Here is a 57,017-nt window from a genome sequence, read left to right on the forward strand (position 1 = left end):
CGCCTCGGGGCTTTCTGCTGTCCGCGCCCGAAGCAACGGGTGCGGCAATGGCCTACGAGCTTCATTGCTGACCGCCGGTTCGGTAACTCTCTTAAGCAGAACCGGGTAAGTGCAAAATTGTAAATCTTTGTGAAATCAATAACTTAATCAAAGTTCTAGCGTGACCGTGGACGTCGTTTGGCGCTAACACGGCGGCTCATTCGACCTGTCGGGGGCGATGAGCGCAATGGTGGCGCGGAGCGGCGAAAGCCGATTCGGAAGCGGGGCTCGTCCATGGGCCCGGCGCAATGCTGCATGGTCGTTCTGGATCGCTCTCCGATTTTCCTGTCGAACGGGAGAGCCGAGACGTGTTGCAACTGTTGAACTCCTTCAAGCGCGTGGCGCTGCGCATGGCGCGGATCCTGGCGCCTCTGGCCTTGACGGGGGCGGCCGGCGTTGCGGCGGCGGCGGATCTTCAGGTTTCCGACTACACCTGGTCGCCCGATCCCGTGGCGAACGGCGCGCAGACTAGCTTCACCATCCGTGTGACGAACAATGGGCCGGGTTCGGTTGCAGACGCTGTCGTGACCGTCGCGGTCCCCTCGCACTTCGCGGTGCGGCCGGGCGATCTGCCGTCCTATTGCGGCCTGACGGGCGCTGTCGGGAGCCAGACGCTGACGTGCGCCTTGCCGCCGCTGGCGGCTGGGGACTTCAGCTTCGGCTTTGCCGCTGACGCGGTGGCCACGGGATCGCGCACCTCAACGGCGACGATCGCCAGCGACACCAATGTCGACAGCAACCCGCTCAACGACACGCTCGTGGTCTCGCCAGCGGTTCAGGCGGGGGCGGATCTCTCTGTCCTCAAGGATGACGGTGAGCCGGACGGCTCCATCCCCGGCGGCGGCATCCTGACCTACACACTCAACGTCACGAACAGCGGCCCGGACGCCACCGGCGCTATTCGGCTGATCGACAACCTGCCGGCGGCCAGCGATTTCGAATTCATGTCCGCGAGCGGCAGCCAGTGGGCCTGCGGCCACTCCGCCGGGATCGTGACGTGCGATTACACCGGACCGGCGACCATGGGGGCGTTGCCGCCCGTTAAGGTGACGGGGCGGGTGCTGGCGAGCGGCGGCACCATCACCAACAACGCGTTCGTCGAGTTGACCAGTCCGGCGGTTCTGGACCCGGCGCCGAACGACAACACTGCGCCTCCGGTCATCACGACGATTGAACCAGGCGCGGACCTCGTCGCGCAAAAGTCCATGGCGTCGACCATTATCCGGGGCGACAGCACGACCATCACCTTAGGCGTGAGAAACCTGGGACCGTTGACGGTGACCGGGGCGCTGATCGTCGATGAGATCGCGCCGGAGTTCGCGATCGGCTCGCTTCCCGCCGGCTGTTCGGCCGTGGGGCAGACGGTCACCTGCGTCGCGGGCGGCCTGTCTGTCGGCCAGGGCCAGAATTTCCAGATTCCCGTGACCGCGATCGCCGCGACTTCGGGCTCGGTCGTCAATTCGGTCAAGGTGACGCCGCCAGCCGGGGTGACGGACCCTGTGGGAGGCAACGACACGGCCAGCGCCGGCTACCGCATCGCCGAGCCGAGCTCGGATCTGAGCATCGCCAAGACCAAGGGGCCGAACCCGGTGGCCGCCGGCGAGATCATGACCAGCGCCATCAGGGTTCGCAACAACGGGCCGTCTGTTCTTAACTATAGTCCCGCCAACCCGCTCCGGATCACCGACACAGTAACGGCGGATGAGACCTATGTGTCAGCAGATGCGCCTTGGGTCTGTTCGCAGACCGGGCTTGAGATCGTCTGTGAACTGGCGGGGCCGGGATCTCTGGCGGTGGGCGCGGACGTCGTTCTGTCGCTGAAGACGAGGGCGGGCAGCGGCATCGACCTGGACCTGTCCAACCGGGCCTGCACGGGCGCGACGGGGGGCTCGACGGCTACGCCCTTGGACCCCAACGTCGATAATGATTGCGCCACGGCGGGTTCGCGTTCGACGCCGAACGCCGCTGACCTGGCGATCGTCAAGGAGGTCGGTCTCAGCCCGACAGGCCCGTGGACTCAGACGCCGGACCTGCCGGTCGCCGTCGCGGACAACGCCTTCTATATTCGCTTCACGGTCAGCAACCTGGGCGGCGATGTCGCGCGCACCGTGGTCGTCACCGACGACCTGCCGAACTTCATCAATGGCGGCGGCTTTATCACGGGCTTCGGCGTGGCGTCGGCGTCGCAGGGCGCGCCCGCCTATACGGCCGCGAACGGTCGTATCAGTTGGACCGTGACCGACCTGGCCGCCGGCGAGAGCGAAAGCGCCGTGGTCCGTGTCGGTCGACCGGTCGAAAGCGGCCGCTTCGACAACGTTGCTCGCGTGACGTCGCCGGACACGACTGAGCTCAATCTGGCGAACAATCAGTCGACGGCCGCCTATGACATAGCGCCGATCACGGACATCACCCTGGACGCCAAGACCATTGCGCCCAACCCGGCGCAGGTAGGCGTGGTGGCGACCTACACCATCAGCGTCCGCGGCAAGGGGCCGAACCCGGCCGCGAGCGTGGTGGTCAAGGACGTCATCGATCCGGCGCGATTTGAGCTGATCGGGCCGCCGATCGCGACCAAGAGCGGGGCCACGTGCGTCAAGATCGATGCGAACGGCGAGATCACCTGTGACATGGGGACGATCAACCGCGGCCAGACCTATCAGATTCTGCAGCAGGTCCGGGCCCGCTTCCCCTTCGGCGGCGCCACCTCCGGCTTCCCGATCAGTCACGTCAACACGGCGACGGTGACGACGACCACGACGGAATCGAACACGGACAACAATAGCGTGGAGCTGACCCACGACGTGTCCGCTCCGATCATGGACCTGGCCGTCACCAAGCAGGAGCCGAGCGCCGCCTTTGATCCGATGCCTTTCGGTTCGGAGCTGGTTTATGACCTGCGCGCCTCCAACTTCGGCCCCTCGCGCGCGGGAAATATCGTCATTACGGACATTCCCGCTCCGCCGGCCGGCTATACGATGAGCCTGTCGCGGTTCGAGGTGAACCCTGTGGGCGCCAACAGCGGCCTGACCCTTTACACGCCCCCGGCTCCGGCCTGCGTGACGGTCAGCGCCAACATTGAATGCCGCCTGCACGGGACCGATCCGGCGTTGAACTATCTGGACGAGCGTCGCCAGGTCGTTTTCCGCCTGCATATGGCGGTGACGGGTCCGGCGCCGACCGGGCCCATGACCTTCTCCAACAGCGCCGAGATCGTGTCGCTGGAGCAGGACAATACGACGGTGAGCCAGGCCGACCGTGAGCTGGCCAACAATACGGCGGTCCAGACGACGACGGTCCTGCCTGCGACGGATCTCGAGGTGGTCAGCAAGACCCGCGTCACGGATTCCCCGGTTCAGATCAACCAGCCGGTCGAGTATCGCATCGTGGTGCGTAACAACGGCGTCTCGCCGACGACCCAGGTGCGCGTCACCGACCAATTGCCCAGCGGCTGGACCCGTGTGGGCGGCGAGACCGTCATGACCAGCGGTTCGGCGGCCGTTTCGGCGATGAATTGCTCGGGCACGAGGACCGTCCTGTGCGTGCTGGACGGCCTGTTCCCCGGCAACGGCGACGTCGTGACCCTGACTGTGTTCGCCAAGGCGGCCTATCCCTACGCCGGCGCGCTGGATACGGACCTGACCAATACGGCTCGCATCGCTCCTGGGCGAGACGGCGATGGCGTGGAGATCAGCCGCGACACCGATCCCAACAACAACTCCAAGACCGAGACGACCCGTGTCGCCCAGTCCTCGATCGCGGGCGTGGTTTATCGCGACGACAATCTGAACGATGTGGTCGACAGCGGCGAAGGCATGGGCGGAGTCCGCCTGACGCTGACCGGGACCGATGCCTTCGGCAACGCCGTCACGGCGCGCGCCACGGATACGAACGCGACGGGCGCCTTCGTCTTCGATCGTCTGCCTGAAGGCGTCTACCAGATCGTGGAGACCCAGCCCGCCGGCGTGTTCGACCGCAATGAGACCGTCGGCTCGGCGGGGGGCGTGGTGAACAACGCCGCCTACGGCAGCACGCCGACGACCAACGTCATCGCGGACATTAACCTGCCCGCCGTCACCCAGGCGACGGGATATCTGTTCCAGGAGATCGGCGCTGCGCGCGTGTCGGGCTACGTCTATCGCGACGTGAACAATAACGGTCTGCTCGACGCGGGCGAGGCGGGTTTCGCGCCCGGCGACTTCGCCTCGGCGCCGCATATCCGTCTGACGGGCGCTGACTATGCGGGCGGGGCGGTGAATCTGACCGCGTCGGTCGACGCCGACGGTCATTACGTCTTCAACTCCGTGCCGCCTTCGGGTGCGGCCGAGTACACGATCACGCAGCTGATCCAGCCCAATGGCGCGTCCGACGGTCTGGACGCCAACGGCGGGAACGCCGTGATCCCCGGCTCCAGCGGCCGTACGGTGCCGGAAGCTTTCGACATCGGCCTGGTGGCGCCGGGCTCGAATCTGACCGGGCGCAACTTCGGCGAATTGCCGACCTCGACGCTGGGCGGCATGGTCTTCCTCGACCCGGACGCCGACGCCACTCGCGCGACGACGGAAACGACCGGCCTGGCCGGAGCGATCGTCCGGCTGAACGGGACCAACGACCTGGGGCAGGCGGTGGATTGCTCCATCACCACCACGGCCACGGGCCTGTACCGCTTCCCGAACGCAGCGGACGCCTCGCCGATCTGCCAGGTGCTGCGTCCCGGCGACTATCAGCTGGCGATCACGCCCGCGCCGGGTCTGACCCATACGGGCGCCTATGTCGGCGCCCTGGGCGGGACGTCGAACGGAGTGGCGGGACCGAATGCGGCCTCGCCCGGCCTGACGGCCGTCGGCATCAGCGACATCGTCGTGTTCGCCGGTTCGACCGCCTCCAACTATGACTTCGGCGGCACGGGCCAGGGGCTGAGCGGCTATGTCTATATCGATCGCGACGCCAGCGGCGTCCGCGATGCGGGCGAGGCCGGGATTCCGGGCGTGACCATGACCCTGTCCGGCGTGACGGCGAACGGTCAGGACGTCTGCGATCTGGCTGACTGCACGGCCGTCACCGATGCGACGGGCGGCTTTATCTTCCTAGGCGTTCCGGGGTCGGACGCGACCGGCTACACCCTGACCGAGCAGGCCCAGAACACGCCGCCCCTGTCGAACTTCTTCGATGGTCAGGAAGGCGTGGGCAGTGTCGGCGGTGAGGTCGGAAACGACGTCATCCGCGGCATCGTCCTGCCGACCGGCGGCCTAGGGGCCAACTACGCCTTCGGCGAACTGCCGGGCTCGCTGGCCGGCGGCGTCTTCATCGACGCCAATGACGACGGCGCGCGCCAACCCGGCGAGACCGCCGTGTCGGGCGTGACCGTCACCCTGTCGGGCGTGACGGCGGACGGTCAGGACATCTGCGCCTGGCGCGCGGCGCTCGACCCGGCCCAGACCTGCGTCGTCGTTACAGACGCGGACGGCGCCTATCGGTTCGATGATCTGCCGAAGGGAATCTACGCCCTGACGGAAAGCCAGCCGACCCAGTTCGCCGACGGCCGTGAAGGCGTGGGCAGCGTCGGCGGCGTGGCGCCCAATACGGTGTTCGACGCCTCTGCGGCGGCCAACGCCATCACCGCCATCACTCTGGAGGCGGGCCAGAAGGGCGTGGACTATGTCTTCGGTGAACGCGCTGTGGTGATCACCGGCACGGTCTACAAGGATCCGCAGCGTGACGGCGTGAACGGCGGCGGCGAGCCTCCGATTCCCGGCGTGACGATCGAACTGGTCAAGGACGGCGTGGTCATCGCCACGACGACGACCGGACCGGACGGAACCTACAGCTTCGTCGACCTGCCCGGCGGCGATTACACGGTCCGCGAGATCCAGCCCGACGGCTACGGCTCCTCGACGCCCAATGAGGTGGCGGTGAATCTGACGCCGGGCGCCGCCCAGGTCGTGGACTTCGGCGAGACCGTCAGCAGCATCGCGGGTCATGTCTTCGTCGACGCCAATGACGACGGCGTGCGCCAGGCGGGCGAGGCTTCGATCGCGGGCGTGGTCGTGACCCTGACGGGGACGGACGCAGCCGGTGAATCGGTCACGCGCACGGCGACGACGGACGCGGCGGGCGAGTGGCGCATCGACGACCTGCTGGCTGGAAACTACCAGCTGACGGAGGCCCAGCCTGAAGGCTTCGCCGACGGTCGCGATAGCGCGGGCTCGGTCGGCGGTCTGGTCGAGGTCGACGGCGATCGTATCCACGGCATCGTCCTTCCGACGGGCGTGGACGCGACCGACTACGCCTTCGGCGAGCGGGGGCAGGGGCTGAACGGCACGGTCTATGTGGACGTGAACCTGGACGGCTCCAACGGGCCCGGAGACCGTCCTCTGGAAGGCGTGGTGGTCGAACTGCGCAAACCCTCGGGCGAACTGGTGGCCACGACGACCACCAGCCCGGACGGCTCCTACAGCTTCGGCGACATTCGCGGCGGCGACTACGTCGTGGTCGAGATTCAGCCGGAAGGTTACGGCGAGGGACCGGAGAACCCCTCCAATCGTGTGCCTGTGACCATCCGTCCCGACCAGGCGCCTCCCGCCGTCGACTTCGGCGAGCGGACAGGGGCGCTGTCGGGTCTGACCTACAACGACACCAACAACAACGGCGTCCATGACGCGAACGAGCCTGTGATCGGCGGCGTCACCCTGACGCTGACGGGAACGGACGCGCGCGGCGAAAGCGTCACCCGCACAGTCGTCTCGGGGCCCGATGGAGCCTATCGCTTCACCGATCTGCCGGGCGGCGCCTATACGGTCACGGAGACCCAGCCGGACGGCTATGACGACGGTCTCGACACCCCCGGCACGTCCGGCGGTCTGTCCGACGGCGGCGACGTCATCTCCGGTATCGTCCTGGCCCCCGCAGCCGAGGCGACCGGCTATCTGTTCGGCGAGCGTGGCGCGGATGCGGCCATCTCCGGCTCGGTCTGGATGGACGCCGACCATGACCGCGCACGCGGCGGCGGCGAGGCCCCTCAGTCCGACTGGACCGTGGAGCTGTTCCTGAATGATGTGCTGATGGACACGGTCCGTACCGGCGCCGACGGCGGCTACGCCTTCACCGGCGTGGCGCCCGGCTCGGGCTATGCGGTTCGCTTCCGCCATCCGCAGAACAATGCGGCCTACGGCGGCGCGCGTCCGAACGAGACCGGCGCGACCTTCGTCGACGGCGTCGTCTCGGCCTCGAACGCGGGCGGCGCGACGCTGAAGGATCGCGAACTGACGGGCGTCACCCTGCAGCCCGGCGCGACCGTGCCGCAGCAGTCCTTGCCGCTGGATCCCTGGGGCGTCGTCTATGACGCTGTCCGCCGGACCCCGGTGCAGGGCGCGGTGGTCGAGATCAACGGTCCCGCCGGCTTCGATCCGGCCCAGCATCTGCTGGGCGGCTCGGGCTCCGCGCGCCAGACCGTCGACGCCCTGGGGCTGTATTACTTCCAACTGCTTAATGCGGCTCCGGCGGGCGTCTACACCCTGTCGGTGACGCCGCCCAACGGCAGCTACAACCCGATCCAGCCGTCCAGCATCCTGCCGCCATGCGTCGGGCCGCTGACGGTCCATGCGACGCCGGACCCCATGCTGGTCTCGACCAGCAACGGCCCGCCGCCGGCGGGCACAGCTGAGAACTGCGCCACCGGCACGATGACGACCGGCTATGTCCTGTCGCTGAATCTGACGCCGGGCGTCTCGGCCAATGTCGTCAACAACAACATTCCTCTGGACCCGATCCTGGAGGGGGCGATCGAAGTCACCAAGACGACCCCGATGGTCAACGTCGTGCGCGGCGGTCTGGTCCCTTACGTCATCACGGCCCGCAATACGCTGGCCGGGACGGTGCCGGGCGTGACTTTGACGGATCGCACGCCGGCCGGCTTCCGCTATCGCGAGGGCAGCGCCCGCATCGACGGCGCGGCGGTTGAGCCGATCCAGAACGGCCGCCTGCTGACCTGGAACGACCTGACCTTCGCGGCGGGCGAGACCAAGCGTCTGGAGCTGATCCTGGTGGTCGGCGCGGGCGTGGTCGAGGGCGAGCACGCCAACGTCGCCTTTGCGGTGAACCCGATCGTCGATCAGGTCATCTCCAACCTGGCCGAGGCCACGGTGCGGATGATCCCCGACCCCGACTTCGACTGCACCGACATCCTGGGCAAGGTGTTCGACGACCGGAACGGCAACGGCGTTCAGGACGACGGCGAACCGGGTCTGCCGGGGGTGCGTCTGGCGACGGCGCGCGGTCTGCTGATCACCACGGACGCCGAGGGCCGGTATCACATCACCTGCCCGATGATTCCGAACGAGGACCGCGGCTCCAACTTCATCGTGAAGCTGGACGACCGAACCCTGCCGACGGGCTACCGCGTCACCTCGGGCAATCCGGAAACGGTGCGCCTGACGCGCGGCAAGTTCGCCCGCCTGAACTTCGGCGCCGGCCTGCACCGCGTGGTCCGTCTGGACCTGAACGGCGAGGCCTTCGACGGCGAGGCTCTGCGTCCGGAGTTCGAACAGCAGTTCGAGAGCCTGATCGCGGCCCTGGCCGAGCGTCCTTCGGTTCTACGCCTGGCCTACGCTTCGAGCGGCGAAAGCGCGGACCTGATCAAGGACCGCGTCGCCCAGGTCCGTCGTCGTCTCCAGGACCGCTGGAACGATGAGCGCGGCCGCTACCGACTGGTCGTCGAAGAGGAGACCGTCGTCCTGTCCACCCCTCGTGAGGGAGGCGTGCAATGATCCGCGCGTCGAACAAGCTGCTGACCGCCCTGCTGATGGGCGGGTCAGCCATCGCCCTCGCGACGGGCGTCCAGGCCCAGGACGCCGTCGCTGACGATCGCAAGGTCTATTGCGGACGCGACACCGACCGCCCCTGCGGTCCGGTGGCGGACGATGCGGCGCTGGAGCGTCGCGGCGTCGGCTCCAACCTGGAAGCGGCGGATCGCGGGGCGGCCGGGCCGTTCCGCGTCAGCATCGACGGGGAAGGGGAGGGCGGCGACGATCTGCGCGCCGATCGCCAGCGCCGTCAGGACATGGCCCTGGCTGGATCAGATGTGCGGGTTCAGGCCACGGCCTTCGACGTGCGTCCGGTCCTAAGCATCGTCGCCGACCAGCCTGTGATCCGCGCCGGCGACGCCGTGCGCTTCTTCACCCTCAGCAACTATGCGGCCTATATTGATCGCGCCGAGGTTCGCATCTTCCGCGCCGATCAGAGCGTCGAGGAGACGCCTCTGACCGTCATTCCGGCGCGTCTGGGCGAGCCGGTGCTGTGGACGACCGAGCGTGATCAACCGGGTGAGCATCGCTATCGCTATGTGTTGCGCGTCTATGACGCCGAGGGACGCTACGACCAGACTTCGGCCCTGACGCTGGACGTGACCCATGCGGTGAATGTCGCCAAGCCGGACATCCACGCAGGGCCTCTGTTCGAGAACATGCGCGTCGTCGACGCCATCTCGGTCAAGGGCGCCGCCGTCACCCTCAGCGGCGAGGTCGAGGACGCTGCAACCCGCGTCACCGCCTTCGGGACCGTGGTTCCGGTCGACCGCACGGGCCGCTTCATGGTCCAGCAGATCGTCCCTGCCGACACCGCCGCCGTCGCCGTTCAGGTGGCGCGTCCCGGTCAGGCCCCGGTCGATCTGGTGCGCGAGATCGTCCTGCCGCGCACCGACCGCTTCTTTGTCGGCATCGCCGACATCACGGCGGGCAGCCGCAGCTTCGACGCCGCCAAGCATGAATTGCTGGGCGATGCAGGCGATCACCGCAACGACTTCGTCGACGGTCGTCTGGCCTTCTACTTCAAGGGCGTGGTTCGTAACGACTGGCGCCTGACGGCCTCGGCTGACACCGGCGAGCAGCCGCTGAAGAGCCTGTTCGACGGCTTCCTGGAAAAAGATCCGCGCTCGCTGCTGCGCCGCATCGACCCGGAAATGCACTATCCGGTCTATGGCGACGACTCGGTCACGGTCGAGGACGCCCCGACCTATGGCCGCTTCTATGTGCGGGCCGAGAATGAGAACACCGACGCCATGTGGGGCGTGTTCCAGAGTCGTCTGGGCGGCAATGAGCTGATCCGTCACCAGCGGACCCTGTACGGCGCCAATCTGGACTGGCGCAGCGATGCGGTGACCGCCACCGGCGAGCGTCGCACCGAGGTCACGGCCTTCGCCGCCGATCCCGGCACCGTGGCCAGCCGTGAGGACTTCGCTTCGACCGGGGGGTCGGTCTACTTCTTCCGCAACCGCGACATCGCGCCGGGCTCGGAGCGGGTCTTCCTAGAAGTCCGCGACAAGGATTCCGGCCTGGTGCTGGAGCGTCAGGAACTGATCGCCGCCCGCGACTATGAGGTGAACTACCTTCAGGGCCGGGTCATCATGCGCAACCCGCCGCCGATGACGGCGGACTCGAATAGCTTCGTGTCCCAGTCGTCGCTGGCCGGGAACCCGGTCTGGGTCGTGGCCACTTATGAGTACTCGCCGGGCCTGACCCGTCCCGAGGCCTTCACCACGGGCGGGCGGGCGCAGCACTGGCTGAACGATCGTCTTCGCGTGGCGGGCAGCGCCTATCATCAGGGCGAGGATCAGGCGTCGCAGGATCTGTTCGGCGTCGACATCCTGTATCAGCACGCGCCCAACAGCTTCGTGAAGCTGGAGTTCGCCCAGGCCGACGGGCCCGGCGACGGCGCCTTCCTGTCGTCCACCGGCGGCTATGACTTCACCAAGGTCCAGACCGAGGCGGACAAGGCCAACGCCGTCAGCCTGACCTTCGCCGGTCAGTTGGACGAACTGGGGCTGGAGCGCGACGGCCGCTTCGGCGGCTATTGGAAAACGCGTGAGGCGGGCTTCTCGGCCCCCGGCGAGCTGACCTTCGGCGAGACCTTGGATCAGTACGGCGGCGTCTTCGACATGGCGCTCAGCGACACGGTTCGCCTTCAGGCCAAGGGCGACGTCACCGACGGCCGCCTGACCGAGCGTCATGCGGTCGAGGTCGGCCTGCGTCGCGAGACGGCGGCGGGCTGGTTCGGCTCAATCGGCGTTCGCTCGGACAAGCAGCAGGGCCAGCGCACGCCCTACAGCCCGCTGTACGTGCCGCCGCCTAGCGAAGGCGCGCGCACCGATGCGGCCGTCACGGTCGGCTATCGTCACACCCCTGATCCCGAGACGCCGAACGTCGAACAGCGCGACGCGCCCTGGGCCGTCTGGACCTTCGCCCAGGCGACGCTGGACCACGACGGCGGTCGGGAATCCAACGACCGCTTCGGCCTCGGCGGCGAGGTGCAGGTCTATGACCGGCTCAAGTTCAAGGGCGAGGTCTCGGACGGCGACATGGGCTTCGGCGCCGACGTGCGGGCCGACTTCGCCATGACGGATCGCGGCAGCCTCTATCTGGGCTACGCCCTGGCCGGCGAGAACCCCGACGCCATGACCGGCGGTCGTCTGGGCCGCCTGACCGGCGGCGCGCGTCAGCAGATGGGCGAGAAGACCAGCGTCTTCGCCGAGCAGCGCTATGATCACGGCGACGGCCCGACCGGCTGGACCCAGGCCTATGGCGTCGACTTCAGCCCCATCGAGGCCTGGACCTTCGGCGCGCGCTACGAGACCGGCTCGCTAGCCGACGCCCTGGGGCAGGAGATCGACCGCATGGCCATCGGCGCCACCGCCGACTATGGCAGCGACCGCCTGCGCTGGGCCTCGGCGCTTGAATACCGCAAGGACGAGGGCGATACGGTCGGCGAGCGCACCACGGTCGCCACCCGCAACCAGGTGACCTACAAGGCCACGCCGTCGCTGCGCCTGTTCGCCAAGGCCAACATCTCCCTGTCCAACTCGGATCAGGCGATGGCGATGAACGCCGACTACTATGAGCTGGCGCTGGCCGGGGCCTATCGTCCGGTTGCTGATGACCGACTGAACCTGCTGGCCAAGTACACCTATCTGGCCGACCTGCCGTCGCCGGCCCAGGTGGACGCCCTGGGTCAGTCGCTGGACTACGCCCAGCGCAGCCACATCGCCGCGATCGACGGCACCTATCAGGTCACGCCGCGTCTGGCGGTCGGGGCCAAGGTCGCCTGGCGCCTGGGCGAACTGCGCGCCTCTCGCGACGAGAGCGCGCCCTGGTTCGACAGCGAGGCGGTCTTCTGGGCCGTGCGCGCCGACTATCAGATCGTCCGCCGCTGGGATGTCCTTGTTGAAGTGCGCGAGCTGTCGATCAAGGAGGCTCACGACAGCCGTCTGGGCGCTTTGGTCGGAGTCTATCGCCACTTCGGCGACCACGTGAAGCTGGGCCTAGGCTACAACTTCACCGACTACTCCGACGATCTGGGCGACCTCAGCTACGACGAACGGGGCTGGTTCATGAACCTGATCGGCAAGTTCTGAGGCGGAACGTCGCCCCGGAGCGGAAGCGCGGGCTTTTGCTTCGGGGCGTCATCAGAAACCGACCTCCAACTTAGAAGGTCATCTGTCGAGCGATGTTCCGCCAAACTTCTGTCGCTGAAACTTGGCCGGACCGCCGTGGAAATGTGCGCGGATCATCATAGAGCCACCCTAGCGTTCAGCATCATCGCAGACGGGGGCTGACGGGCATGAAGTTCGCTATTTCACCACGGGCGATCGCGCCCCTGACGATCGCGGGTCTGGCGCTGGCGACGGCGGTTCTGATTGCCGTCGTCCCCGGCCAGGCGCAGGCCGCCGAGACGCTCCAGGCCGCGCACCGCCTGCTGTGACGCTGGCCGGAACGGCTGGGGCCTAAGGTCGTTCTGCCTGATGTCGCCTGCTGAGATCGCTGACCCGGAGCTTGATCCGGCGAGGTCGGCTGCGCCGTCGTGGGCGCTTTACCGACCCGTCAGAGCAGCTGTCTTTTCAGCGACAGGGACGGTTGCAATTTCACGCCTCTGGTCCATCTCATAAGCCAAGCTCGGCTGTGGGTGACGCGGCGGGCGGCAGAGGAGACAGGCGATGACCCAACAGAAATCAGACTCCACGACGGGCGCGGGCGCTCCGGCGGTCAGTGATCGGAACTCGCTTACCGTCGGGCCGAACGGGCCCGTGGTGCTGCACGACGTGCACTTCCTGGAGCAGATGGCGCACTTCAACCGCGAGAAGGTTCCCGAGCGCCAGCCCCACGCCAAGGGCTCGGGCGCGTTCGGCGTGTTCGAGACCACGCACGACGTCTCGGCCTATACGAAGGCCTCGCTGTTCCAGCCGGGCGCGAAGACCGAAATGCTGGCGCGCTTCTCGACCGTGGCGGGCGAGCAGGGCAGCCCCGACACCTGGCGCGACGTGCGCGGCTTCTCGCTGAAATTCTATACGGACGAGGGCAACTACGACCTGGTCGGGAACAACACCCCGGTCTTCTTCGTGCGCGATCCGATGAAGTTCCCGCACTTCATCCGCAGCCAGAAGCGCCTGCCGGACTCCGGTCTGCGCGACAACCACATGCAGTGGGACTTCTGGACCAACAATCCCGAGTCGGCGCACCAGGTGACCTATCTGATGGGCGTGCGGGGCCTGCCGCGCACCTGGCGTCAGATGAACGGCTACGGCTCCCACACCTATATGTGGATCAACGCTGCGGGTGAGAAATTCTGGGTCAAGTATCACTTCCACACCCGTCAGGGCATGGCCTTCTTCTCCAACGCTGAGGCCGCCGCCATGGCGGGCGCCGACGCCGACTTCCACCGCCGCGACCTGTTCGACGCCATCGCGCGCGGGGACCATCCGGTCTGGGATCTGTCGGTTCAGGTCATGCCCTACGCCGAGGCGGCGACCTATCGGTTCAACCCCTTCGACCTGACCAAGACCTGGTCGCACAAGGACTATCCGCTGATCCCGGTCGGCGTGATGACGCTGAACCGCAATCCGGAGAACTTCTTCGCCCAGATCGAACAGGCGGCCTTCTCGCCCGGCAACACCGTGCCTGGCATCGGCCTGTCGCCGGACAAGATGCTGCTGGGCCGGGCCTTCGCCTACAACGACGCCCAGCGGAACCGCATCGGCACCAACTTCCACCAGCTTCCCGTGAACCAGCCCAAGGTTCCGGTGAATGCCTATATGTTCGACGGGCAGATGGCCTATCACCACTCGGGCGCCCAGCCGGTCTATGCGCCCAACAGCGGCGGCCGCACCTGGTCGGACGAGACCGGCCCGGTTCATGACGGCTGGGAGGCCGACGGCGAACTGGTCCGCAGCGCCTATACGCTGCACGCCGAGGACGACGACTTCACCCAGCCGGGCGTCCTGGTGCGCGAGGTGTTCAACGACGACCAGCGCGCACAGTTGGTCGATCAGGTGGCGGGCAGCCTGCTGGGCGGCGTGCGTTCCCCGGTGCTGGAGCGCGCTTTCGATTATTGGAAGAGCATCGACCCCGACGTCGGCGGCCGTATCGAGGCGGCGGTGCGGGCGGGCGGCGCCCCGCGCCCGGCCGAGGGCATGGGCGAAGGCTGACGCCTGACATCCAAGGCCTGAATTGAAGCGCCCCCCGTTCCCGGATCGGAGCGGGGAGGCGTTCGACATCTGCGGGCGCGTCCGCGCGTGTTGACAATGATTGTCGAGCGCAATGTGATGGTTTTCGCGTCCTAATCGCTCCTGCTACGGTCACAATCGCGCCAACTCGTCGCTTTGACGCAAGCGCGTCATTTCCCTTAGGAAAAACTCTGGCAGAACGATGAGGCGCGATCCGCAGCCTTTCGGACGCCGTCCCAAAATCTTTCGGAGATGATCGACACGCCCGTGCCCGCCAGCTTCCTCCTGCTCGTCATCCTGCTCCTGCCCTTCATCGGGGCCATGATCGCCTCGGGTCTGCCGCGTCACGCACGGACCTCTGCGGCCGTCCTGTCATGGATCATCGCGCTGATCAGCGTCGGCTGTCTGGCGGTGCTCTGGCCCAGGTTCCAGGACGGGGAGGTGCTGAAGCTGACCCTGGCCTGGTTGCCGTCGCTGGGGGTCAATCTGACCATTCGTCTGGACGGCCTGTCCTGGCTGTTCAGCGCCCTGATCCTGGGGATCGGCGCGCTCGTGGTCCTGTATGCGCGCTACTACATGTCGCCGAAGGATCCAGTGCCGCGCTTCTTCTCCTTCCTGCTGGCCTTCATGGGCGCCATGCAGGGCGTGGTGCTGTCGGGCAATCTGATCCAGCTGGTCGTCTTCTGGGAGCTGACCAGTCTCTTCTCCTTCCTGCTGATCGGCTACTGGCATCAGAACGCCTCGGCGCGAGAGGGCGCGCGCATGGCCCTGACCATCACCGCCACGGGCGGCGTGGCCCTGCTGGTCGGCATGATCCTGATCGGGCGCATCGTCGGCAGCTATGAGCTGGACGCCGTCATCGGCGCACGCGACGTCATCCTGGCCAGCCCGATGTATCCGGTCGCCCTGGGTCTGATCCTGATCGGCGCCCTGACCAAGAGCGCCCAGTTCCCGTTCCACATCTGGCTGCCGCGCGCCATGGCGGCGCCGACGCCGGTCAGCGCCTATCTGCACTCGGCGACCATGGTGAAGGCGGGCGTCTTCCTGCTGATGCGGTTCTGGCCCGTCTTCGGCGAGACCGAGATGTGGTATTTCGTGGTCGGCGGCCTGGGGCTGACGACCCTGCTGGTCGGCGCCTGGTGCGCCATCTTCCAGCACGACCTGAAGGGCCTGCTGGCCTATTCGACCATCAGCCACCTGGGCCTGATCTGTCTGCTGCTGGGCCTGGGGTCGGACCTGGGCGCCATCGCCGCCATCTTCCACACCATCAACCACGCCACCTTCAAGGCCTCGCTGTTCATGGCGGCGGGCATCATCGACCACGAGGCCGGCTCGCGCGACATGCGCAAGCTCAGCGGCCTGATCCGCTTCATGCCCATCACCGCCACCCTGGCCATGGTCGCCGCCGCCGCCATGGCGGGCGTGCCCCTGCTGAACGGCTTCCTGTCCAAGGAGATGTTCCTGGCCGAGGCCCTGGCCAGCACTCAGACCTCGGCGCTGAACCAGGCCCTGCCGGTGCTGGCGACCCTGGCGAGCGCCTTCAGCGTCCTCTATTCGCTGCGCTTCATCCATACGACCTTCTTCGGCCCGCCGCCGACCGAGCTGGATCGCGTCCCGCACGAGCCGCCGGGCTGGATGCGGCGTCCGATCGAGGTGCTGGTGGCCCTGTGTCTGCTGGTCGGCGTCTTTCCCGCCGTCACCGTCGGTCCCTTCCTGCGCAGCGCCGCCGTGACCATGCTGGGCTTCGATCTGCCCTATTACAGCCTGGCCCTTTGGCACGGCTTCAACCTGCCGCTGCTGCTCAGCGTCATCGCCATGGCGGGCGGGATCGGCCTGTACGCCGTGTTCGGCAAGGCGCTGAACGCCAATCCGCGCGGCGGCCCCTGGGGCATGAAGCGGCTGAACGGCGGCTATCTGTTCGAGCGGTCCCAGGTCATCCTGATGGACCTGTCGCAGTGGATCGTGCGCTGGCTGGGCGCGCAGCGCCTACAGCCGCAACTGCGCCTGATTCTGCTGACGGCCCTGCTGTCGACGGCTGTGGCGGCGGCGGGCGGCTTCGTGCTCACCTGGCCCGAGTTCCGCGTTCCCCAGGCGCACAACCTGGCCTTCGCCGCCTTGTGGCTGGCGGGCGGGGCCTGCGCCCTGGCCGCCGCCTGGCAGGCCAAATATCACCGCCTGGCCGCCGTCATCCTGATGGGCGGGGCCGGCCTGGCCAGCTGTCTGACCTTCGTCTGGCTGTCGGCGCCCGATCTGGCCCTGACCCAGCTGGTGGTCGAGGTGGTGACGACGGTGCTGCTGCTGCTGGGGCTGCGCTGGCTGCCCAAGCGGCTGGCCGAGATCCATGTGCCCGAGTCCGAGCAGCGCCGCGCGCGCTGGCGCCGTCGTCTGGACCGGGGGATCGCCGTCTGCGCCGGCGCCGGCGTGGCCCTGATCGCCTGGGCCGTCATGGTGCGCCCGCCGGTCGAGGGCGTGTCGCGATTCTTCGTCGAGAAGGCCTATGAGGAGGCGGGGGGCCGCAACGTCGTCAACGTCATCCTGGTCGACTTCCGCGCCTTCGACACCTTCGGCGAGATCACCGTCCTGGGCGTCGTCGGCCTGACGGTGCTGGCCCTGTTGCGTCGCTTCCGCCCGGCCAGCGACAGCCTGTCCCAGCCGATGCAGAAGCGGGTGCAGGACGCCTCGGATCGCGCCCGCGAAGGCCGCACCGAGGGCGACACCCTCAGCGACACCATGCTGATCCCCGGCGTGGTGATGCGCTGGCTGTTCCCCTTCATCATCCTGCTGGCCGTGCACCTGTTCTTGCGCGGTCATGACCTGCCCGGCGGCGGCTTCGCGGCGGGGGTGGCGCTGTCGATCGCCTTCATCCTGCAATACATGTCGTCCGGCGCTCGCTGGGTGGAGGAGCGGCTGGAGATCCGCCCGATCATCTGGATCGGCGTCGGCCTGCTGCTGGCCGCGCTCAGCGGGGCGGTGGGCTGGATCTTCGATCAGCCCTTCCTGACCACCTATTTCCAGTACGCCGACCTGCCGCTGCTGGGCCGCGTGCCGCTGGCCAGCGCCGTCCTGTTCGACCTGGGCGTGGTGGTGCTGGTGGTTGGCGCTACGGTGCTGGTGCTGGTCGCCCTGGCCCACCAGTCGCTGCGCCGCGCGCGCATCGAGGAAGCCGAGGCCGAAGCGGAAGCCGAGGCCGAGCAGAAGGGAGGGGCGCAATGACCCAGATCGTCCTGGCCCTGGCCATCGGCGTCCTGACCGCCTCAGGCGTGTGGCTGATGCTGCGCCCGCGCACTTTCCAGGTCATCATCGGCCTGTCGCTGGTCTCCTATGCGGTCAACCTGTTCATCTTCTCCATGGGGCGGCTGCGCTCGGCCGCGCCGCCGATCACCAGCAAGGGCGCGGAAGACCCGGCCCTCTACGCCGATCCGACGCCCCAGGCCCTGGTGCTGACGGCCATCGTCATCAGCTTCGCCCTGACCGCCCTGTTCCTGGTGGTGTTGCTGGCCTCGCGCGGCGAGACCGGCAGCGACCATGTCGACGGCCAGGAGGCGCCCGAATGACCGACTGGCAGGAACATCTGATCATCGGGCCGATCGTCCTGCCCATGGTCATCGCCGCGGCCATGCTGCTGTTCGACGAGCGTCGCCGCCTGCTGAAGGGCGGCCTCAGCCTCTTCGCCATGGCGGCCATCCTGGCCATGGCCCTGGCCCTGCTGCACGAGAGCGCGACCGGGGCGACGGGCGGGGGCGACACCGCCCGCGTCTATCAACTGGGCGACTGGCCGGCGCCGTTCGGCGTCGTCCTGGTGGCGGACCGTCTGTCGACCCTGATGGTGGCCCTGACCAGCGTCCTGGGCGCCTGTTCCCTTATCTTCGCCCTGGCGCGATGGGACCGGGCGGGGCCGCGTTTCCACGCCCTGTTCCTGCTGCTGGTCATGGGGGTCAATGGCGCCTTCCTGACGGGCGACCTGTTCAACCTGTTCGTCTTCTTCGAGATCATGCTGGCGGCCTCCTACGGCCTGGCGCTGCATGGGTCGGGCGAGGCGCGCATCCGGGCGGGCCTGGCCTATATCGCCGTCAACCTGACGGCCTCCATGCTGTTCCTGATCGGGGTCAGCCTGATCTACGGCGTGACCGGCACCCTCAACATGGCCGATCTGGCCGTGCGCATCCCCCAGATCGCCGAGGCGGATCGGGGCCTGTTCCACGTCGGCGCGGCCGTCCTGGGCGTGGCCTTCCTGACCAAGTGCGCCATGTGGCCGCTGGGTTTCTGGCTGACCACCACCTATTCGGCGGCCAGCGCCCCGGCGGCGGCCGTCTTCGCCATCCTGTCCAAGGTCGGCGCCTATGTGATCATCCGCCTCAGCTTCCTGCTGTTCGCGCCGGACAGCGGCGCCTCGGCCGGGTTCGGTCAGTTGTGGATTCTGCTGGGCGGGCTGGCGACCATCGGCTTCGGCACGGCGGGGATGATCGCCGCGCGCGACCTGTCGATCGCCGCCGCCTACGCCGTCATCGTCTCGTCGGGCACGGTGTTGGCGGCCGTCGGCATCGGCAACGCCGACGTCCTGGGCGGGGCGGTCTTCTACCTGATCGGCTCGACCCTGGCCTGCGGCGCCCTGTTCATGCTGGCCGAGGTGCTGAACCGGGGCCAGGATCCCGGCGCGCGTTCGGGCCGGGCCGTGTTCGAGGACGAGTACATCGACCCCTTTGACGACGAAGAGCGCAACGAGCCCGGTCTCGTCATCCCGGCGGCCGTGGCGGCTCTGGGCGGCGCCTTCCTGATCTCGACCCTGATGATCGCGGGCTTGCCGCCGCTGGCGGGCTTCATCGGCAAGCTGGCGATGATGGACGCCCTGTCGGGCGTCGGCGGCTGGGCGGGCTATACGGTGATCGCGGCCCTGTCCCTGGCGTCGCTGGGCGCCCTGATCGGGCTGACGCGCCTGGGCATGGCGGCCCTGTGGGCGCGGGACGACGACGCCGAGCCGGCGGTCGTGGTCGGCGCCGCAGAGGGCGTGGCCATCGCGGGCCTGCTGGCGGCCTGCATCTTTCTGGCGATCTTCGGCGAGGCGGGCTTCGCCTATGCCGACCACACGGCCGACTGGTTGGTGCGCCCCGACGCCTATGTCCGCGCCGTGCTGGGAGGCGGCTCATGATCCGGGCGGTCCTGCCGCATCCCATTCTGTCGCTGGCCCTGTTCGGGGCCTCGCTGTTGCTCAGCGGATCGGCCGCGCCGCCGTCCCTGGCCCTGGCCCTGCTGATGGCCCTGGCCGCGCCTCACATCATGCGCGCTCTGGAGGTCGAGCCGGTTCGCGTCAGAAAGCCGCTGACCCTGCTGAGCTTCGCCGTGGTGGTGATGCGCGACATCATCCGGTCGAACTGGGAGGTCGCCCTGGTCGTGCTAGGGCTGAACGCTTCGCGCGACCGCCGCGTCTCGGGCTTCGTCCATATTCCGCTGGAGATGCGCGACCGCTACGGCCTGGCGGTGCTGGCGGTGATCATCACCAGCACGCCGGGCACCATCTGGGTCGAGTATGAGGACGCGACGGGCGTGCTCCTGCTGCACATCCTCGACCTTCGGGAGGGCGACGACTGGGAGGACCGCATCAAGAACCGCTATGAGCGCCGCCTGATGGAGATCTTCGAATGAGCGGCGCCGTTTTCTACTGGGCGCTGGTTCTGGCGCAGCTGTTCCTGGCCGGTGCGGCCCTGATCGGCGTCTGGCGCATCGCCAAGGGGCCGCGCGCCCAGGACCGCATCCTGGGGCTGGACACCCTCTATCAGGCGGGGATGCTGCTGATCGTCGCCTTCGGGGTGCGGACGGGCAGCCATCTGTATTTCTATGCGGCGGTGATCATCGGCATGCTGGGCTTCACCTCCTCGGTCGCCCTGGCCAAATTCCTGATGCGCGGCGAGGTGATCGAATGAGCGGCTTTCCCGCAAACGTCCCGGCCTGGGCGGCGCTGCTGGCGGCGGGGCTGGTGCTGGCCGGTTCCGGCCTGACCTTCATCGGCGCATTAGGCCTGGTGCGGCTCAAGACCTTCTACGAGCGGGTTCACGCCCCGACGCTGGGGGCGACGCTGGGCATGTTCCTGATCCTGGGCGGATCGGTGGTCTATTTCACCGCGGCCGAGGGGCGGTTCATGCCGGTCGAGCTGCTGGTGGCGGTCTTCTTCACGGTGACGACGCCGGTGACGCTGATCATCCTGGCGCGCGCGGCCCTGTTCCGCGACCGCACCGATCGTTCGGGCGAAGGGGTGCGGGTGCCGCTGGAGGGCGAATGCGCCGGCGTGGTCCGCACGCCGCCGGACCTGACTACTGATCCTCGTCGAAGCGACGCGCCACAAGATCGGTGAGGGCGGCGACGGCCTCGGCGGCGTCCGGCCCTTCGGCCTTCACCTCGACGCCGCAGCCGATCCCGGCGCCCAGCATCAGAAGACCCATGATCGAGCGGGCGTCCACGGTCACGCCGTCGCGCGTCACCTGGATTTCGGATTCGAACTCGGAGGCCAGTTTGACGAACTTGGCCGAGGCGCGGGCGTGCAGGCCGCGCTGGTTGCAGATGTTCAGCACCGCCTGGGCGGAAGGGGCGACGTCGCTCATTTCTCGCCCGCCAGCACCCACGACGCCACGGAGATGTATTTGCGGCCCGCATCCTGAGCGTGAGCCACGCAGGCCTCCAGCGTCTCGCGGCCGCGCACGCTGGCCAGCTTGATCAGCATGGGCAGGTTCAGCCCGGCGATGACCTCGGCGCCGGTCTGCTCCATCACCGAGATGGCCAGGTTGGACGGCGTGCCGCCGAACATGTCGGTCAGCAGGATGACGCCCTCGCCTTCATCGACGGCGGCGGCGGCGTCGACGATGTCGCGGCGGCGCCGCTCCATGTCGTCGTCAGGGCCGATGCAGATGGCGGCGACGCCGCGCTGCGGCCCCACCACGTGCTCCATCGCCGACAGGAATTCGGAGGCCAGGCCCCCGTGGGTGACGATCACCAGCCCGATCATATAGGCTTCACCAAAGACATCCCCAGCTCGTCTCGACGAGCGACAAGCCTCGTTTCATAGGGCAATCGCGGCGCGGATCAAAGGGCGCCGTCGTCGCGCCCTAACGGACGCTTTGCGACGAGCTCCATGGCCGCCGTCACGACCAGTGGCGCCGAGGCCGGACGCGGGTCCATAACCAGGCGTGGAATCGCGATTCCGTCGATCACGTCCTGGTCCGCTTCGGGAATCCGCTCGACCGGTTCATGGGTCAGATGCAGCGACAGGGCGATCCGCGTCAGGGGCAGGAAAGGCCGGCTGACGACGCCCAGGCCGCGCACCTCCATCCGTCCGGCGATGGTCGCGGGCGCGACGGCGTAGAGGGCGCCCTCGCAGGCGAAGACCTCGACCCAGTCATCGCCGACCAGCCGCCAGCCGTTCTGCATCAGCCGCAGGGCCAGGTCGCTCTTGCCCGCGCCGGATCGTCCCCGGATCAGCACGCCGCGCCAGGCGCCGTCGAGGCGGGTGGCGACGACGGTGGCGTGCAGGGGCTGGCGCGGTGCGGTCATGAGCGTCGGATCACGGGCGCTTGCCCGTCGCCGGCAACCGCACCTCGAAGCGGGCGCCGACCACGGCGCCGTCGGGACCGGTGCGGTTCTCGGCGTGGACATGCCCGCCGTGGGCGTCGATGATCTGGCGCACGATGGCCAGGCCCAGGCCCGAGTTGGCGCCGAAGGCCGTGCCCTTGGGCCGCGAGGTGTAGAAGCGCTCGAACACCGTCTCCAGGTTGTCGGCCGGGATGCCGGGGCCGTCGTCCTCGACGCGGACGCGCAGGGGCAGGTCGGGCTGGCTGTCGTCGCGTTCCAGGCTCACCCGCACTTCGCCGTCGGGCGGGCTGAAGGAGCGGGCGTTGTCGATCAGGTTGCGGAACACCTGCCCAAGAGGAATGTCGCGGCCGATGACGCGGGCGCTGTCGGCGGTCGAGACGAAGCGCACCGGGGGCTCGCCCGGCTTCTGTCCGGCCTCATAGACGCCGATGATGTCGCCCAGCAGCTCCTTCAGATCGATGGCGCGCGGGCGGTCGCGCGACAGTTCGGCGTCCAGGCGCGAGGCGTTGGAGATGTCGGTGATCAGGCGATCCAGCCGCCGCACGTCCTGCTGCAGCAGATTGGTCAGGCGGGCCCGCTGCTCATCGGTCTTGACCAGGGGCAGGGTCTCCAGCGCCGATCGGATCGAGGTCAGGGGGTTCTTGATCTCGTGGCTGACGTCGGCGGCGAACCGCTCGATGGCGTCCATGCGGGTCGACAGGGTGTCGGTCATGGACTCAAGCGCGCGGGCCAGGTCGCCGATCTCGTCGCGACGATCCTCGAGGTCGGGCAGGGAGATGGCGCGGGCGCGCTGCAGGCGCACCTGATCCGCCGCCGCCGACAGCCGCATCACCGGCCGCGCCACGAACAGGTGCAGCACCAGCGACGCCAGCAAGTTCACCGCCAACGCCACCAGGGCGAAGGGCATCAGGGCGCGGCGTTGCGCGTCCAGGGTGGCGTTGACGTCGCCGGCTTCCAGGGTCAGCACGCCCAGCACCTGCTGCACATGGCGCACGGGCAGGGAGACGGAGACGACGCGCTCGCCCTCTTCGTTTCGGCGGATGGCGGCCTGAGGCGTGCCCTGCAGGGCGCGCTCGACCTCGGCCGACAGTTCCGCATCGGCGCGGGCCAGGCGCGCGGTCTCGCGCGGCGACGGCTCGGACGGCGCCAGGGCCGTGCCTGCCGGGTTGGCCGGGGGCAGAGGGGCGCCGGGAATGGTGTCGCTGACCCGGAAGGAGTCCGACACCTCGATGCCGTCCATGTCGAACAGGCGGGCGCGCTGGCCCGCCGGGATGAAGTTGTCGCGCAGCCACAGGGCGGCCGCGCGATCGTCCAGCATGGGATAGGGGTCGCCCTGGGTGATGCCCAGTTCGCCCAGGACGTTGGCGAGCAGTTCTGCCTGGACGCCGAGCGATTCCTGGCGCGCCTCGATCAGACCGCGCCGCCACTCGTTGAGCAGCAGGGCGCCGCCGAACAGAATCAGCAGGCTGAGAAGATTGAGGGCCAGGATGAAGCCGCCCAGGCGCGAGCCGCCGAAGCGGAATCGGCGCCGGGCCGGGGCGTCTTCAGGTTCAGCTCTCGCGGTAGCGGTATCCGACGCCATACAGGGTCTCGATAGCGTCGAACTCAGGATCGACCATGCGGAACTTCTTTCGCATCCGTTTCACATGGCTGTCGATGGTGCGGTCGTCGACATAGACCTGATCGTCATAGGCGGCGTCCATCAGATTGTCGCGGCTCTTCACGAAGCCGGGGCGCTGGGCCAGGGCCTGCAGCAGCAGGAACTCGGTGACGGTCAGCTTCACGGGCTTGCCGTCCCAGGTCGATTCGTGGCGCGCCGGATCCATCGACAGCTTGCCGCGCTTGATCGCCTTGCCGGCTTCGACGGCGGCGGGATCGACGGGGTCCAGACCTTCCACGCCCGCGCGGCGCAGCAGGGCCTTCACCCGCTCGATCAGCAGGCGCTGGCTGAAGGGTTTGTGGATGTAGTCGTCGGCGCCGAGGTTGAAGCCGAGGATCTCGTCGATCTCCTCGTCCTTGGACGTCAGCATGATGACTGGAATGCTGGAGGTCTGACGCAGGCGGCGCAGCACTTCCATGCCGTCCATGCGGGGCATCTTGACGTCCAGGATGGCCAGATCCGGCGGGGTGGTCTCCAGCGCTTCCAGGCCCGAGGCGCCGTCGTGATAGGCGGTCACCGTATGGCCGTGGCTTTCCAGCGCCAGTGAGACGGAGGCCACGATGTTCTCGTCGTCGTCGACCAGGGTGATGTTAGCCAAGGGCTTCTCCTTAGTGCGGGCGGGGCGATCGCGTGATCGGCCGCCGTATCCGGTAACGCACGGCAAGCGTAACCGTTCTATGCATTCGCGGTGACTTTACGGCCACCGCAAAATGGTTTGCGCGACTCTGCCTTTCAACCCGTGTGAGGAAAAGACGAAACCTCGCCTTAAAGCCTGGAAAGTCAAAATAGCCGTCTCGCTGTCCACGAAGGCGCCATGGCTGGTCCCGTTCACTACGAAATCTACATCCGCCGCACGCCGCCGGACGACTGGTCCCTGTCGCAGGCGATGGAGGACCGCCGCCGCGCCATGGAGACGGCCGAGGATCTGATGCGCGACCGTCAGGCCGTGGCCGTGCGCGTCACCAAGGAGACGATGGACCCCGAGACCATGGAGTTCGCCAGCGTCGTCGTCCTGACGCGAGGGGCGCCGGAACTGAAGCGCAAGCGCCCGGCGCCGGTCGAGCCGCGCGGCCCCGCCTGTCGTGGCGTGCAGGATCTCTACGCCCCACATGCGCGCGAGACCATCGGCCGCATCCTGGAGGACTGGCTGGGGCGCCAGGGCGCGACGGCCTTCGAACTGCTGCACCGGCCGGATCTGGCCGAGCGGCTGGAAGCCTCCGGCGTGGAGTTGCAGCACGCCATCCAGAAGGTCGCCGTGCCCGAGGCTCAGGCCGTTCCCGGCCAGTCGGTGCATGAGCTGATGCGCCACTATCAGCGCCTGGCCGAACAGGCGATCGAGCGGCTGCTGAAGGCGGGCCGCAGCCGAACGTTCGCGGATCTGGAGACGCGGTCCGTCGCCGATCTGGCGCACAACCTGGCCGGGGCGCCCGACCGGGCCTTCCTCATGGGCGGGGCGGTGGCCGGGTCGCTGCGCGGCCTGACGGGGGCGCGGGCGCGGCTGGAGCGGCTGATGGACATCTGCGATCGGGCGCCGATCGACGGGCCGCCGCGCGCCCTGGTGTTCGTCGCGGTCGAGCAGATCCTGTGCGAGCTTCTGGGATCGCGCGCGGGGCTGGCGCAGATTCTCGGCCCCGGTCTGGATCAGGGCTCCAGCCTGGCGGCGGCCGTGCGCATGGTCGCTCCGCGCGAGGTGAGGGCCATCCTCGCCCATGACCCGCGCCTGACCCTGCTGGTGCCGCCGGTGGAAGGCCCGCCCGCGCGTCTGGGCGAGCGGTTGGCGGCGGGCGAGTTCCCCCTGCTGGCTGCGGCCCTGGCGCGGATGGTGCTGCGCGAACTGATGAGCCAGCGCCGCCTGCGGCCCGGCGACGCCGTGGGCGAGATCGACATTCTGCGCGCCCTGGCCACCGCCCTGACGGCCACGGCGGGACGGCTGCTGACGCTGGAGGAGGTGCAGACCGCCTTCATCGAACGCTCGCGCAGCCTGGTCGCCGCCGACTTCGTCGCCGCCTATGTCGCCGACTGCACGTCCGTTCTGGCCGAGGCGGAGCGCCTGACCCGCCTGTGCGAGAACGTCACCGGCGGCGCCAACAAACGGGCGGCGGCGCGCTGGCTGGACGCCTGCGTCGCCTCCCTGCGCTTCGAGACCGAGTTGCGCGGTCGCCTGACGACAGAGGTCGCGCCGCCGGGGCAGCGTCTGCTGTCGCTGGTCGCTCTGCAACGGTCGGTGCGCAATGCGGGTCTGCCCGAGCGCGAGACCCAGGCTGTCGTCGACGCCCTGGGGCTGGTCGGCGGCGCGGTCGAGGCCGACGCCCGGCTGACGATGCAGATCGCCCGCGCGCCGGCGCCGATCCCGCAGAAGCTGGCGGCCCTGTTGAGGCTGGCGGCGGCGGAAACGGGGCCAACCGGCCCGGTCGCCGAACGCGCCCGCGCCGAAGCGGTGCGGTTGATGCGCGCGCCGGACACCCGCGCCGCCCTGGGGGCCGAACCGCAGGCGGTGTTGACGCTGCGGCCGCTGTTGCAGGCGGTCGGCCTGGCGGCCTGACCGCCCTTGGGCGTCAGTCGAAGATGTCGAAGATGTCCAACCGCTTCTTCTTCTTGCGGTAGTGGTAGTCGTCGTCGCGGCGACGGTCGTGGTCATAGCGGTCGTCGCGATGACGCGGCGGCTCGCGATAGGTCGGCTGGCTTCCCCAGGGTTGCTGAGGCTGAGCGGGGGCTGGCTGCGGCGGTGCGGCGGGCGCGGCGGCGCGCCCTTCGTCGGTCGCCGATTCCATCAGTTTTTCCAGCTCGCCGCGATCCAACCAGACCCCGCGGCAGGTCGGGCACATGTCGAACTGGACGCCGTGGCGGTCCAGCGTCTGCATGGGCGCATTGTCGTTCGGGCACATCAGCAGGGGCATGACATCCTCTTTCGTCGTTGAATGCGGTCCGACATCACGTCGCCGAAGCGCCGCCAGAGGGGCCCGTCCCGCTAGAGGAAAAGACGTAGGGATCGCCCGCCTGCGCGACAACGCGCCGCGTCGCCGCAGGGCCCTGTTTTCACGCGATCAGCAGTGCTGGCCCGCCGCCCAGCCCGACGACCAAGCCCACTGGAAGTTGTAGCCGCCCAGCCAGCCGGTCACGTCCGCGACCTCGCCGACGAAGAACAGGCCGGGGACGGTCTTGGCCTCCATCGTGTGTTGGTCCAGAGCGGCGGTGTCGACCCCGCCCAGCGTGACCTCGGCGGTGCGATAGCCTTCCGATCCGACCGGCTTGACCGTCCAGGCGTTGACGGCCTCGGCCAGGGCGCGCAGCTTCTTGTCGCCGACCTCGGCCAGCTTGCCCGACAGGTTTTCGCGCGCACACAGGGCCTCGGCCAGACGGCGCGGGACGACGTGGCCGACGGCCGTATGCACCGCCTGCTTGCCGTTCTCGGTCTTGGCGGCCAGAATTTCAGCGGCCGCGTCGCGGTCGGGGGCCAGATCGACGGTGATCGCCTCCCCCTCGCGCCAGTAGGAGCTGATCTGCAGGATCGACGGCCCCGACAGGCCGCGATGGGTGAACAGCAGGCCTTCGCGGAAGACGGTTTCCTTGGCCGGACGGCCGGCGCCCGCGTCCTTGGGCGCCTTGTGCCGCACGACGGCGTCGACCGACACGCCCGCCAGCGGCTTCAACTGTTCCAGCAGGCCCGGCTCGAAGGTCAGGGGAACCAGAGCGGGCCGGGTGTCGGTGACGCGCAGACCGAAACGCCGCGCGACCTCATAGCCCCAGCCGGTCGCGCCCATCTTGGGAATGGACTTGCCGCCGGTCGCCACGACCAGCGACGCCGCCGTCACCCGCGATCCGTCGTCCAGATCGACCTGGAACCGTTCGCCCGCGCGCTCCACCGCCTTGACGCCGAGGCCCAGCGACAAGGTGACGTCCGCCGCCTTCATCTCGTCGGTCAGCATGCGGATGATCTGCTTGGCGCTGTCGTCGCAGAACAGCTGGCCTAGGGTCTTTTCGTGCCAGGCGACGCCATGGCGATCGACCATCTTGATGAAGTCGTGCTGGGTGAAGCGGCGCAGGGCCGACAGGGCGAAGCGCGGATTCTCGCCCAGGAAATTGGCGCCGCCGGTCCCTAGATTGGTGAAGTTGCAGCGCCCGCCGCCCGAGATGCGGATCTTCTCGCCGGGCGCGCGGGCGTGGTCGATCACGCGCACGCGGCGGCCGCGCTTGCCCGCCTCGATGGCGCACATCATGCCGGCCGCGCCGGCGCCGACGATCAGGACGTCGATGTCTGAAGACTTCATCGCCTCGCCCTAGCAGGCGGCGGGGCTTGAAGCGATGGCCTACAGGCCCAGCATGGCCCGATAGGTCGGATGCACCTGATCGGCGTATTCCGGGTGCTTCTTCAGATAGCTGGAGAAGAAGGGGCAGGTCGGCAGGATCAGCAGATCCTTCGCCTTCAGATCGGCCAGGACGTGCCTGGCCATGCGGCTGGCGATGCCGCGCCCTTCCAGCGGGACCGGCACGATGGTCTCGGTGATCAGGCGCCCGCCCGCGACGGGGTTGTAGATGACCACGGCGGTCTCGCCGTCGACCGTCAGCTCGTAGCGCTTGGCCTCTTCGTTATCGCGGATTTCGGGGTCCAGGCTCATGTCGTCGTCCTTGGTTGGAGTTAGTGCGCGTCGTCCCAGTTGCCGGCGGCCTTGGCTTCGACGTCCAGCGGCACGCTCAGGTCCACGGCGGGCAGGGCGGCGCCTTCCATGATGCGGCGGATGACGGCGACGGCGCGCTCGGCTTCGGCTTCGGGGGCCTCGAACACCAGTTCGTCGTGGACCTGAAGCAGCATCCGGGTCTGGAGGCCGGCCTCGGCCAGGGCGCCCGGCATGCGGATCATGGCGCGGCGGATGATGTCGGCGGCGGCGCCCTGGATCGGTGCGTTGATGGCCGCGCGCTCGCCGAACTGACGCTCGGCGCCGGACTTGGAGTGGATGGCCGGGATGTGGATGCGCCGCCCGAAGACGGTGGTGACGAAGCCTTGCTCCTTTACCAGCGCCTTGGTCCTGTCCATGTAGTCGCGGATGCCGGGGAAGCGCTCGAAATAGGTCTTGATGTAGGCCCCGGCCTCGCCCTGGTCGATGCCCAGCTGGGCGGCCAGGCCGAAGGCGCTGATGCCGTAGATGATGCCGAAGTTGATGGCCTTGGCCCGGCGGCGCGTCTCGCTGGGCATGCCTTCGACCGGGACGCCGAACATCTCGGATGCGGTCGCCGCGTGAATGTCGAGGCCGCTCTTGAAGGCGCGCTTCAGCTCGGGGATGTCGCCGATGTGGGCCAGCAGGCGCAGCTCGATCTGGCTGTAGTCGGCTGAGATCAGCACATGGCCCGGCGAGGCGATGAAGGCCTGGCGGATCTGGCGGCCCGTCTCGGTGCGGATCGGGATGTTCTGCAGATTGGGGTCGGACGAGGCCAGACGGCCGGTGGTCGCCGCCGCCAACTGATAGGAGGTGTGGACCCGGTTCGTCTGCGGGTCCATGGCCGCCACCAGGGCGTCGGTATAGGTGCCCTTCAGCTTGGACAGCTGGCGCCAGTCCAGAATGGTGCGGGGCAGGGGATGGCTCTGAGCCAGATCCTCCAGCACGCTGGCGTCGGTGCCCCATTGGCCGCTGGCGGTCTTCTTGCCGCCGGGCAGGTTCATCTCGCCGAACAGGATCTCGCCGATCTGGCGCGGGCTGCCGACGTTGAACGGGCGGCCGGCCAGTTTGTGCGCCTCTTCCTCCAGCTCGGCCATGCGCTGACCGAAGGTGGAGGACAGGGAGCGCAGCCGGTCCGGATCGACCCGCACCCCGGCCCGCTCCATGTCGGCCAGGACGGCGGGCATGCCGCGCTCCAGCGTCTCATAGACCGTGGACAGCCCCTCGGCCGCCAGGCGCGGCTTCAGCAGGCGATGCAGGCGCAGGGTCACGTCCGCGTCCTCGGCGGCGTAGCAGACGGCCGATTTCAGCTCGACGTGCTTGAAGCTCTTTTGGCTCTTGCCGGTCCCGGCCACGCTCTTGAACGGGATCGGCTCGTGGCCGAGGTGCAGCCGCGCCAGCTCGTCCATGCCGTGGCCGTGCAGACCGCCTTCGAGGACGTAGGAGATCAGCATCACATCGTCGATCGGGGCGACGCGCACTCCGCGTCGGGCCATGACGGCGAGGTCGTATTTGATGTTCTGGCCGACCTTCAGCACCGACGGGTTTTCCAGCAAGGTCTTCAGCCGAGCCAGCGCCGTCGGCTTGTCGATCTGTTGCAGGGGGGGGCGCGCGTCGCCGCCGTCGCCGAAGTCCAGCCCGCCGTCGCCGGTCGGCTCGTGCTCATGCGTCAGAGGGATATAGCAGGCCTCGTTCGGCCCGACCGCCAGCGACACGCCGCACAGCCCGGCGTGGGTCGAGGACAGGGCGTCGGTCTCGGTGTCGAAGCCGACCACGCCTGCCGCCCTGGCCCGCGCGATCCAGCGGTCGAGGTCTTCCAGCGTCTGCACGCACTCATAGCGATCCCGATCGATCGCATGGGTCTCGGTCGGCGCGGCGACCTCGGTCTGGCCGTAGCGCGGGGTGGCGACGGGCGCGCTCGGCTGGCGGGTGAAGGCCGAGCCTTCCTTCTGCGGCGCCTTGCCGTCGCCGACGCGGCGGGCCAGCGATTTGAACTCCATCGTCTCCAGGAAGGCCGACAGGGTTTCAGGGTCCGGATCGCGGATTAGGAAGTCGTCGATCGGTTCAGGGATCGGCGCGTCGCAGGTCAGCTTCACCAGTTCGCGCGACAGGCGGATCTGGTCGGCGAAGTTGATCAGGGTCTCGCGGCGCTTGGGCTGCTTGATCTCGCCTGCACGGGCCAGCAGGGTGTCGAGGTCGCCGTATTCATGGATCAGCTGGGCCGCCGTCTTGGGTCCGATGCCGGGGGCGCCGGGGACGTTGTCGACGCTGTCGCCGATCAGGGCCTGAACCTCGACCACCTTGTCCGGCGTGACGCCGAACTTCTCGAACACGGCCTCTTCTTCCAGGCGACGGTCCTTCATCGGATCGTACATGACCACGCCGTCGCCGATCAGCTGCATGAGATCCTTGTCGGAGCTGACGATCACCGCCTCGCCGCCCGCGTCGCGCGCCTGACAGGCATAGGTGGCGATCAGGTCGTCGGCTTCATATCCGGCCATCTCGACGCAGTGGACGCCGAAGGCCTTGGTCGCCTCGCGCACCAGCGGAAACTGCGGGACCAGATCCTCGGGCGCCGGGGGGCGGTGGGCCTTGTACTGGTCATAGAGATCGTTGCGGAAGGTTTTCTCCGAATGGTCGAAGACGGCGACCAGATGCGTCGGGCCGTCCTCGCCCTTCATGTCCTTCAGCAGCTTCCACAGCATGTTGCAGTAGCCCTGCACGGCCCCCACAGGCAGGCCGTCCGACTTGCGGGTCAGCGGCGGAAGGGCGTGATAGGCGCGGAAGATGTAGGCCGAGGCGTCGATCATCCACAGCCGCAGAGGCGGCCCGTCTTGCGTGAGGGGGCGGGCGGGGATTTCGGCGGGCGCGTCGGTCATGGCGCGAACATAGGGGGCGGCGACGCCCCCGTCATCCGGCCATGTGAGGGATTAGGGCTGCCAGCCGCCCGGCGTTTCGGGGATGACGTGTTCGCCCTCGTCGGAGACCTCGCCGCGGGTCTTCTTCACCTCGGCCCAGGCGGCGCGCAGCAGTTCGGTCACGCCCTCGCCCGAGACGCCGGACACCAGATAGGGCCGACGACCGGCCACCGCCTCCAGCTCCGCCGCCTTCTCCTCGCGGGCCTCGGGCGTCAGGGCGTCGATTTTGTTCAGCGCCAGAATCTCGACCTTGTCGGCCAGACCCTCGCCATAGGCCTCCAGCTCGCCGCGGATGATGCGATAGGCCTCGACCACGTCGTCCTGCGTGCCGTCGATCAGGTGGATCAGGCTGGCCGACCGCTCGACGTGGCCCAGGAAGCGGGTGCCCAGTCCTGCGCCCTCGCTGGCGCCTTCGATCAGGCCGGGGATGTCGGCGATGACGAAGCGTTCCGACGGGCTCAAGTCCACCATGCCCAGATTGGGCGTCAGGGTGGTGAAGGGATAGTCCGCCACCTTGGGCCGCGCCGCCGAGACGGCCGACAGGAAGGTCGACTTGCCCGCATTGGGCAGGCCCGCCAGGCCGATGTCGGCGATCAGCTTCAGCCGCAGCCAGATCCAGCGCTCCTGGCCTTCCTGGCCGGGGTTGGCGTGGCGCGGCGCCTGATTGACCGGCCCCTTGAAGCGGGTGTTGCCCCAGCCGCCGTTACCGCCGGACAGCAGCTTCACCTTCATGCCCGGTTCGTCCAGATCGACGAGCACGGTCTCCTTGTCCTCGTCCAGCACCTGGGTGCCGACGGGCACGCGCAGGACCACATCCTCGCCCTTGGCCCCGTGCATCTGGCGGCCCTGGCCGTGGTTGCCGGTCGCGGCCTTGAAATGCTGCTGATAGCGGAAGTCGATCAGGGTGTTCAGCCCGTCGGCCGACTCGACCCAGACGTCGCCGCCCTTACCGCCGTCGCCGCCGTCGGGTCCGCCGTTGGGAATGAATTTTTCGCGACGGAACGAGACGGAGCCCGCGCCGCCGTTGCCGGAGCGAATATAGATCTTGGCCTGATCGAGGAACTTCATGGGCGCCTTATGGCCGAAGAGAGCGGCGAATTACAGGCCAGACCCGTTCGACGTCAGCGAACTTCGAAGGCGACCGAGAATTCGTGAAGTCCGTCGAGGCCGTTTGCAGCCCGCGCGGATCGCGTTGCGCGCAGCGCCGCCATGCCGAAGCCGTAACCGACCGGGTTCTCGGCGATGATGCGGCAGGCGGTCGGCGAGCCGCTCGTGAAGTCGCAACGCAAGGTGGCGGCGCCGCTGACCTTGTCCTGCAGAGCCTTGGGCGGAGTTTCGGCGCGCGGCGGCGCCGACCAGCGCACGGACGCCGTCGCTGGCGCCCCGGCCGGGGGCGGTGTCTCTTGGAATGCGACGATGGACATCATGACAAGAAGCAGCATGGCTAAGCTCCTGAACAGTTAGAATCGCATTCCTGGGGCGCCGTCTGAACGACGGCAAGCCCGGTGGCCTATCTTCATACGCGCGCCCAGACGCCGAAGGGGTCGCGCCAGTCCATGCCCAGCGCCTGGGCCACGGCCGGGTGGGTGATCTCGCCCTTCAGCACGTTCAGCCCCTTGGCCAGGTGCGGGTCGGCGCGCAGGGCCTCCAGCCCCCGGTCGGCCAGGGCCAGGCCGAAGGGCAAGGTGGCGTTGTTCAGGGCCTCCGAACTGGTGCGGGGCACGGCGCCGGGCATATTGCCCACGCAGTAGTGGATCACGTCGTCGACCACATAGGTCGGCTGGTCGTGGGTGGTCGGGCGCGAGGTCTCGAAACAGCCGCCCTGGTCGATGGCGACGTCGATCAGGACGCTGCCCTTCTTCATCGACGCCAGCTGGTCGCGCCGCACCAGGGTCGGCGCCTCCGCCCCCGGCGTCAGGACGGCGCCGATCACCACATCGGCCTTGGGCAGTTCATCTTCGATGGCGTGCAGCGAGGAATAGCGGGTGATGACCCGGCCGCCGGTCACTTCGTCGATCTGGCGCATCCGGGGAATGGAGCGTTCCAGCACCACCACCTCGGCGCCCAGACCCATGGCCATGCGCGCGGCGTTCAGCCCCACGACCCCGCCGCCCAGCACCAGCACCCGCGCCGGCGCCACGCCCGGCACGCCGCAGAACAGCAGTCCCATGCCGCCCTTGTGCTTGAGCAGGGTCTCGGCCGCCGAGAAGACGGCGATGCGCCCGGCCACCTCGGACATGGGGGCCAGCAGCGGCAGGCCGCCGTTGCGGTCCGTCACCGTCTCATAGGCGACGGCGGCGCAGCCGGAGGCCAGCAGGGCCCTGGTCTGTTCGGGATCGGGCGCCAAGTGCAGATAGGTGAAGAGGATGTGGCCGTCGTTCAGCAGGGAGAACTCGGTCGGCTGCAACTCCTTGACCTTCACGATCATGTCGCTGCCGGCGAAGACGGTGCGGGCGTCCGGCGCGATGCGGGCGCCTGCCTTGACGTAGTCGGCGTCGGAGAAGCCCGCGCCGAGACCCGCGCCCGTCTCCATGACGACGGCGTGGCCGTGGGCGACGTATTCGCGCACGGCGGCGGGCGTCAGGCCGACGCGATGTTCGTTGGTCTTGATTTCTCGGGGGCAGCCGACGCGCATCTTCTTTTCAAAGTCCTGGCCCCTTCATGGGGCACGGCGACGCTAAATGAGCCGCCAAGGTCGCGCCAGTGAAAAATAAAACCCCGCCGAGCGATGCTCTCGGCGGGGTCTAGGTGCAGCCTTCTGATCGGAAGGGGATCAGTTCTTGGCGTCGCGGGCGGCGCCTTCGACGGCCTGACCGGCGGCCTGGGTGTCCTTGCCGACGCCTTGGATGGTGTTGCAGGCGGCGGTGGTCAGGGCCGCGGCGGCGACGGCCAGAATGATGATTTTGCGCATGGAATGCTCCTGAGACATGGGACGGTCGGGACGGAAGCCCTCAGGTTTTCTGAACGCCACGCTCAAGGTCGGGTTCCACTGACCCGGAAGGCGGCGACCTCGCGCACATGGGCCGATCCGTGGGCTTCGGGCGTGACGAAAGTCAGGCGGGCGATCGAGCCCCCCTCGGGCGCGGGGATGATCTCGGCTTCGCCGCGCAGCTGTTTGGCGAAGGCGATCATCAGGGTGCGGCCCACACCCGCCTCGGCGGCGTCGGCGACGCCGGGACCGTCGTCCTGCACCTCCAGCACGCTGGTGTCGCCCTGGACCCGGAAGCGGACCTGAAGGTCGCCGCCGCGCTCGGCGAAGGCGTGCTTCTGGGCGTTGGAGACGGCCTCCACCACCCACAGGGCCAGGGGCGCCAGCTTGTCGGGGTCGATGACCAGGGGATCGGCTTGGATCGTCGTGGTCACCAGAGGGCCGCGCATCGCTTCTCCGGCGATCAGCTGGCCGACCAGTTCGCGCAGGAAGGTCTCGGAGTCGGCTTCGCGGACGTGCTCGCTCTGGTAGAGAATGCGATAAATTAAGGCCAGGGCGGCGATCCTCTGGCGGGTGTCGCCCAGGGCCGCGCGGGCGCTGGGGTCTGTCACCGCCCGCTGCTGCATCGACAGCAGGGAGGAGATGATCTGCAGGTTGTTCTTCACCCGGTGATGGATCTCGCGCATCAGCGCGTCCTTCTCGTCCAGGGCCTCCAGCAGGGCCTTGTCGCGTCGGGTGATGTTGTCGCCCAGGGCGCCGAGAGTGCGGGCCAGGACGCGGATTTCGGCCGGGGCGTGCTCGGCCTGGACGGGGCGGACCGAAAAGCGGCCGCGCGCATAGATGGCGGCCACCCGCTCCAGATAGATCAGCCAGCGCACGACGATCCGTTCCGACAACAGCATGACGGCGGCGAAGGTCGCCAGCCAGGCCGCCAGCGGCAGCAGCAGGGTGCCGAAGGGGTTCAGCCGCGCCCAGGACAGCAGGCCCGGCGCGGGCGCCGACAGCAGGACGAAGACGTCGCGCCCCGACAGCGGCGCCCCCGCATAGACGTGGCGGCGGCCGCGCGCGTCCTTCGCCTCGAACAGGGTGGTGTCGCCGCGTTGGGCCTCAGCGGCCCAGGCGGCGATGGCCTGGGGATCGTTGAGCTGGAAGGATTCGGCGTCGGTCGTGGTCAGCACTCGGCCAGACGCGTCGATCACCGCCGCCTGGGCCCCCAGGGGCAGGGCGGGATCGCGAATGTCCGGCTGCAGCGCAGCCAGCGGCAGAATGGCGGTCATGGCGCCCTGGAAGGCGCCCATGGGCCGTTCGGAGCGGACCGCGACCAACAGGGCGTTCGGCTTCCCGGCGGTCCACTCCATGACGACGTTCTCGCCGCGCCTCAGCCGCTGATACCAGGACCGCTCGCGCACCTCGGCGCCGGAGGGCGGCGGATTGGAGCGGGAGGCGCAGACCGGCTCGCCCGTGGCGCTGAAACGGGCCAGGGCGGCGATGCTGTCCATCCGTTCGACCAGGGTCGTCAGCCGCGGCTCGCAATAGAAGCCGACGCCTTCGGGGGCCAGAGCCTGCAACAGCACCACGGCGCTGTCGATGTTGTTCTTGGCGTGGGCGGCGCTGCGGTCGGCGGCCAGTTGCAGGTCGATGCGCTGTTCGGCGGCCTGGCGGCGGAAGCCCGCCTCGGTCTGGATCATGGCCAGCAGCAGGATCGGCAGCAGGGCGACGGCCATGGCCACGCCCAGGCGAAAGCGGATTCCCTGCACGCTGGGCCATCCGAGCTTTCGCCCCAGAACCCGGCCGATCCGCCGCACGACTATCTCCGCCCGGAGCCGCTCAGCCTGTCGGCGTCGGCCAGGATGGATCGCATCGCATCCCCGGCGGACTTTCCGTCGCGGGCGTAGCCGCCGCGCTCCAAGGTGGCCTGCAACGCCTTGCGGGCGCGCGACACGCGGCTCTTCACCGTGCCCACGGCGCACTGGCAGATCTCAGCCGCCTCCTCATAGGCGAACCCTCCGGCCCCGACCAGGATCAGGGCTTCCCTCTGCTCTTCGGGCAGGGTCTGCAAGGCCTGACGCAGTTCGTCCAGGGCGACGGGCGCCTCGGGATCGTCGACGGCGATCAGGGTGCGTTCGGCGGCTTCCTGGTCGAGCTGGGTCTGACGCCAGGATCGGCGTTTCTCGGAGTAGAACTGGTTGCGCAGGATCATGAAGGTCCAGGCCTTCATGTTCGTGCCCATCTGATAGCTGGCGCGGGCGTCCCAGGCCTTCATCATGGCTTCCTGCGCCAGGTCGTCGGCCGCGGTCGGATCGCCGGTCAGGGTGCGGGCGAAGGCGCGCAGGTGGGGGATCAGGGTGACCAGTTCGGCCTTGAAGGCGCCGTCATCGGCCGACGGGGGCCGGGATGGGGTGCTGGTCACTGTCCCTCCTTGGTGGACGACGCTTGGTCGGCGCGTCTGAGAATCTCGAGGAACTCGTCGGGAACGGGTTCGTTCACGACCTCGTCGAACATGTGGCGCAGCTTCACGCCGATCGCCTGCTGACGCAGACGGACCTCTTCAAGCCCTCGCTCATTCGACGGTGACCCGTCGGGGTGAACGGGGGTGTCCTTGGTGTTGATCATCGAGTTTACGGCTGCCGCCCAAGCCAGTTGAAACGCCTGTAGAAACGGAAAACGCCGCCTCTCGCATAGAGTTCCTAACGCCGGACGTTTTTATGCTCAAGCTGGACGGGCGCGCGGGAACCGCGGCCCATTTGACACGTTCATTCCGCTGGTGCGCCATTAGACATGCGGCGCGAAGATTGTCGGGGAACGAACCAATATGAGCCTTCTGGCCAGACTAGCGCCTCATCTGCCCTACGTTCGTCGTTACGCCCGGGCGTTGACCGGCGACCAGGCGACGGGCGACAACTACGTCCGCGTGGCCCTTGAAGCCCTCGCGGCGGGCGAGCGCCAGCTGCCGACGGACATGACGCCGCGCGTGGCCTTGTATCACGTCTTCCACACCATCTGGGCGGCCACGGGCGCCCAGCTCGAGGACGGCGCTGCGGCTGAGGGCGACGACGCCGCCCATCGCCTGATGCGGATTTCGCCGCGCTCGCGCCAGGCCTTCCTGCTGACCGCGCTGGAAGGATTTACGCCGTCCGAGGCGGCCCAGATCCTGGCCGTCGATCCGCGCACGGTCGAACGCCTGATCGCCGAGGCCCAATCGGACATCGACGCCGAGCTGGCCACCGACGTCCTGATCATTGAAGATGAAGCGATCATCTCGGCCGACATCGAAAGCTTGGTGAAGGAACTGGGCCACCGCGTCACCGGCACCGCCACCACCCATGACGAGGCTGTGGACGCCGTATCGCGCCACACGCCCGGCCTGGTGCTGGCCGACATCCAGCTAGCCGACGGCTCGTCGGGCATCGATGCGGTGAAGGACATCCTCAAGAAGTTCGACGTGCCGGTCATTTTCATCACCGCCTTCCCCGAGCGGCTGCTGACCGGCGAGCGTCCCGAACCGACCTTCCTGATCACCAAACCCTTCCAGCCGGAGACGGTGAAGGCGGCGATCAGCCAGGCGCTGTTCTTCCATCCGTCGCGCCAGAAGCAGGCCGCCTGATCGGGCTGAATCTCTTCGGCTAAGACCAAGGGCTCCGCCGCAGCGGAGCCCTTTTTCGTTCAGAACCGCATCAGGGCGCTGGAGGCGGTTCGACAGGCGGCGGAGCGGCTTCCGGCCCCGCGGGGCGGACCGTGGGGTCGGTCTGCATGACCGGCGAGGGTTCGGGCGTAGCGTCGGTGGCTTCCGAGGTGCGTTGGAGCCCCGCGTTGTTGATCGCCCACCACCCCAGCAGCAGGATGGCGGCGGCCCCGGCCGAAACGATCAGCAGCACCAGAATGCGGCGTCCGCTTCGGCCTTGGCGCACATACTGAGCCTCCACCGCCTGGTGCTCGTGCACGGCGTCGGCGGAGTGGGAATGCGGGTCTTGGTGGGTCATCGGCTCGCCTCCTTTTTCGCGGTCTGGAAACCTCTAGGGCCAACGCCGCCCCCGCTCCGCCGTTCCGCGACGAGGAGGAGCGCCGGGCGGTCGGCGTCCTTTGGAACCGAGTTTCGCGTGCGCCGTTATCGGGTTGTCGAGGGTCGTTCCCCCGGACCGGTTCGGCCGGTCTTCGCCCTCGCCTCATTCTCGATGATGCGACTCCTAGGCGGATCCTGAACGGGTCCGCCTTCTTTTTGTCGGCAGGCCCAGGGCGAACGGTCGATCCGTCGCGCTTGCCCTCTGGCGGCGAGGCGTCACTATGGGTTCTGAAAGAAAACGCTTTAGGAGACCGATCGATGAGCCTGCGCAACAGACAATGGATCCTGCGTCAGCGGCCGCACGGCCTGATTCAGGACGGCGATCTGGAACTGGTCGAGAGCGTCCTGCCCGATCTGAAGGACGGCGAGGTTCTGGTTCGCACCGTCTATCTGTCGATCGACCCGACCAACCGCACCTGGATGAATGATTCCGAAGGCTATCTGCCGCCCGTCGGCCTGGGCGACGTCATGCGCGGCCTGACCCTGGGCGTGGTCGAGCAGTCGCGCGGCGAGCGATACAAGGAAGGCGATCTGGTCATGCCCCTGTCGGGCGCCTGGGCGGACTATGCCGTCGTGCCCGAGGCGGGGCTGCGGCCGGTCCACCGCGCGCCGGGCCTGCCGTTAACGGCCAACCTGTCCGTCCTAGGCATGACCGGCATGACCGCCTATTTCGGCGTCACCGACGTGCTGAAGGCCAAGGCGGGCGAGACCCTGGTCATTTCGGCGGCGGCGGGGGCGGTCGGCTCCATCGCCGGTCAGGTGGCCAAGCAGCGCGGCTGCCGCGTCATCGGCATCGCTGGCGGCGCCGAGAAATGCCGCTGGCTGACCGAGGAGCTCGGCTTCGACGGCGCCGTCGACTATAAGAACGAGGACGTCGGCGACGCCCTGGACCGCCTGGCCCCCGACGGCATCGACCTCAATTTCGAGAACGTCGGCGGCGACATCATGATCGCCGTCTGGAACCGGCTGAAGGTGCACGGCCGCATGGCTGTCTGCGGCCTGATTTCGGCCTACAACGCCACGCGGATGCCGCCTTCGCCCAACTTCGCCCGCATCATCACCCACCGCCTGGACGTGAAGGGCTTCCTGGTCCTCGACTACGCTCACCGCGCCAAGGAGATGGTCGCCGAGATGGGCCCGTGGCTGGCCGACGGGAAAATCCACTGGAAGGTCCATGTCGACGACGGCCTGGAAGGGGCGGTCGGCTCGCTGAACCGCTTGTTCACGGGCGACCATGACGGCAAGCTGATGGTCAGGGTGTCGGAAGAACCGGCCGCCTGACCGAGGGAAGACCGCGCATGACCGAGCCGCTGCACGTCCATTTCGAGGATCTCGAGATCGGTCAGGTCATCCCCCTGGGCGCCTGCGCCGTTGATGCGGCGGCGCTGGATCTGTTTGCCGAGCGGTTCCAGCCGGGCTGGGACGTGGCCTACGGCGCGCCCGAGGCCATGGTCTACGCCTTGTGGAGCCGCCTGGCCGCCGACCGCACCAGCGGCTGGGCGGGCGCCAAGACCCTGGCGGTCGACGGGCTTCGCTTCCTGCGCAGTCCCCCGGCGGGCGAGCTTCTGCGCGGCCGTCTGACCATCATGGGCAAGGATCCGGTCGGGGACGAAAAGGGCGTGGTCATCGCCCAGCAGGACTTGCTGGACGAGGCGGGGCGGCTGGTCTTCTCCTGCCTGACCCGCGCCCTGGTCGCGCGCCGCTAAGGTCGCGTCCTTCTCCCCTTGTGGGAGAAGGTGGCCCGCTAGGGCCGGATGAGGGGGTCTCTCCAAAGTTTGACGCCGGCTTGACGGTCAGTGGGGGAAACCCCTCATCCGTCCGGCTTCGCCGTCCACCTTCTCCCACAAGGGGAGAAGGATAAGAAAACGCCCCGCCAGTTTCCTGACGGGGCGTTTGCCGTTTGGTGTTCCAAAGGCCTCAAGCCGCGCAAAAGCGCGTTAGGCCCCCAAAAATCAGGCGTTGGCGGCGACCGGCTGCTGCTTGGCGGCGCGGGTCAGGGCCACGGCGATCAGACGATCCCAGCCCAGCAGCGACACCAGGTGGGCGTAGATCTGGCCCAGAGCGCCGTTGTCGCGCAGTTCGGCCAGCTTTTCGGCCGGCAGGGCCTTCAGCTTGTCTTCCGAGACGGCGAAGTATTCGGCGATCTTCTGCGGCGTTCCGACCGTGCCGTCGGCGTTGCGCGGGGTGTAGTTGGCCTCGCGCACCTCGAACAGGTCCAGTTCCTTCAGCAGGGCGACGAAGGATTCGCTGCGCACGCGCTCCTGCTCGAAGTTGTTGCAGAACTCCATGCCGAAGTTGACGTAGCCGCTGGGCTGGCCGTTCTCGAACAGGGGGGTCTCGCCGCCTTCGACCACGAAGGGGGCGGCGCGGTCGATGCACAGCACCAGACGCTTCTGCTCTTCGTCATTGGCGAAGACGAAGGGGTAGCGACGGACGTAGGCCGGGATGTAGGCGTCGGGGCGGAAGTCGCCGTCCTCGATGAACAGGTTCTCGCCGGCGTTCAGGCCCATGGCGGCGACCGGCTGCTTGGCGTCGCCGACGAAGATGACTGGATAGGACAGGGCGGCCGGGGCGAACTCCGTCACCGTCAGCGGCACCACATTGGTCTGGGCGACGAAGGCGTAGGGCTTGTCCGCCGGGGTCACGCCCAGCTTGCTGTGAGCCTCGGCCGACAGGGGCTCGGGCTGGGAATAGAACAGGACGTTGCCCGACAGGGGGCTGTTCGCTTGGGTCGCGTCGGTCATGAAAAAGGATCTTCTGAACAGAAAGGACGGTTCTTCTAGCCCATGGTCGGGGCCGCCGCAAACGCCGCTGTTTGGCCACATTACGCCGGCTGCGGGCGGCGGCCCGCGCGGGTGCGACCGTCGATGCGGTTGCAGCGGCGGCCCTGACCTCCTAGCTGTAGGCCATGGGTCTGGCTTGCGATCATGAACACGCTGAACACGAGCTCGGCGCCGCCGAGGTGGAGCGCGCCCTGACGGCCGTCGAGGCGCGCTGCGCCGTCGACGGCGAGCGCATGACCGCCCCGCGTCGCCGGGTGCTGGAGCTGCTGCTGACGGCGGGCGAGCCGGTGAAGGCCTATGACCTGATCGCCCGGTACGGCCTGGACGGCCAGGCGGCGAAGCCGCCGACAGTCTATCGCGCGCTCGACTTCCTGGAGCGCCGGGGCCTGGCGCACCGCATCGCCTCCATCAGCGCCTATGTCGCCTGCACCGCTGACGCCCTGGGCGAAGACAAGGGCCACGCAGCGGCCTTCCTGATCTGCGATTGCTGCGGCGCCGCCGAAGAGGTGGCGGTCCAGGGCGGCGACGCCTTCGCCCGCGCCGCCGCCGGCGCCGGCTACGCCATCGAACGCACCACCATAGAAGGGCATGGCCGCTGCCCGGCCTGTCGCGTGGCGGCCTGAACCTGATGGACGCCCTGGCCCTGTCGGCGCCGCGCCGGATCAGCGTCCCCATCGATAATCGCTGGGGCGGCGGCGAGATGGCGGTTCTGGACTTCGGCGATCGCGAGCGGCCGGTCGATCTGGTCTTCGTCCACGCCAACGGTTTCAACGCCCGCACTTACCGCACCCTGCTGCAGCCTTTGTCCAGCGCCCTGCGTATCTGGGCGCCCGACCTGCGCGGCCACGGCGCGACGCGCCTGCCTGCGGAACCCGAAGGCCATAGGAGCTGGAAGGATCACCGCGACGACCTGATCGGCCTGCTGGAGGCGATCAGCGGTCCGCCGGTGGCCCTGGCCGGTCATTCCATCGGCGGGACCAGCGGTCTGCTGGCCGCCGCCGAGCAGCCCGAGCGGGTGTCGCGCCTGCTGCTGCTGGATCCGGTCGTCTGGCCGCGCCCCATGGTGATGGCGCTGAACCTGCCGCTGGCGGGCCGGCTGTCGCATCACTTTCCCATCGTCTCGCGCACCCTGAAACGCCGCGCGGTGTTCGACAGCCGTGAACAGGCCCTGGCCGCCTATCGCGGACGCGGCGCCTTCAAGGGCTGGCCGGACCTGATGCTGGCCGACTATCTGGCCGACGGCCTGGCCGAGACGGATCGGGGACTGGAGCTGACCTGCAGCCCGGCGTGGGAGGCCTCCAACTACGCCGCCCAGGCGCATGACCCGTGGCGGGCGCTGGCCCGCTATCCGGGGGCGGTGCGCATCCTCAAGGGCGAGACGGGCAGCCTGTGCGCGGTTCGGCCCTCAGCGCGTCGCGCGGCCCTGCAGGTCGAGACGACGGCGGGCGGCGGCCATCTGTTCCCCATGACCCACGCCGAGATCACGCGCGACGCCCTGTTCGACCTGGCGGTCTGATCCTACGCTTGGCGGAACGTCTTCGTCGCGCCAAGAAGCCGTACGGAACCAGTCGGGAGGGAGGCCCGCCATGACCGCAGACCTGACGGTGCGCCGCGCGACGGCGACAGACGCCGGGCGCATCCACGCCCTGATGCGCGCTCTGGCGGAACATGAGGAACTGACGCCCTATCTCGCCGCCACGCCGGACAGTCTGGCGCAGGCGTTGTCGGCTGCGCCGCCGCGCGCCGCCTTCCTTCTGGCCGAGATCGCGGGGCGGGCGGTGGGTTTCGTCTCCTGGACGCGGGTCTACGGCATCTGGCGGGGCGGGGACTACCTCAACCTCGACGACCTGTTCGTGGCCGAAGAGGCGCGCGGCGCTGGCGTAGGCGAGGCGCTGATGCGGGCGTTCGCGGCCGAGGCTGCGGGCGAGGGGCTGAGCGGCCGCTGGGAGGTCCGCGCGGACAATCACGGCGCGCGGCGTTTCTACGCCCGCCTCGGCGCCGAGCAGGAAGAGAAGGTGGTGGTGCGCTGGTCGGCCCAGGCCATGAAGATCACGCCCTAGCCTCAGGGGTTGTCGTGCGTCGGTTCAGTGTTAGTCCTGACGGACGATGACGTTGTCCGTCTCTTCTTCTCAACTGCCGCGCATCCTTCTGGGAGCGCTGATCGGCGCTGTCCTGGGCCTGCTGATGCTGGGGGTGGCGCTGGCCGCCTGGTGGCTGGCGGTCGCGCGTCATGAGCCTCAGCCGATCATCGCGCCCGAGGGGTTCGAGGCGCGGCTGGAAGCGGCGGCGGGCGGCGCCGCCTTCGGCCTTACGCCCGTCTATGTCCATGATCGCGACGGCCCCGATTCCAGCGGCGCCGTCTGGTTGTCCCGGGTTGCTTCAGAGCTCGAGGCCCAGGGCCATGAGCTTCGGCCCGTGCCGACGGACGATGCCGAACTGGTCCGCGAGATCGAGCGGCTGGCCCGCCGCTGGGCCGAGCCGCCCCGCCGCCCGCTGCTGATCTGGAGAGGGCCGGCGGGGCTGATGCTGTGCCGCTGCGATCATCCGCGCGCGCGGGCCCAGGCGCGCCAGCTGCTGGCGGCCTCGGCCGCGATGTCGGCGGATGCGGTCGAGGCGCAGGCGTCGCCTCCTGTGGTCGCGCCGCGCCGGGCGGTCGAGCCGAAGGGGCCGGCCTATCCGCGCCTGGGCCCGCCGCCGGCCAAGACCGCCGCGCCGTCTGCGCCGCCCGTTGCGGCTCCGGCGCGGGCTGCGTCCCCGACGCCGTCCCTGCCGGGGGATCCGGCGCCCAGGCGGGCTGAAGCCAAGGCCTCGCCCGCGCCCCGCGCTTCGTCTGCGCGCCCCGCCTCGCCCCGGCGCACCGATCCGCCCGAGGCGCGGCGCGACGCCGACAGCCTGTTCTTCTGAGGCCTTAGTCCAGCCGGGCGCAGGCGTGGATCAGCCGCTCCACGTCTTCTTTGCTTTGATAGAGGCTGAAGCCGAAGCGGATGACATCGTCGCGCACGTCGGCGATGACGTTCATCTCCTGCAGCGCCACCTTCCAGCGCGGCGCGTCGGCGTGGCGCAGGGCCAGGAAACGGGCGCGCGGCGCTGCTCCCTCGACCGGGTTCAGGATCTCGGCCTTGTTCAACGCCCCGGCGTCTCCGCCCTGGATCGCCGTCTGGAACCGGGTCTGAAGGCCGCGCGCGTGCTCGGCGATGGTCGCCGTGGTCAGGCCGTGCTGGTCCAGCATCCGGCGCACGGCGTTGAAGCGATAAAGGGCGCTGGCGTCGAAGGTGGCGCCCCAGAAGCGGCCGCCGTCGGTGCGGTACTGAACCCCGCCGGGCGGGCCTTCCAGGTGGCCGAACTCGGCGAACCAGCCGGTCACGACCGGGCGCGGGCCGAAGCCGGGCGGGGCGTGCAGGAAGCAGGCGCCTTCGCCGGCCATCGCATACTTATACCCGCCCGCCAGATAGAAGATCCTGTCCGCTACGGCCGACAGATCGGTCGGGGTGGCCATGAAGCCGTGGTAGCCGTCGACCACCACCCACGGACCAGCCGGATCAGCCAGTTCCGCCAGTTCGGCGATGCGCTCGAACAGGCCGCCGGTGCGGAAGAAGACCTGGCTGACGAAGATCAGGTCGTGCCCGCCCGCCCTGGCCGCGGCGACGAAGCGGTCGGCGAAGGTCTCGAACGGAGCCAGGGGCACGCGGGTGACGACGGCCTGTCCCGCCTCCTCCCAGCGTTCCGACTGGCGGCGGAAGGAGTGGAACTCGCCGTCGGTGGCCAGGATGCGCACCGGCGCCTTGTCGACCGCCGAGACGATGCGCAGCAGAATCTCATGCGTATTGGGCGCGAAGATCAGGCTGTCGGGCGAGGGCAGGCCCAGTTCCTTGGCGACATGCGCTTGCGCCTCGGGGATGACCTCTCCGAACACCAGATCCCATTTGCGGTCGGCGAAGCGGTTGGCCTCGGCCCAGGCCTGGACCTGGCCGTCGAAGCTGACGTCGGGCCACAGGTGGTGGCTGTGGGCGGCGAAATGCAGGCGTTCCGGATCGAGGCCCAGCGCGCGCGAGAACAGGGGCTTGTAGTTCATGGTCCGACCTTACCCGGATCAGCGGGCGGCCCAACAGAAAAGACGGATGAGCGGTAAGGAAAGGCGCGGCCAAAGAAAAAGACGGGCCGCTTTCGCGAACCCGCCTCTCTCAAGTCGGTCTTTGGCGTTCAAGCAGCGAGCGACCGCGTCGCGAGCGTAGCGCCGCGCACTTCAGCGCGCCTTAGATCAAACTACCGTGGCAGTGCTTGAACTTGCGGCCCGAGCCGCAGGGGCAGTCGGCGTTGCGGCTGGTGCGCTCCCAACCGACGGGCAGGGCCTCGACCGGCAGCTTGGAGCGGTCGTCGCCGGTCAGCTGGCCTTCCGGGTTCTGGGCCATCGGGTTCAGCATCTCGTTCTCGCCGGTGCCGGGGTTCAGGTGGATTTCCTGGAACTCGGGCATTTCCATCTGCGGCGGCGCCTGGAACTGGAACTCAACCGTCATCAGCCAGCGCGTGACGTTGTGGCGCAGGTCGTGCAGCAGCGTCTCGAACAGGTTGAAGGCTTCGGTCTTGTATTCGTTCAGCGGGTCGCGCTGGCCATAGCCGCGCAGGCCGATGACGCCGCGCAGGTGGTCCAGATGGACCAGGTGCTCGCGCCACTGCATGTCGATCATCTGCAGCATGAACTGCTTTTCGAGGCCGCGCGTCTGGTCGGCGCCGATCAGTTCGAGGCGTTCGGCGGCGCGCACGTCGGCGGCCGCGACGATGCGCTCCTCGATCTCCTCGTTGGAGACGCCTTCCTCGGCGGCCCAGTCATGCAGCGGCAGTTCGAGGCCGAGGGTGGACTTCACCTTCTCGTCCAGGCCGTCGATGTCCCACTGCTCGGCATAGGCCTTGGGCGGCATATAGCGTTCGACCAGGTCGTTGATCGCGTCGTTGCGGAAGTCGGCGACCAGCTCCGACAGATCCTCGGAGTCCATGAACTCCTGACGCTGTTCGAACACGGCCTTGCGCTGATCGTTCACGACGTCGTCGTACTTCAGCACGTTCTTGCGCATGTCGTAGTTGCGGGCTTCGACGCGCTTCTGGGCGGTCTCGACGGCGCGGTTCAGCCAAGGGTGGCTGATGGCCTCGCCCTCGGCCACGCCGAAGGATTTCATGATGGCGTCCAGACGGTCGCCGGCGAAGATGCGCAGCAGGTCGTCTTCGCACGACAGGTAGAATTTCGAGGTGCCGGGGTCGCCTTGACGGCCGGTGCGGCCACGCAGCTGGTTGTCGATGCGGCGGCTTTCGTGGCGCTCGGTGCCCAGGACGAACAGGCCGCCGGCGGCCATGGCCTGTTCCTTGGCGGCGGCGATCTCGGCCTTGAACTCGGCTTCCTTGGCTGCAAGGTCTTCCGGCGTCACGGCGACGGCCATGTTGCGCTGTTCCTGGCTCCAGCGCTGCAGGCGCATCTCCAAGTTGCCGCCCAGCTGGATGTCGGTGCCGCGGCCGGCCATGTTGGTGGCGATCGTCACCGCGCCCGGCAGACCGGCGTCGGCGACGATGTAGGCTTCCTGCTCGTGCTGGCGCGCGTTCAGGACGTTGTGAGGAATGCCGCGGCCGGTGACGTAGTCGATGTCATAGGCGGCGTCGCCGACCTTCTGCGCTTCCTTCTCGCGGCCCGCGTATTCGGGCTTGAGGGTGCGCGAACGCTCGACCTTGTAGCTGTAGGTTTTCAGGACTTCGGACAGCTCTTCGGAGTTCTCGATCGAGACGGTGCCGACCAGGATCGGCTGGCCGCGAACGTGGCATTCCGCGATCTGGGCGGCGATGGCGGCGTTCTTTTCCTTGAAGGTGCGATAGACCTCGTCGTCGTAATCCTTGCGCTGGATCGGACGGTTGGTCGGCACTTCCAGGACGTCCATCTTGTAGATGTCGAGGAATTCCTGGGCCTCGGTGGCGGCCGTGCCGGTCATGCCGGACAGCTTCTCGTAGAGGCGGAAATAGTTCTGGATCGTCACCGAGGCCAGGGTCTGGTTCTCGGGCATGATCTTGACGTCTTCCTTGGCCTCGATGGCCTGGTGAAGACCTTCGGACAGGCGACGGCCCGTCATCATGCGGCCGGTGTATTCATCGATCAGGACGATCTCGCCGTCCTTGATGATGTAGTCCTTGTCGCGCGTGTAGAGCGTGTTGGCGCGCAGGGCCTGGTTGGTGTGGTGGACCAGGCTGACGTTGGCCGGGTCGTACAGGTCGACGGTGTCCTCGGCGAAGTGGCCGGCGTCCTGAAGCATCTGCTCCATCCGCTCCGAGCCCAGTTCGGTCAGCAGGGCCTGACGCTGCTTCTCGTCGAGATCGTAGGTGTCCTTGTCCTTGATCAGTTCCTTCACCAGGGCGTCCAGCACCTTGTAGAGGTCCGAACGGTCCTCGGTCGGGCCCGAGATGATCAGCGGCGTGCGCGCCTCGTCGATCAGGATGGAGTCGACCTCGTCGACGATGGCGAAGTGGTGGCCGCGCTGCACCATCTCGCGACGGTCGTAGACCAGATTGTCGCGCAGATAGTCGAAGCCGAATTCGTTGTTGGTGCCGTAGGTGATGTCGGCGTTGTAGGCCATCTGGCGCTGGCCCTGCGACAGGCCGTTGACGATGACCCCGACCTCAAGGCCCAGGAAGCGATAGACGCGGCCCATCTGTTCCGCGTCGCGGCGGGCCAGATAGTCGTTGACGGTGACGACGTGGACGCCCTTGCCGGCCAGGGCGTTCAGATAGACCGGGGCCACGGCGACCAGGGTCTTGCCTTCGCCGGTGCGCATTTCGGCGATGCCGCCTTCATGCAGGATCATGCCGCCGGTCATCTGCACGTCGTACTGGCGCTGGCCCAGCACGCGCTTGGAGGCTTCGCGCACCACGGCGAAGGCTTCGTTCTGCAGCTTGTCCAGGCTCTCGCCGGCTTCGATGCGATCCTTGAACGTCTGCGTCATCATGCGCAGTTCGTCGTCCGAGAAGGCCTCGAACTTGGATTCCAGGGCGTTGATCTTCTGGACCTGGCCCATGAAGGCCTTGACCTTGCGGTCGTTGGAGGAACCGAGAAATTTCTTGGCGAAGCCGAGCATGGGCGATCCGGGTCAGGCGGTCGAGCGGCTGAAGGCTCTGAGAAAGACAGTTTCACCCGGTCGGAGGGCCGCGATCACGCCGGCCCCGGGCCTTCCCTGCAGATGAGGGCGCGCGAAGGGCCGCGCAGACGATCGAAAACCCCTCGACTTGGGCGCAGGCGGGACTTAAGCACCGCCCTTATCCCTGTCAACGCGAGGGCCTTTTTAAGGCGGCGTGTTTCAGGCGCGAATGTCCGTTTCGACGGCCTGTCCACAGACCCTTGCCCGGAGCGTCCGATGCGAGCGCGACGTCCCCTCCACAGCCTGTTTCTGGTCGCCGTCGCCGGTTTGGCGCTGGGCGTGGCCGCCTGCGCGCGCGGCGGCGACGAGGCCGCGCCGGAAAAGAACGACCGCGTCGTGGCCAGGGTCAACGATCGCGCCGTCTGGGCCTCGGACGTGCGCCGCGAAGCTGTGGCGCAGGGGTTGATCGGCGAGGACGATCCCCTGGACGCCTCGTCCGAACTGTTTCGCCGGGTGATGGACGAGGTGGTCGATCAGAAGCTGCTGGCGGCCGAGGCCGAGCGCCGCGGCCTCGATTCCAGTCCCGCCGCCCAGCGCCGCCTGCAGGCCGTGCGCGAACGCATCCTGGGCGACATGCTGGTCGAGAAGGTGGTGTCCGGCGCCGTGTCCGAGCAGGCGGTCGAGCGCCTCTACGCCGAGCAGCAGAGGCTCGCCCGCGCGACCGAAGAGGTGCGGGTGCGCCTGATTCTGGCGCCGACCAAGGAACAGGCCGACGCCGTCCTGGGCGTCCTGGGGCAGGGGGCGGCCTTCGAGGCCGTCGCCGCCCAACGCTCCATCGACGACGCCACCCGCTATTCCGGGGGCGACCTCGGCTATTCGACGCTGGACGTTCTGCCCGGTCCCTACGCCGCCGCCCTGCAGGGCCAGACGCCGGGCGCGGTCGTCGGCCCGATCCAGACCGACACCGGCTGGGCCGTGCTCAAGGTCGAGGATCGCCGCGTCGAAACCCCGCCGACGCTGGAGCAGGCGCGGCCGCAGATCGTGCGCTACCTGACCTATGAAGGCGTTCGCCAGTTGCTGGAGCAACTGCGCGGCCAGGCCGAGGTCGAGATCACTCTGGACGGGGCCAAGACGGCTCCGCCTTCAGCCCCCGTTGAGTCCGCCGCTCCGCCTGCGGCCCAGAAAACCTCCGCTTCTCCCGCCGGAAACGCCTCATGAGCCAGCCGCCCTCCAAGTCCGCCTCGACCGGCAAGAAGATCGAAACCGCTATCGAGAAGGCGCTGGACCCGCTGGCCTCGGCCCTGAAGCGCGCGACGCAATCCGCCACCCAGGCGGTCGCCGCCGCTCCGGGCAAGCCGGGCCTGATGATCTCGCCCCTGGCCGTGCCTTTCCCAGCCATTCCGCCGATCGGCGGGGTCGAGATCGCCACGGCGCGCGCGGGCTTCTACAAGCATGAGCGCGACGATCTGGTGGTCTTCCGCTTCCCCGAGGGCGCGTCCTGCGCGGGCGTCTTCACTCGGCACAAGGTCGGCTCGGCGCCGGTCGACTGGTGCAAGCGTCATCTGGACGCCGACAAGGGCGGCGAGGGGGTCAAGGCCCTGGTCGTCAACGCCGGCTGCGCCAACGCCTTCACCGGCAAGGCCGGGGCCGACGCCGCGCGCCGCACGGCTTCCGAGGTCGCCAAACGCTTCGACTGTCGCCAGCGGGACGTCATGCTGGCCTCGACCGGCGTCATCGGCGTGGTGCTGGACGACAAGAAGATCACCGCCCGCCTGCCCGAGGTCGAAGCCGGTCTGAAGGCCGACGCCTGGGCGCAGGCCGGTCTGGGCATCATGACCACGGACACCTTCCCCAAGGGCGCCTACGCCGAGTGCGAGATCGAGGGGGTGAAGGTCCGCATCGCCGGCATCGCCAAGGGCTCGGGCATGATCGCGCCGGACATGGCGACCATGCTGGCCTTCATCGTCACCGACGCCGACATCGCCCCGCCGGTGCTGAAGGCTCTGCTGAACCTGCACGTCCGCACCACCTTCAATTCGGTGACGGTGGACGGCGACACCTCGACCAACGACACGGCGCTGCTGTTCGCCACGGGCGCGTCCGGCGCGCCGAGGATCGGCCGTGTCGGCGACCGTCGCCTGAAGGAATTTTCGGCGGCGCTGGACGCCGTCATGCTCGACCTGGCCCACCAGCTGGTGAAGGACGGCGAGGGCGCGACCAAGTTCGTCAAGGTGACGGTCGACGGCGCCGCCAGCCCCGCCTCGGCCCGCAAGCTGGCCAAGTCGATCGCCGACAGCCCCCTGGTCAAGACCGCTATCGCGGGCGAGGACGCCAACTGGGGCCGCATCGTCATGGCCGTGGGCAAGACGGAGGAGGCGGTCGACCGCGACCGTCTGGCCATCCGCTTCGGTCCGCACGTCGCCGCCGTCGACGGCGCCCCTTCGCCGACCTACGATGAGGCGGTCATGAGCGCCTACATGAAGAACGCCGAGATCGACATCACCGTCCATGTCGCCTCGGGCCGCGCCTCGGCCACCGTCTGGACCTGCGACCTGACCAAGCGCTACATCGAGATCAACGGGGACTACCGTTCGTGAGCGAGACGCCCGCCGTTCCCACCGTCCTTGTCGTCGCTGTCGCCCTGATCGACCCGGACGGCCGCGTGCTGATCGCCAAACGTCCTGAGGGCAAGCAGTTGGCGGGCCTGTGGGAATTTCCCGGCGGCAAGGTCGAGCCGGGCGAACGGCCCGAAGCCGCCCTGATCCGCGAGCTGAAGGAGGAACTGGGCATCGATGTGAAGGAGGCCTGCCTGGCGCCCTTCGTGTTTACCAGTCACGCTTACGAATCCTTTCACCTGTTGATGCCACTCTACCTGTGCCGGCGCTGGTCCGGCGTGGTCGAGGCGCGCGAACACGCGGGTCTGGCCTGGGTGAAGCCGGACAAGCTGTCGGCCTATCCCATGCCTCCGGCCGACGAACCGCTGATCGCCTGGTTGCGCGATCTGCTCTGACAGGCCGACGACAGGGGAGGGCCGGGCGTGAAGGGTTTCATCTGCCGGTTCCACCGCGACGAAGGCGGCGCCACGGCCATTGAATACGGCCTGATCTGCGGCCTGATCTTCCTGGTCATCATCGCCGCCGTCAGCGCCTTCGCGGCGCGCTCCACGGCCATGTACGACTACATCTCCACGACCATCAGCGGCGCTATCGGCGGAGCCTAGATCCAGGGAAGGGCGGGGCTCAGCCCTCCTCGCCGGTCTGCTCCCTGACGCCCAGCGCATCGGCCAGGCGCGTCTTGGCCGAGCCGCGTTTGGCGGGCTTCTGCTGGCTGTCGTGCGGCGCCCATCCGGCCAGATGCACCATCTCGAAGGTGGCGGGGATGCGCCCGTCCGCCTCGGCGTGGCGCTCGGCGTAGAGCTGGGCTGCGCGGGCCAGCACGGCGCGGCTGAGCGGCCGGATCGGCCCGGCCAGCACATTGGTCTCGCCCATCGCCCGCAGGTCGCGCATCAGGGCGAAGGGATCGCTATAGCGCACCGTCACCCGGTCCACGTCCGTCACCGGCAGTGCGAACCCGGCCCGTTGCAGCAGGGCCGCCCCGTCGAAGCCGTCGGCGAAGGGCGAGACCCGCGCCTGGGCGCCGCCGTTGACCTCCAGCTCCGCCTCGGTCAGCACGCCGCGCAGCTCCTTCAGCGTCGCGGCGCCGAACAGGCTGGCGACGAACAGGCCGTCGGGCTTCAGCGCGCGGCGAATCTGGCTCAGCGCGCCGGGCAGGTCGTTGGCCCAGTGCAGGCCCAGCAGGTTGACGATCAGATCAGCCGAGCCGTCTTCCAGCCCCAGAGGCCCTGCGCCCGGCGCGGCGCGCTCGGCCGTCGAGCCGACGGCGCGCACCTGCGCCACCCGCTCGCGCGCCGGACTGTCGGCCAGGGCGCGGGCGAAGACGCCGGGGTGCGGCGACAGGTCGACGGGCGTCTGAAACTCGCGCAGGATCACCTCCAGGCTGTTCACCGCATTGTCTGCGGCGCGCAGGTGCAGGAAGTCGGCGTCGGGGAAACGGCGGGCGGCGCGGTTCAGGCGCGCGGCGCGGCGCGCGGCGTCGAAGATGATCGGGGGACCGGAGGAGGGAGAGGGGGCGCTCATGTCGGTTCAGGATGGGGGCTGGCGGGGTCGATTGAAAGCCAGAACGGCTAATTGGACTGCGCCTTTAGCATCCGGCGCGCGCGATGCGGGTCGGGGTCTGCTGGATATTCTGCTGCCGCCTGTGGCTTACGACAGCCGCGAAGCGGCGGCGTCCGCGGGCCTGTCGTCGGACGCCTGGAGCCGGGTGGCCTTTCTGGAGGCGCCGGTCTGCGACGGCTGCGGTGCGGCGTTCGAATATGACGGCGGCGACTTCGCGGCGGATCGGTGCGCAGCCTGCGTCGCCAGCCCTTACGCCTTCGGCCGGGCGCGGGCGGCCTGCGTCTACGACGAGGCGTCGCGCGGGATCATCCTCAAGTTCAAGCACGGCGACCAGCAGCAGTTCGCCCCCCTGTTCGCGCGCTGGATCAGCCGGTCGGCCGCCCCCCTGATCGAGACGGCCGACGCCGCGGTCCCCGTGCCCCTGCACCGCGCCCGCCTGCTGTCGCGCCGGTTCAATCAGGCCGCCGAGATCGCCCGGCCGTTGGCCCGTGCGGCGCGGCTCGACTACCTGCCGGACGCCCTGATCCGCCCCCTGCCGACCGCCAGCCAGGGCGGCAAGTCCGGGCGCGGGCGGCGGCTGAACGTCAAGGCGGCCTTCGCCGTGACCGAGGCGGGACGGCGACGCATCAAGGGGCGGCGGTTGCTGCTGATCGACGACGTGTTGACCACGGGGGCCACGGCCGAGGCCTGCGCGCGGGCGCTGATCGAGGCCGGCGCGCGCGCTGTCGACCTGGCCGTCATCGCGAGGGTGAAAAACGCGCGCGAACCGCTTAAGTGAGGGAGAACCTTCCCATTCGCCTTCAGGAGTTCCCCTTGGCCGAAGTCGTCCTCTACACCAAACCCGGCTGCCCCTACTGCATCCGCGCCATGGCCCTGCTGGACCGCAAGGGCGCGGCCTATACGGAGATCGTCGCCTCCAACCATCCGGCCAAGAAGGCCGAGATGGTCGAACGCTCGGGCGGCGCCGCCACCTTCCCGCAGATCTTTATCGACGGAAAGCACGTCGGCGGTTCGGACGACATCCACGCCCTGGACCGCAAGGGCGAGCTGGACGCCCTGCTGGCGGCCTAGGTGACCGAAACGCTCGACATTGCGCTGATCCAGGCGCGGACGCCGGCGACGGCGGCCGCGGGGCTGGCGCATGTCGAGCCCCTGATCCGTCAGGCGGCGGCCGAGGGCGCGCAGCTGATCCTGACGCCCGAGGGAACCAACTTTCTCGAACAGCGCCGCGCCTTGCGCGACGCCGCCCTGTCGGATGAAGGCGCCGACCCGGCCGTCGCCGGGCTCAAGGCCCTGGCCGCCGAACTTGGCGTCTGGCTGTTGATCGGCTCGGCGATCGTCCGCTCGGGCGTGGCGGATGACCTGCGCGCCGCCAACCGGTCCCTGCTGATCGACCCCAGCGGGGCGGTCACGGCCCGCTATGACAAGCTGCACGTCTTTGACGTCGACCTGCCGAACGGCGAGACCTATCGCGAGAGCGCCTCGGTCAGGCCTGGCGAGGCGGCGGTGGTCGCCGCTGCCCCTTGGGGGCGTCTTGGTCTGACCATCTGCTACGACCTGCGTTTTCCGCAACTGCACCGCGCCCTGGCCAAGGCGGGCGCGACGCTGATCGCCGTCCCCGCCGCCTTCACCCGCCCGACCGGCGAGGCGCATTGGGAGACCCTGTTGCGCGCCCGCGCCATCGAGACGGGCGCCTTCGTCCTGGCCCCGGCCCAGGGCGGGACGCATGAGGACGGCCGCCGGACCTGGGGCCGCTCCCTGATCGTCGGCCCGTGGGGCGAGGTGATCGCCCGGCTCGATCACGACGAACCGGGCGTGCTGCACGCCCGGCTGGACCTTTCGGCCGTGGAGAAGGCGCGCGCCAGCGTCCCCGCCCTGCGCCACGACCGCGACTTCGACCTGCCCCTATGATCCGTTACGCCCTGTCCTGCGACCACGACCACGGCTTCGAGGCCTGGTTCGGCTCCTCGTCCGACTATGACGACCAGGCGGCGCGCGGCCTGGTGGAATGCCCCTTCTGCGGCTCGACCGCGGTGAGGAAGCAGGTGATGGCTCCGGCCGTCTCCGGCACGAAGAAGACCGCGCCCGAGGCCCTGAAACCTGAAGCTCTGCAGCATATGCAGTCGATGATGATGCAGGCCGCGCGCGAGGTGCGCGACCACGTCGAGCAGAATTTTGACTACGTCGGCGACGCCTTCGCCCGCGAGGCCCGCGACATCCACGAAGGCCGCAGCGAAAAGCGCGAGATCTACGGCGAGGCCACCCCCGCCGAGGTGAAGAAGCTGAAAGACGACGGCGTGCCCTGCGCCCCCCTGCCCAGCCTGCCGCCCGATCCCAAGAAGGCGAATTAACCGCACTCGGGGCGCCCTGCCTGAGCGCGACTTTTTGCACTGCATCATTTATGTGGGCGTGGGGGAACAGGCTGACCGCCCGGATCAAGGGCGGGTGTTGATTGAGAAGCGGAGCGCGTAATGGCGATTCAACAGGGCGGAGCTGAACGCCCGCTGTCCACTCTGACCTGGCGACCGATGACGCCGAACGACCTCGACGGCGTGGTCGCGGTGGCCCAGCTGTCCTTCCCCGATCATCCGGAAGAGCGCGCCTGTTTCGCCAACCGTCTGGAACTGCATCCCGAGGGCTGCTTCGTCCTGGCCGCCGAGGACGGTCCGGTCATGGGCTATCTGGTCGCCTATCCGTGGGTGCTGAACGCCGCCCCGGCGCTGAATGTGCTGATCGACGCCATCCCGGCCGAGGCCGAGGTCGTCTATCTGCACGACCTGGCCCTGCACCCCGACACGCGCGGCGGCGGCCACACCCGGCCGGTGGTCGAACGTCTGGCCGAGCAGTCCAAGGCGGCGGGCTGGCCGGCGGTCGCCCTGGTGGCGGTCAACGACGCCTCGACCTTTTGGGCGCGCAACGGCTTCGAGGTTCAGAACCCGCCGGGTATGGCCGAGAAGCTGGCCAGCTACGGCGACGACGCCCGCTATATGGTCAGGCCGCTGTAAGCGTCGTCAGCACGAAATCCAGGCGCTCGGCGACGGGCGTCCTAGGCAGTTCGATCAGTTCATAGCCGAAGCGCGGATAGGTCTCGGCCATGGCCTCGAAGGTGCGGCGGGCCTCGTCCAGATCCTGCTTGCGCTCGGCGTCCTGGCCGAAGATCTCGGGCCAGACCGGGGCGATGAAGACGCGCCGGTCATAGCGGATGTCCTGCGCCGCCCGCTCCACATGGGCCGGGACCGGCAGGCCGCACAGGGTCAGATAACCGACCACGTCCGGGACGCCGCGATCGAAGAAGACCGGCCCGTCGGCGCTCTCGGTGCGGGCGTGGGCCTCAAGCTCGCGGTCCAGCATCAGTTCGGCGAACAGGGCCCGGTCCTTCCACGGCAGGGCCTCGCCGTCGATCGCCTGCTGGCGGCGGATGATGGCGCGCCCGGCCTCGGGCGAGGTCGCATGGCCTGCCGTCGCCAGGGCCTCAAGCAAAGTGGTCTTGCCCGAGCCGGGACCGCCGGTCAGGACGATGCGGCGCGGGCCGCTCATGCGTCGCGGGTCGCCATCATCATGTAGTTGATGCCCACGTCGTCGCCCTCGCTCCAGCGGTCGTTCAGCGGATCATAGGCCAGGCCATAGGGGCCGGTGACGGTCAGCGGCTCGCCGTCCAGCATGGCGCGCAGCTCGTCGGGCTTGAGGAACTGGCGCCAGTCGTGGGTGCCCGCCGGCACCCAGCGCAGCACATATTCCGCCGCGACCTTGCCCAGCAGCAGGCCCTTCAGCGTGCGGTTCAGGGTGGCGACGATCATCAGGCCGCCCGGCTTGATCAGTTTCGAGCAGGCGCGGATGAAGGCCTCCGGATCGGCGACGTGCTCGATCACTTCCATCGTCAGCACCACGTCGAAAGGGCCGGCGCCCGCTTCGACCATCTGCTCCACCGTGGCGGCGCGATAGGCGATGTCCAGCCCGACCTGTTCGGCGTGGGCGCGGGCGGTGCCGATGTTCTCGGACGAGGCGTCGATGGCGGTGACGTCAAAGCCCATGCGCCGCATCGGCTCGGCGATCAGGCCGCCGCCGCAGCCGATGTCGATCAGGCTGAGGCCGCTGAAGGGCGCGCGCGCCTTCACGTCGCGATCAAAGTGTTCCGCCGCCCGATCGCGCACGAATTTCAGCCGCGCCGGATTGAAGCGGTGCAGGGGGGCGAAGGGGCCTTTGGGATCCCACCACTCGGCCGCCTGGGCCGAAAAGCGCGCCACGTCGGCCGGGTCGATGCTCGGCCCTTCGGCACGATCGGTAGCAAAGGGTGAAAAACCCTCTTCGCTTTGGGGTTTGCGCGGATCGAGGCTGTCGTTAGAAGCGGGCATGGGCAGAGGCATGGACCGCCTTCGCCCGCCATGCAAGCAGGGGATCAGACGCCAGGATGACGCGGGCCGACACGAACCGGTTGGTGATGAAGTTCGGCGGCACCTCCATGGCCGACCTGGAACGCATCCGTCGCGCGGCGCGCATCGTCGCCGCCGAAGCCGCCAGGGGCAAGAAGGTGGCCGTGGTCGTCTCGGCCATGGCGGGCAAGACCAATGAGCTGGTCGCTTGGACCGACGGTGTGGGCGCGGCGGCGCCGGGCCTGTACGGCGACGGCGTCCT

51 protein-coding genes (1 of these 51 running past the window's edge) are annotated in these 57,017 nt (G+C 68.5%); 28 read left to right on the plus strand and 23 right to left on the minus strand.

Going from position 1 to position 57,017, the window contains the following annotated elements; translation table 11 throughout:
* The first annotated feature begins 347 nt into the window (after window positions 1–347).
* The 10 genes from B3D50_RS03940 to mnhG all read left to right on the plus strand — a co-directional run bounded on the left by B3D50_RS03940 (window position 348) and on the right by mnhG (window position 20,870).
* On the plus strand, window positions 348–8,801 hold the full coding sequence (locus B3D50_RS03940; RefSeq protein ID WP_286949523.1) for an SdrD B-like domain-containing protein: 8,454 nt from the start codon (window positions 348–350) through the stop codon (window positions 8,799–8,801).
* Window positions 8,798–12,439, plus strand: coding sequence for a hypothetical protein (locus B3D50_RS03945; RefSeq protein ID WP_286949524.1), 3,642 nt, complete (start codon window positions 8,798–8,800; stop codon window positions 12,437–12,439). The genes B3D50_RS03940 and B3D50_RS03945 overlap by 4 nt, the downstream gene beginning before the upstream one ends.
* Window positions 12,440–12,645: 206 nt before the next feature.
* Complete coding sequence (locus B3D50_RS03950) at window positions 12,646–12,786, plus strand: hypothetical protein (protein ID WP_157678020.1); 141 nt, start codon at window positions 12,646–12,648, stop codon at window positions 12,784–12,786.
* A gap of 232 nt (window positions 12,787–13,018) precedes the next feature.
* Window positions 13,019–14,506, plus strand: a complete 1,488-nt coding sequence (locus B3D50_RS03955) for a catalase (protein ID WP_286949526.1) — start codon at window positions 13,019–13,021, stop codon at window positions 14,504–14,506.
* Between the two features lie 270 nt (window positions 14,507–14,776).
* On the plus strand, window positions 14,777–17,737 hold the full coding sequence (locus B3D50_RS03960; protein WP_286949528.1) for a monovalent cation/H+ antiporter subunit A: 2,961 nt from the start codon (window positions 14,777–14,779) through the stop codon (window positions 17,735–17,737).
* On the plus strand, window positions 17,734–18,078 hold the full coding sequence (locus B3D50_RS03965; RefSeq protein WP_046654392.1) for a Na+/H+ antiporter subunit C: 345 nt from the start codon (window positions 17,734–17,736) through the stop codon (window positions 18,076–18,078). The genes B3D50_RS03960 and B3D50_RS03965 overlap by 4 nt, the downstream gene beginning before the upstream one ends.
* Window positions 18,075–19,670: a monovalent cation/H+ antiporter subunit D gene (locus tag B3D50_RS03970; protein ID WP_286949531.1), complete on the plus strand. Its 1,596-nt coding sequence runs from the start codon at window positions 18,075–18,077 to the stop codon at window positions 19,668–19,670. Before B3D50_RS03965 ends, B3D50_RS03970 begins: the two co-directional genes overlap by 4 nt.
* Window positions 19,667–20,164, plus strand: coding sequence for a Na+/H+ antiporter subunit E (locus tag B3D50_RS03975; protein WP_138142084.1), 498 nt, complete (start codon window positions 19,667–19,669; stop codon window positions 20,162–20,164). The genes B3D50_RS03970 and B3D50_RS03975 overlap by 4 nt, the downstream gene beginning before the upstream one ends.
* A complete protein-coding gene (locus B3D50_RS03980) occupies window positions 20,161–20,442 on the plus strand; it encodes a K+/H+ antiporter subunit F (RefSeq protein ID WP_003164215.1) in 282 nt (93 codons plus the stop codon). The genes B3D50_RS03975 and B3D50_RS03980 overlap by 4 nt, the downstream gene beginning before the upstream one ends.
* Window positions 20,439–20,870: a monovalent cation/H(+) antiporter subunit G gene (mnhG, locus tag B3D50_RS03985; protein WP_286949533.1), complete on the plus strand. Its 432-nt coding sequence runs from the start codon at window positions 20,439–20,441 to the stop codon at window positions 20,868–20,870. The genes B3D50_RS03980 and mnhG overlap by 4 nt, the downstream gene beginning before the upstream one ends.
* Here the strand turns inward: mnhG and B3D50_RS03990 are convergent.
* The 5 genes from B3D50_RS03990 to B3D50_RS04010 form a co-directional block, all read right to left on the minus strand.
* A complete protein-coding gene (locus B3D50_RS03990) occupies window positions 20,830–21,117 on the minus strand; it encodes an HPr family phosphocarrier protein (RefSeq protein ID WP_087139155.1) in 288 nt (95 codons plus the stop codon). The genes mnhG and B3D50_RS03990 overlap by 41 nt on opposite strands.
* A complete protein-coding gene (locus B3D50_RS03995) occupies window positions 21,114–21,518 on the minus strand; it encodes a PTS sugar transporter subunit IIA (protein ID WP_087139154.1) in 405 nt (134 codons plus the stop codon). The genes B3D50_RS03990 and B3D50_RS03995 overlap by 4 nt, the downstream gene beginning before the upstream one ends.
* A gap of 77 nt (window positions 21,519–21,595) precedes the next feature.
* On the minus strand, window positions 21,596–22,063 hold the full coding sequence (locus tag B3D50_RS04000) for an HPr kinase/phosphorylase (RefSeq protein ID WP_286949534.1): 468 nt from the start codon (window positions 22,061–22,063) through the stop codon (window positions 21,596–21,598).
* A 10-nt stretch (window positions 22,064–22,073) separates the two neighbouring features.
* Window positions 22,074–23,684, minus strand: coding sequence for an ATP-binding protein (locus B3D50_RS04005; protein ID WP_046654401.1), 1,611 nt, complete (start codon window positions 23,682–23,684; stop codon window positions 22,074–22,076).
* The gene (locus B3D50_RS04010; protein ID WP_003164209.1) at window positions 23,653–24,360 is read right to left on the minus strand and encodes a response regulator transcription factor; all 708 of its coding nucleotides are present in this window, start codon (window positions 24,358–24,360) and stop codon (window positions 23,653–23,655) included. The genes B3D50_RS04005 and B3D50_RS04010 overlap by 32 nt, the downstream gene beginning before the upstream one ends.
* Before the next feature lie 216 nt (window positions 24,361–24,576).
* On the opposite strand from B3D50_RS04010, the gene B3D50_RS04015 reads away from it, so the two are divergent.
* Window positions 24,577–26,304 (plus strand): hypothetical protein, encoded by a 1,728-nt coding sequence (locus B3D50_RS04015; RefSeq protein WP_286949535.1) that lies wholly within the window; start codon window positions 24,577–24,579, stop codon window positions 26,302–26,304.
* A gap of 13 nt (window positions 26,305–26,317) precedes the next feature.
* On the opposite strand, the gene B3D50_RS04020 is transcribed toward B3D50_RS04015, so the two are convergent.
* From B3D50_RS04020 to B3D50_RS04070, 11 genes are all read right to left on the minus strand, one after another.
* Entirely contained in the window at window positions 26,318–26,659 is a 342-nt protein-coding gene (locus B3D50_RS04020) for a zf-TFIIB domain-containing protein (RefSeq protein WP_286949537.1), read from the minus strand.
* Window positions 26,660–26,806: 147 nt separating this feature from the next.
* Entirely contained in the window at window positions 26,807–28,030 is a 1,224-nt protein-coding gene (locus tag B3D50_RS04025) for an NAD(P)/FAD-dependent oxidoreductase (protein ID WP_286949538.1), read from the minus strand.
* Between the two features lie 39 nt (window positions 28,031–28,069).
* The gene (locus B3D50_RS04030; RefSeq protein WP_286949540.1) at window positions 28,070–28,378 is read right to left on the minus strand and encodes a GNAT family N-acetyltransferase; all 309 of its coding nucleotides are present in this window, start codon (window positions 28,376–28,378) and stop codon (window positions 28,070–28,072) included.
* A gap of 20 nt (window positions 28,379–28,398) precedes the next feature.
* The gene (polA, locus tag B3D50_RS04035) at window positions 28,399–31,293 is read right to left on the minus strand and encodes a DNA polymerase I (RefSeq protein ID WP_286949542.1); all 2,895 of its coding nucleotides are present in this window, start codon (window positions 31,291–31,293) and stop codon (window positions 28,399–28,401) included.
* A gap of 51 nt (window positions 31,294–31,344) precedes the next feature.
* The gene (obgE, locus tag B3D50_RS04040) at window positions 31,345–32,400 is read right to left on the minus strand and encodes a GTPase ObgE (RefSeq protein ID WP_003164204.1); all 1,056 of its coding nucleotides are present in this window, start codon (window positions 32,398–32,400) and stop codon (window positions 31,345–31,347) included.
* Between the two features lie 53 nt (window positions 32,401–32,453).
* A complete protein-coding gene (locus B3D50_RS04045; RefSeq protein ID WP_003164202.1) occupies window positions 32,454–32,774 on the minus strand; it encodes a hypothetical protein in 321 nt (106 codons plus the stop codon).
* Between the two features lie 74 nt (window positions 32,775–32,848).
* On the minus strand, window positions 32,849–33,967 hold the full coding sequence (ald, locus tag B3D50_RS04050; RefSeq protein WP_286949544.1) for an alanine dehydrogenase: 1,119 nt from the start codon (window positions 33,965–33,967) through the stop codon (window positions 32,849–32,851).
* Window positions 33,968–34,105: 138 nt separating this feature from the next.
* The gene (locus tag B3D50_RS04055; RefSeq protein ID WP_025976938.1) at window positions 34,106–34,243 is read right to left on the minus strand and encodes an entericidin A/B family lipoprotein; all 138 of its coding nucleotides are present in this window, start codon (window positions 34,241–34,243) and stop codon (window positions 34,106–34,108) included.
* 62 nt (window positions 34,244–34,305) lie between these two features.
* Window positions 34,306–36,018: a sensor histidine kinase gene (locus B3D50_RS04060; protein ID WP_286949548.1), complete on the minus strand. Its 1,713-nt coding sequence runs from the start codon at window positions 36,016–36,018 to the stop codon at window positions 34,306–34,308.
* A 50-nt stretch (window positions 36,019–36,068) separates the two neighbouring features.
* A complete protein-coding gene (locus B3D50_RS04065; RefSeq protein ID WP_003164198.1) occupies window positions 36,069–36,671 on the minus strand; it encodes a sigma-70 family RNA polymerase sigma factor in 603 nt (200 codons plus the stop codon).
* The gene (locus B3D50_RS04070) at window positions 36,668–36,874 is read right to left on the minus strand and encodes a NepR family anti-sigma factor (RefSeq protein WP_128115700.1); all 207 of its coding nucleotides are present in this window, start codon (window positions 36,872–36,874) and stop codon (window positions 36,668–36,670) included. The genes B3D50_RS04065 and B3D50_RS04070 overlap by 4 nt, the downstream gene beginning before the upstream one ends.
* 199 nt (window positions 36,875–37,073) lie before the next feature.
* On the opposite strand from B3D50_RS04070, the gene B3D50_RS04075 reads away from it, so the two are divergent.
* Complete coding sequence (locus B3D50_RS04075; protein WP_003164196.1) at window positions 37,074–37,865, plus strand: response regulator; 792 nt, start codon at window positions 37,074–37,076, stop codon at window positions 37,863–37,865.
* A 70-nt stretch (window positions 37,866–37,935) separates the two neighbouring features.
* Here the strand turns inward: B3D50_RS04075 and B3D50_RS04080 are convergent, their stop codons facing one another.
* On the minus strand, window positions 37,936–38,241 hold the full coding sequence (locus B3D50_RS04080; protein ID WP_286949552.1) for a hypothetical protein: 306 nt from the start codon (window positions 38,239–38,241) through the stop codon (window positions 37,936–37,938).
* A gap of 338 nt (window positions 38,242–38,579) precedes the next feature.
* Here B3D50_RS04080 and B3D50_RS04085 point away from each other — a divergent pair, with 338 nt between their 5' ends.
* Both B3D50_RS04085 and B3D50_RS04090 read left to right on the plus strand, forming a co-directional pair.
* Window positions 38,580–39,602 (plus strand): NADP-dependent oxidoreductase, encoded by a 1,023-nt coding sequence (locus B3D50_RS04085; RefSeq protein WP_003164194.1) that lies wholly within the window; start codon window positions 38,580–38,582, stop codon window positions 39,600–39,602.
* Between the two features lie 17 nt (window positions 39,603–39,619).
* Window positions 39,620–40,027, plus strand: a complete 408-nt coding sequence (locus B3D50_RS04090) for a MaoC family dehydratase (protein WP_128115698.1) — start codon at window positions 39,620–39,622, stop codon at window positions 40,025–40,027.
* A 246-nt stretch (window positions 40,028–40,273) separates the two neighbouring features.
* On the opposite strand, the gene B3D50_RS04095 is transcribed toward B3D50_RS04090, so the two are convergent.
* Window positions 40,274–41,065 carry a SapC family protein gene (locus B3D50_RS04095; protein ID WP_286949556.1) on the minus strand — a complete coding sequence of 264 codons (792 nt, stop codon included), beginning with the start codon at window positions 41,063–41,065 and terminating at the stop codon, window positions 40,274–40,276.
* A gap of 164 nt (window positions 41,066–41,229) precedes the next feature.
* On the opposite strand from B3D50_RS04095, the gene B3D50_RS04100 reads away from it, so the two are divergent.
* The 4 genes from B3D50_RS04100 to B3D50_RS04115 all read left to right on the plus strand — a co-directional run bounded on the left by B3D50_RS04100 (window position 41,230) and on the right by B3D50_RS04115 (window position 44,008).
* On the plus strand, window positions 41,230–41,727 hold the full coding sequence (locus tag B3D50_RS04100; RefSeq protein WP_286949557.1) for a Fur family transcriptional regulator: 498 nt from the start codon (window positions 41,230–41,232) through the stop codon (window positions 41,725–41,727).
* A gap of 5 nt (window positions 41,728–41,732) precedes the next feature.
* Entirely contained in the window at window positions 41,733–42,620 is an 888-nt protein-coding gene (locus B3D50_RS04105) for an alpha/beta fold hydrolase (protein ID WP_286949559.1), read from the plus strand.
* 70 nt (window positions 42,621–42,690) lie between these two features.
* Window positions 42,691–43,164 (plus strand): GNAT family N-acetyltransferase, encoded by a 474-nt coding sequence (locus tag B3D50_RS04110; protein WP_286949560.1) that lies wholly within the window; start codon window positions 42,691–42,693, stop codon window positions 43,162–43,164.
* Window positions 43,165–43,216: 52 nt separating this feature from the next.
* On the plus strand, window positions 43,217–44,008 hold the full coding sequence (locus B3D50_RS04115; protein ID WP_286949562.1) for a hypothetical protein: 792 nt from the start codon (window positions 43,217–43,219) through the stop codon (window positions 44,006–44,008).
* 4 nt (window positions 44,009–44,012) lie between these two features.
* Here B3D50_RS04115 and B3D50_RS04120 read toward each other — a convergent pair whose 3' ends face one another.
* Together B3D50_RS04120 and secA are read right to left on the minus strand one after the other, a co-directional pair.
* Window positions 44,013–45,176 carry a class V aminotransferase gene (locus B3D50_RS04120; protein WP_286949563.1) on the minus strand — a complete coding sequence of 388 codons (1,164 nt, stop codon included), beginning with the start codon at window positions 45,174–45,176 and terminating at the stop codon, window positions 44,013–44,015.
* Window positions 45,177–45,357: 181 nt separating this feature from the next.
* Window positions 45,358–48,210, minus strand: coding sequence for a preprotein translocase subunit SecA (gene secA, locus B3D50_RS04125; RefSeq protein WP_286949565.1), 2,853 nt, complete (start codon window positions 48,208–48,210; stop codon window positions 45,358–45,360).
* A gap of 276 nt (window positions 48,211–48,486) precedes the next feature.
* Between secA and B3D50_RS04130 the strand changes: the two genes are divergently transcribed.
* From B3D50_RS04130 to B3D50_RS04145, 4 genes are read left to right on the plus strand one after another with little or no spacing between them, the layout of a single operon-like run.
* Entirely contained in the window at window positions 48,487–49,428 is a 942-nt protein-coding gene (locus B3D50_RS04130; protein WP_286949567.1) for a peptidylprolyl isomerase, read from the plus strand.
* On the plus strand, window positions 49,425–50,807 hold the full coding sequence (gene argJ, locus B3D50_RS04135; protein ID WP_286949569.1) for a bifunctional glutamate N-acetyltransferase/amino-acid acetyltransferase ArgJ: 1,383 nt from the start codon (window positions 49,425–49,427) through the stop codon (window positions 50,805–50,807). Before B3D50_RS04130 ends, argJ begins: the two co-directional genes overlap by 4 nt.
* Complete coding sequence (locus B3D50_RS04140; protein WP_087139129.1) at window positions 50,804–51,220, plus strand: (deoxy)nucleoside triphosphate pyrophosphohydrolase; 417 nt, start codon at window positions 50,804–50,806, stop codon at window positions 51,218–51,220. The genes argJ and B3D50_RS04140 overlap by 4 nt, the downstream gene beginning before the upstream one ends.
* Window positions 51,221–51,247: 27 nt before the next feature.
* Window positions 51,248–51,430: a Flp family type IVb pilin gene (locus tag B3D50_RS04145; protein ID WP_003164181.1), complete on the plus strand. Its 183-nt coding sequence runs from the start codon at window positions 51,248–51,250 to the stop codon at window positions 51,428–51,430.
* A 19-nt stretch (window positions 51,431–51,449) separates the two neighbouring features.
* On the opposite strand, the gene B3D50_RS04150 is transcribed toward B3D50_RS04145, so the two are convergent.
* Window positions 51,450–52,346 (minus strand): methyltransferase domain-containing protein, encoded by an 897-nt coding sequence (locus B3D50_RS04150; RefSeq protein ID WP_286949571.1) that lies wholly within the window; start codon window positions 52,344–52,346, stop codon window positions 51,450–51,452.
* On the opposite strand from B3D50_RS04150, the gene B3D50_RS04155 reads away from it, so the two are divergent.
* The 5 genes from B3D50_RS04155 to B3D50_RS04175 all read left to right on the plus strand — a co-directional run bounded on the left by B3D50_RS04155 (window position 52,345) and on the right by B3D50_RS04175 (window position 55,390).
* Complete coding sequence (locus B3D50_RS04155; protein ID WP_286949573.1) at window positions 52,345–53,163, plus strand: ComF family protein; 819 nt, start codon at window positions 52,345–52,347, stop codon at window positions 53,161–53,163. The genes B3D50_RS04150 and B3D50_RS04155 overlap by 2 nt on opposite strands.
* A gap of 35 nt (window positions 53,164–53,198) precedes the next feature.
* Window positions 53,199–53,456, plus strand: a complete 258-nt coding sequence (gene grxC / locus B3D50_RS04160; RefSeq protein ID WP_286949575.1) for a glutaredoxin 3 — start codon at window positions 53,199–53,201, stop codon at window positions 53,454–53,456.
* Window positions 53,457–54,296 (plus strand): carbon-nitrogen hydrolase family protein, encoded by an 840-nt coding sequence (locus tag B3D50_RS04165; RefSeq protein ID WP_286949577.1) that lies wholly within the window; start codon window positions 53,457–53,459, stop codon window positions 54,294–54,296.
* Window positions 54,293–54,736, plus strand: coding sequence for a DUF1178 family protein (locus B3D50_RS04170; RefSeq protein ID WP_269300497.1), 444 nt, complete (start codon window positions 54,293–54,295; stop codon window positions 54,734–54,736). Before B3D50_RS04165 ends, B3D50_RS04170 begins: the two co-directional genes overlap by 4 nt.
* 120 nt (window positions 54,737–54,856) lie before the next feature.
* On the plus strand, window positions 54,857–55,390 hold the full coding sequence (locus B3D50_RS04175) for a GNAT family N-acetyltransferase (protein WP_286949579.1): 534 nt from the start codon (window positions 54,857–54,859) through the stop codon (window positions 55,388–55,390).
* Here the strand turns inward: B3D50_RS04175 and B3D50_RS04180 are convergent.
* Window positions 55,377–55,922, minus strand: a complete 546-nt coding sequence (locus B3D50_RS04180; protein WP_286949580.1) for an AAA family ATPase — start codon at window positions 55,920–55,922, stop codon at window positions 55,377–55,379. The two genes, B3D50_RS04175 and B3D50_RS04180, sit on opposite strands and share 14 nt — an antisense overlap.
* On the minus strand, window positions 55,919–56,749 hold the full coding sequence (ubiG, locus tag B3D50_RS04185) for a bifunctional 2-polyprenyl-6-hydroxyphenol methylase/3-demethylubiquinol 3-O-methyltransferase UbiG (RefSeq protein WP_286949581.1): 831 nt from the start codon (window positions 56,747–56,749) through the stop codon (window positions 55,919–55,921). Before ubiG ends, B3D50_RS04180 begins: the two co-directional genes overlap by 4 nt.
* A gap of 44 nt (window positions 56,750–56,793) precedes the next feature.
* Here ubiG and B3D50_RS04190 point away from each other — a divergent pair, with 44 nt between their 5' ends.
* On the plus strand, window positions 56,794–57,017 hold the 5' portion of the coding sequence (locus B3D50_RS04190; protein WP_286949583.1) for an aspartate kinase. The gene runs 1,066 nt beyond the window's last position; only the first 224 of its 1,290 coding nucleotides appear in the window; the start codon lies at window positions 56,794–56,796; its stop codon lies off the right edge, out of view.

The sequence above is a fragment of the Brevundimonas sp. UBA7507 genome (assembly GCF_002478355.1).
GTDB classification, from domain to species: domain Bacteria; phylum Pseudomonadota; class Alphaproteobacteria; order Caulobacterales; family Caulobacteraceae; genus Brevundimonas; species Brevundimonas diminuta_D.

Coding starts and splice junctions, on each gene's coding strand:
- B3D50_RS04075 (WP_003164196.1), top strand. CDS start 37,074: ATGAGCCTTCTGGCCAGACTAGCGCCTCATCTGCCCTACGTTCGTCGT.
- B3D50_RS03955 (WP_286949526.1), top strand. CDS start 13,019: ATGACCCAACAGAAATCAGACTCCACGACGGGCGCGGGCGCTCCGGCG.
- B3D50_RS04005 (WP_046654401.1), bottom strand. CDS start 23,684: ATGGCGTCGGATACCGCTACCGCGAGAGCTGAACCTGAAGACGCCCCG.
- B3D50_RS03980 (WP_003164215.1), top strand. CDS start 20,161: ATGAGCGGCGCCGTTTTCTACTGGGCGCTGGTTCTGGCGCAGCTGTTC.
- B3D50_RS04025 (WP_286949538.1), bottom strand. CDS start 28,030: ATGAAGTCTTCAGACATCGACGTCCTGATCGTCGGCGCCGGCGCGGCC.
- B3D50_RS04105 (WP_286949559.1), top strand. CDS start 41,733: ATGGACGCCCTGGCCCTGTCGGCGCCGCGCCGGATCAGCGTCCCCATC.
- ald (WP_286949544.1), bottom strand. CDS start 33,967: ATGCGCGTCGGCTGCCCCCGAGAAATCAAGACCAACGAACATCGCGTC.
- B3D50_RS03975 (WP_138142084.1), top strand. CDS start 19,667: ATGATCCGGGCGGTCCTGCCGCATCCCATTCTGTCGCTGGCCCTGTTC.
- polA (WP_286949542.1), bottom strand. CDS start 31,293: ATGACCGACGCGCCCGCCGAAATCCCCGCCCGCCCCCTCACGCAAGAC.
- B3D50_RS04175 (WP_286949579.1), top strand. CDS start 54,857: ATGGCGATTCAACAGGGCGGAGCTGAACGCCCGCTGTCCACTCTGACC.
- B3D50_RS04015 (WP_286949535.1), top strand. CDS start 24,577: ATGGCTGGTCCCGTTCACTACGAAATCTACATCCGCCGCACGCCGCCG.
- B3D50_RS04070 (WP_128115700.1), bottom strand. CDS start 36,874: ATGATCAACACCAAGGACACCCCCGTTCACCCCGACGGGTCACCGTCG.
- B3D50_RS03995 (WP_087139154.1), bottom strand. CDS start 21,518: ATGATCGGGCTGGTGATCGTCACCCACGGGGGCCTGGCCTCCGAATTC.
- B3D50_RS04085 (WP_003164194.1), top strand. CDS start 38,580: ATGAGCCTGCGCAACAGACAATGGATCCTGCGTCAGCGGCCGCACGGC.
- B3D50_RS04150 (WP_286949571.1), bottom strand. CDS start 52,346: ATGAGCGCCCCCTCTCCCTCCTCCGGTCCCCCGATCATCTTCGACGCC.
- ubiG (WP_286949581.1), bottom strand. CDS start 56,749: ATGCCTCTGCCCATGCCCGCTTCTAACGACAGCCTCGATCCGCGCAAA.
- B3D50_RS04170 (WP_269300497.1), top strand. CDS start 54,293: ATGATCCGTTACGCCCTGTCCTGCGACCACGACCACGGCTTCGAGGCC.
- B3D50_RS03965 (WP_046654392.1), top strand. CDS start 17,734: ATGACCCAGATCGTCCTGGCCCTGGCCATCGGCGTCCTGACCGCCTCA.
- B3D50_RS03950 (WP_157678020.1), top strand. CDS start 12,646: ATGAAGTTCGCTATTTCACCACGGGCGATCGCGCCCCTGACGATCGCG.
- B3D50_RS03945 (WP_286949524.1), top strand. CDS start 8,798: ATGATCCGCGCGTCGAACAAGCTGCTGACCGCCCTGCTGATGGGCGGG.
- B3D50_RS04155 (WP_286949573.1), top strand. CDS start 52,345: ATGTCGGTTCAGGATGGGGGCTGGCGGGGTCGATTGAAAGCCAGAACG.
- B3D50_RS04030 (WP_286949540.1), bottom strand. CDS start 28,378: ATGAGCCTGGACCCCGAAATCCGCGATAACGAAGAGGCCAAGCGCTAC.
- B3D50_RS04110 (WP_286949560.1), top strand. CDS start 42,691: ATGACCGCAGACCTGACGGTGCGCCGCGCGACGGCGACAGACGCCGGG.
- B3D50_RS03970 (WP_286949531.1), top strand. CDS start 18,075: ATGACCGACTGGCAGGAACATCTGATCATCGGGCCGATCGTCCTGCCC.
- argJ (WP_286949569.1), top strand. CDS start 49,425: ATGAGCCAGCCGCCCTCCAAGTCCGCCTCGACCGGCAAGAAGATCGAA.
- B3D50_RS03990 (WP_087139155.1), bottom strand. CDS start 21,117: ATGAGCGACGTCGCCCCTTCCGCCCAGGCGGTGCTGAACATCTGCAAC.
- B3D50_RS04080 (WP_286949552.1), bottom strand. CDS start 38,241: ATGACCCACCAAGACCCGCATTCCCACTCCGCCGACGCCGTGCACGAG.
- B3D50_RS04020 (WP_286949537.1), bottom strand. CDS start 26,659: ATGCCCCTGCTGATGTGCCCGAACGACAATGCGCCCATGCAGACGCTG.
- B3D50_RS04090 (WP_128115698.1), top strand. CDS start 39,620: ATGACCGAGCCGCTGCACGTCCATTTCGAGGATCTCGAGATCGGTCAG.
- B3D50_RS04045 (WP_003164202.1), bottom strand. CDS start 32,774: ATGCTGCTTCTTGTCATGATGTCCATCGTCGCATTCCAAGAGACACCG.
- B3D50_RS03960 (WP_286949528.1), top strand. CDS start 14,777: ATGATCGACACGCCCGTGCCCGCCAGCTTCCTCCTGCTCGTCATCCTG.
- B3D50_RS04120 (WP_286949563.1), bottom strand. CDS start 45,176: ATGAACTACAAGCCCCTGTTCTCGCGCGCGCTGGGCCTCGATCCGGAA.
- secA (WP_286949565.1), bottom strand. CDS start 48,210: ATGCTCGGCTTCGCCAAGAAATTTCTCGGTTCCTCCAACGACCGCAAG.
- B3D50_RS04180 (WP_286949580.1), bottom strand. CDS start 55,922: ATGAGCGGCCCGCGCCGCATCGTCCTGACCGGCGGTCCCGGCTCGGGC.
- B3D50_RS04130 (WP_286949567.1), top strand. CDS start 48,487: ATGCGAGCGCGACGTCCCCTCCACAGCCTGTTTCTGGTCGCCGTCGCC.
- B3D50_RS04055 (WP_025976938.1), bottom strand. CDS start 34,243: ATGCGCAAAATCATCATTCTGGCCGTCGCCGCCGCGGCCCTGACCACC.
- B3D50_RS04000 (WP_286949534.1), bottom strand. CDS start 22,063: ATGACCGCACCGCGCCAGCCCCTGCACGCCACCGTCGTCGCCACCCGC.
- obgE (WP_003164204.1), bottom strand. CDS start 32,400: ATGAAGTTCCTCGATCAGGCCAAGATCTATATTCGCTCCGGCAACGGC.
- B3D50_RS04100 (WP_286949557.1), top strand. CDS start 41,230: ATGGGTCTGGCTTGCGATCATGAACACGCTGAACACGAGCTCGGCGCC.
- mnhG (WP_286949533.1), top strand. CDS start 20,439: ATGAGCGGCTTTCCCGCAAACGTCCCGGCCTGGGCGGCGCTGCTGGCG.
- B3D50_RS04095 (WP_286949556.1), bottom strand. CDS start 41,065: ATGACCGACGCGACCCAAGCGAACAGCCCCCTGTCGGGCAACGTCCTG.